At 72.3% G+C, this 57,671-nt stretch carries 36 protein-coding genes and 2 pseudogenes (2 of these 38 only partly in view); 11 read left to right on the forward strand and 27 right to left on the reverse strand.

The genetic code is table 11. The features are described from left to right. Positions 1 to 465, reverse strand: partial view of a transglycosylase family protein gene (locus AB0I06_RS01410; protein WP_363116666.1) — the 5' end (the start) only. 747 nt of this gene lie to the left of the window's left edge; 465 of the gene's 1,212 nt are visible here — the first part of the coding sequence; it begins with the start codon at positions 463 to 465; its stop codon lies off the left edge, out of view. A 350-nt stretch (positions 466 to 815) separates the two neighbouring features. Here AB0I06_RS01410 and gndA point away from each other — a divergent pair, with 350 nt between their 5' ends. Continuing rightward, positions 816 to 2,255, forward strand: a complete 1,440-nt coding sequence (gndA, locus tag AB0I06_RS01415; protein ID WP_363116667.1) for an NADP-dependent phosphogluconate dehydrogenase — start codon at positions 816 to 818, stop codon at positions 2,253 to 2,255. Positions 2,256 to 2,740: 485 nt separating this feature from the next. Here gndA and AB0I06_RS01420 read toward each other — a convergent pair whose 3' ends face one another. Together AB0I06_RS01420 and panD are read right to left on the reverse strand one after the other, a co-directional pair. After that, on the reverse strand, positions 2,741 to 3,115 hold the full coding sequence (locus tag AB0I06_RS01420; protein ID WP_363116668.1) for a GNAT family N-acetyltransferase: 375 nt from the start codon (positions 3,113 to 3,115) through the stop codon (positions 2,741 to 2,743). 24 nt (positions 3,116 to 3,139) lie between these two features. Then, positions 3,140 to 3,559 (reverse strand): aspartate 1-decarboxylase, encoded by a 420-nt coding sequence (gene panD / locus AB0I06_RS01425; RefSeq protein ID WP_363116669.1) that lies wholly within the window; start codon positions 3,557 to 3,559, stop codon positions 3,140 to 3,142. A gap of 508 nt (positions 3,560 to 4,067) precedes the next feature. Between panD and AB0I06_RS01430 the strand changes: the two genes are divergently transcribed. Next, positions 4,068 to 6,524, forward strand: coding sequence for a SpoIIE family protein phosphatase (locus AB0I06_RS01430; protein ID WP_363116670.1), 2,457 nt, complete (start codon positions 4,068 to 4,070; stop codon positions 6,522 to 6,524). A 657-nt stretch (positions 6,525 to 7,181) separates the two neighbouring features. Here the strand turns inward: AB0I06_RS01430 and AB0I06_RS01435 are convergent. Together AB0I06_RS01435 and AB0I06_RS01440 are read right to left on the reverse strand one after the other, a co-directional pair. After that, entirely contained in the window at positions 7,182 to 8,735 is a 1,554-nt protein-coding gene (locus tag AB0I06_RS01435) for an alpha/beta hydrolase (RefSeq protein WP_363116671.1), read from the reverse strand. A 181-nt stretch (positions 8,736 to 8,916) separates the two neighbouring features. Next, the gene (locus tag AB0I06_RS01440) at positions 8,917 to 9,321 is read right to left on the reverse strand and encodes a helix-turn-helix domain-containing protein (RefSeq protein WP_363116672.1); all 405 of its coding nucleotides are present in this window, start codon (positions 9,319 to 9,321) and stop codon (positions 8,917 to 8,919) included. 130 nt (positions 9,322 to 9,451) lie between these two features. On the opposite strand from AB0I06_RS01440, the gene AB0I06_RS01445 reads away from it, so the two are divergent. Further along, on the forward strand, positions 9,452 to 10,207 hold the full coding sequence (locus AB0I06_RS01445) for an alpha/beta hydrolase (protein ID WP_363116673.1): 756 nt from the start codon (positions 9,452 to 9,454) through the stop codon (positions 10,205 to 10,207). Positions 10,208 to 10,882: 675 nt separating this feature from the next. Next, positions 10,883 to 12,082, forward strand: coding sequence for a low specificity L-threonine aldolase (locus AB0I06_RS01450; RefSeq protein ID WP_363116674.1), 1,200 nt, complete (start codon positions 10,883 to 10,885; stop codon positions 12,080 to 12,082). A gap of 77 nt (positions 12,083 to 12,159) precedes the next feature. Here the strand turns inward: AB0I06_RS01450 and AB0I06_RS01455 are convergent. From AB0I06_RS01455 to AB0I06_RS01470, 4 genes and pseudogenes are all read right to left on the reverse strand, one after another. After that, positions 12,160 to 12,258: pseudogene (locus tag AB0I06_RS01455) on the reverse strand (TetR/AcrR family transcriptional regulator); the annotation flags it as partial. Further along, positions 12,253 to 12,396, reverse strand: a pseudogene (locus tag AB0I06_RS01460) (amino acid acetyltransferase); the annotation flags it as partial. The pseudogenes AB0I06_RS01460 and AB0I06_RS01455, both read right to left, overlap by 6 nt. 93 nt (positions 12,397 to 12,489) lie before the next feature. After that, complete coding sequence (locus AB0I06_RS01465) at positions 12,490 to 14,064, reverse strand: amidohydrolase (protein ID WP_363116675.1); 1,575 nt, start codon at positions 14,062 to 14,064, stop codon at positions 12,490 to 12,492. Positions 14,065 to 14,072: 8 nt separating this feature from the next. Continuing rightward, positions 14,073 to 14,285, reverse strand: coding sequence for an MbtH family protein (locus AB0I06_RS01470; RefSeq protein ID WP_363116676.1), 213 nt, complete (start codon positions 14,283 to 14,285; stop codon positions 14,073 to 14,075). A 93-nt stretch (positions 14,286 to 14,378) separates the two neighbouring features. Here AB0I06_RS01470 and AB0I06_RS01475 point away from each other — a divergent pair, with 93 nt between their 5' ends. Continuing rightward, positions 14,379 to 15,485 (forward strand): alpha/beta hydrolase-fold protein, encoded by a 1,107-nt coding sequence (locus tag AB0I06_RS01475; RefSeq protein WP_363116677.1) that lies wholly within the window; start codon positions 14,379 to 14,381, stop codon positions 15,483 to 15,485. A gap of 99 nt (positions 15,486 to 15,584) precedes the next feature. Here AB0I06_RS01475 and AB0I06_RS01480 read toward each other — a convergent pair whose 3' ends face one another. The 8 genes from AB0I06_RS01480 to AB0I06_RS01515 all read right to left on the reverse strand — a co-directional run bounded on the left by AB0I06_RS01480 (position 15,585) and on the right by AB0I06_RS01515 (position 35,599). Beyond that, positions 15,585 to 17,285, reverse strand: a complete 1,701-nt coding sequence (locus AB0I06_RS01480; protein WP_363116678.1) for an ABC transporter ATP-binding protein — start codon at positions 17,283 to 17,285, stop codon at positions 15,585 to 15,587. Beyond that, the gene (locus tag AB0I06_RS01485; protein WP_363116679.1) at positions 17,275 to 28,176 is read right to left on the reverse strand and encodes an amino acid adenylation domain-containing protein; all 10,902 of its coding nucleotides are present in this window, start codon (positions 28,174 to 28,176) and stop codon (positions 17,275 to 17,277) included. The genes AB0I06_RS01480 and AB0I06_RS01485 overlap by 11 nt, the downstream gene beginning before the upstream one ends. 57 nt (positions 28,177 to 28,233) lie before the next feature. Beyond that, positions 28,234 to 30,021, reverse strand: a complete 1,788-nt coding sequence (locus AB0I06_RS01490) for an ABC transporter ATP-binding protein (RefSeq protein WP_363116680.1) — start codon at positions 30,019 to 30,021, stop codon at positions 28,234 to 28,236. A gap of 4 nt (positions 30,022 to 30,025) precedes the next feature. Then, positions 30,026 to 31,084 (reverse strand): iron-siderophore ABC transporter substrate-binding protein, encoded by a 1,059-nt coding sequence (locus AB0I06_RS01495; RefSeq protein ID WP_363116681.1) that lies wholly within the window; start codon positions 31,082 to 31,084, stop codon positions 30,026 to 30,028. Positions 31,085 to 31,172: 88 nt separating this feature from the next. Continuing rightward, positions 31,173 to 32,030, reverse strand: coding sequence for an ABC transporter ATP-binding protein (locus tag AB0I06_RS01500; RefSeq protein ID WP_363116682.1), 858 nt, complete (start codon positions 32,028 to 32,030; stop codon positions 31,173 to 31,175). Positions 32,031 to 32,069: 39 nt separating this feature from the next. After that, entirely contained in the window at positions 32,070 to 33,131 is a 1,062-nt protein-coding gene (locus tag AB0I06_RS01505; RefSeq protein ID WP_363116683.1) for an iron chelate uptake ABC transporter family permease subunit, read from the reverse strand. Further along, positions 33,128 to 34,189 (reverse strand): iron ABC transporter permease, encoded by a 1,062-nt coding sequence (locus tag AB0I06_RS01510; RefSeq protein WP_363116684.1) that lies wholly within the window; start codon positions 34,187 to 34,189, stop codon positions 33,128 to 33,130. Before AB0I06_RS01510 ends, AB0I06_RS01505 begins: the two co-directional genes overlap by 4 nt. Before the next feature lie 51 nt (positions 34,190 to 34,240). Further along, entirely contained in the window at positions 34,241 to 35,599 is a 1,359-nt protein-coding gene (locus AB0I06_RS01515; RefSeq protein ID WP_363116685.1) for a lysine N(6)-hydroxylase/L-ornithine N(5)-oxygenase family protein, read from the reverse strand. A gap of 249 nt (positions 35,600 to 35,848) precedes the next feature. On the opposite strand from AB0I06_RS01515, the gene AB0I06_RS01520 reads away from it, so the two are divergent. Then, positions 35,849 to 36,796 carry a formyltransferase family protein gene (locus AB0I06_RS01520; protein ID WP_363116686.1) on the forward strand — a complete coding sequence of 316 codons (948 nt, stop codon included), beginning with the start codon at positions 35,849 to 35,851 and terminating at the stop codon, positions 36,794 to 36,796. A 7-nt stretch (positions 36,797 to 36,803) separates the two neighbouring features. Here the strand turns inward: AB0I06_RS01520 and AB0I06_RS01525 are convergent, their stop codons facing one another. From AB0I06_RS01525 to AB0I06_RS01535, 3 genes are all read right to left on the reverse strand, one after another. Further along, a complete protein-coding gene (locus AB0I06_RS01525; RefSeq protein ID WP_363116687.1) occupies positions 36,804 to 37,505 on the reverse strand; it encodes a response regulator in 702 nt (233 codons plus the stop codon). 288 nt (positions 37,506 to 37,793) lie between these two features. Then, positions 37,794 to 38,282, reverse strand: a complete 489-nt coding sequence (locus AB0I06_RS01530; RefSeq protein WP_363116688.1) for a hypothetical protein — start codon at positions 38,280 to 38,282, stop codon at positions 37,794 to 37,796. Positions 38,283 to 38,367: 85 nt separating this feature from the next. Then, complete coding sequence (locus AB0I06_RS01535; protein ID WP_363117011.1) at positions 38,368 to 40,251, reverse strand: ABC transporter ATP-binding protein; 1,884 nt, start codon at positions 40,249 to 40,251, stop codon at positions 38,368 to 38,370. 300 nt (positions 40,252 to 40,551) lie between these two features. Here AB0I06_RS01535 and AB0I06_RS01540 point away from each other — a divergent pair, with 300 nt between their 5' ends. Further along, entirely contained in the window at positions 40,552 to 41,451 is a 900-nt protein-coding gene (locus AB0I06_RS01540; RefSeq protein WP_363117012.1) for a lysylphosphatidylglycerol synthase transmembrane domain-containing protein, read from the forward strand. A gap of 503 nt (positions 41,452 to 41,954) precedes the next feature. Next, on the forward strand, positions 41,955 to 43,052 hold the full coding sequence (locus AB0I06_RS01545) for a mechanosensitive ion channel family protein (protein WP_363116689.1): 1,098 nt from the start codon (positions 41,955 to 41,957) through the stop codon (positions 43,050 to 43,052). Between the two features lie 35 nt (positions 43,053 to 43,087). Here the strand turns inward: AB0I06_RS01545 and AB0I06_RS01550 are convergent, their stop codons facing one another. Beyond that, positions 43,088 to 44,632, reverse strand: coding sequence for a M1 family metallopeptidase (locus AB0I06_RS01550; RefSeq protein WP_363116690.1), 1,545 nt, complete (start codon positions 44,630 to 44,632; stop codon positions 43,088 to 43,090). Between the two features lie 187 nt (positions 44,633 to 44,819). Between AB0I06_RS01550 and AB0I06_RS01555 the strand changes: the two genes are divergently transcribed. Continuing rightward, positions 44,820 to 47,039, forward strand: a complete 2,220-nt coding sequence (locus tag AB0I06_RS01555; RefSeq protein WP_363116691.1) for an NADP-dependent isocitrate dehydrogenase — start codon at positions 44,820 to 44,822, stop codon at positions 47,037 to 47,039. Between the two features lie 140 nt (positions 47,040 to 47,179). On the opposite strand, the gene AB0I06_RS01560 is transcribed toward AB0I06_RS01555, so the two are convergent. Beyond that, entirely contained in the window at positions 47,180 to 47,521 is a 342-nt protein-coding gene (locus tag AB0I06_RS01560) for a DUF5713 family protein (RefSeq protein WP_363117013.1), read from the reverse strand. 81 nt (positions 47,522 to 47,602) lie between these two features. On the opposite strand from AB0I06_RS01560, the gene AB0I06_RS01565 reads away from it, so the two are divergent. Further along, a complete protein-coding gene (locus AB0I06_RS01565; protein WP_363116692.1) occupies positions 47,603 to 48,409 on the forward strand; it encodes an N-formylglutamate amidohydrolase in 807 nt (268 codons plus the stop codon). Here the strand turns inward: AB0I06_RS01565 and AB0I06_RS01570 are convergent. The 3 genes from AB0I06_RS01570 to AB0I06_RS01580 form a co-directional block, all read right to left on the reverse strand. Continuing rightward, the gene (locus tag AB0I06_RS01570; RefSeq protein ID WP_363117014.1) at positions 48,406 to 48,855 is read right to left on the reverse strand and encodes a hypothetical protein; all 450 of its coding nucleotides are present in this window, start codon (positions 48,853 to 48,855) and stop codon (positions 48,406 to 48,408) included. The two genes, AB0I06_RS01565 and AB0I06_RS01570, sit on opposite strands and share 4 nt — an antisense overlap. Positions 48,856 to 48,995: 140 nt before the next feature. Then, on the reverse strand, positions 48,996 to 49,571 hold the full coding sequence (locus AB0I06_RS01575) for a sigma-70 family RNA polymerase sigma factor (RefSeq protein WP_283968698.1): 576 nt from the start codon (positions 49,569 to 49,571) through the stop codon (positions 48,996 to 48,998). 62 nt (positions 49,572 to 49,633) lie between these two features. Further along, positions 49,634 to 51,064 (reverse strand): S8/S53 family peptidase, encoded by a 1,431-nt coding sequence (locus AB0I06_RS01580; RefSeq protein WP_363116693.1) that lies wholly within the window; start codon positions 51,062 to 51,064, stop codon positions 49,634 to 49,636. A gap of 131 nt (positions 51,065 to 51,195) precedes the next feature. Between AB0I06_RS01580 and AB0I06_RS01585 the strand changes: the two genes are divergently transcribed. After that, a complete protein-coding gene (locus tag AB0I06_RS01585) occupies positions 51,196 to 53,802 on the forward strand; it encodes a CHAT domain-containing protein (protein WP_363116694.1) in 2,607 nt (868 codons plus the stop codon). Between the two features lie 42 nt (positions 53,803 to 53,844). On the opposite strand, the gene AB0I06_RS01590 is transcribed toward AB0I06_RS01585, so the two are convergent. Then, complete coding sequence (locus tag AB0I06_RS01590; protein ID WP_363116695.1) at positions 53,845 to 55,566, reverse strand: LuxR family transcriptional regulator; 1,722 nt, start codon at positions 55,564 to 55,566, stop codon at positions 53,845 to 53,847. 218 nt (positions 55,567 to 55,784) lie between these two features. Next, positions 55,785 to 57,671: the 3' portion of an extracellular solute-binding protein gene (locus tag AB0I06_RS01595; RefSeq protein ID WP_363116696.1), read on the reverse strand. The gene runs 435 nt beyond the window's last position; 1,887 of the gene's 2,322 nt are visible here — the last part of the coding sequence; its start codon lies off the right edge, out of view; its stop codon occupies positions 55,785 to 55,787.

Consider the following 57,671-nt stretch of genomic DNA (forward strand, 5'->3'; position numbering starts at 1 on the left):
CGGCCGTACGTCGTCGAAGGAGGTCTTCTTGGCCGCCTCCTTCCGCTTCGTGCGCTCGGCGGCCGGCCGGATGCCGGGCTCGGCGCCGCCCCGGGTCAGTCCGGCCCGTGCCGAGCAGACCGGCCAGGCGCCCGGGCCCTGCCCGTCGAGGACCTTCTCGGCGACGGCGATCTGCTGGTCCTTGCTCGCCAGGTCGGCGCGGGCCGCGTAGGCCCGGCCGCCGTAGGCCTCCCAGGTGGACTGGGTGAACTGCAGCCCGCCGTAGAAGCCGTTGCCGGTGTTGATGCTCCAGTTGCTGGTGGACTCGCAGGCGGCGACCTTGTTCCAGGTGTCGACGTCCGCCGCCTGGGCGGCGCCGGTCCCCATGAACGGCAGCGCCATACCCGCACCGCCCGCTGTGACGGTGAGTGAGGCGCGGTTGATCCTGTTCGGCTGATACCGGCGGTGCCGGCCGCGTACGGCCATCGAAAGCCCCCCTAGACATGCGTCAGGAGGGGCAAAAGTAAGCGCTGCGAACCGGCCAGAACAAGACGGCTTTTCGCCGCCCGGGAGCCCAAATGGCCGGTATGAGGCCCCTGTTGCGCGACGTGCGCCCCGATGGTGCACCGCGGACGGCACACCGTGCGCGGGTGCGCCGTGCGCGGGGACGCGTGCGTCGGCTGAGTGCGACGGGGGCTGCCGCGCGTATCAGGCTGCGCGACGTCGTGCCACCCGCGCGTGCGGACGAAGGAGCGGCACGTAAGGATGGTCGGCGGGTGGTGCCCTGGCACCTCCCGGCGTCAGCACCGATACCGAGGTCTTTAGGAGCGAACCGAATGAGCAGTACAGCGCAGATCGGCGTCACGGGTCTCGCGGTCATGGGCCGCAACCTCGCGCGCAACTTCGCCCGCAACGGCTACACGGTCGCGGTGCACAACCGGACGCCGGCGCGTACGCGCGCCCTGGTGGACGAGTTCGGCGGCGAGGGGGAGTTCATCGCGTGCGAGAGCGCCAAGGACTTCGTGGCGGCGCTGGAGCGGCCCCGCCGGCTGGTCGTGATGGTGAAGGCCGGTGAGCCCACGGACGCGGTGATCCAGGAGTTCGCGCCGCTGCTGGAGCCCGGCGACATGATCATCGACGGCGGCAACGCGCACTTCGCGGACACCCGGCGCCGGGAGCGCGAGCTGCGCGAGCAGGGCATCCACTTCGTCGGCATGGGCGTCTCCGGCGGTGAGGAGGGCGCGCTGAACGGCCCGAGCATCATGCCGGGCGGCCCGAAGGAGTCCTACGACTCGCTGGGCCCGATGCTGGAGAAGATCTCGGCGAAGGCGGCGGACGGTTCGCCGTGCGTCTCCCATGTCGGTCCGGACGGGGCCGGGCACTTCGTGAAGATGGTGCACAACGGCATCGAGTACGCGGACATGCAGCTGATCGGCGAGGCGTACCAGCTGCTGCGGGACGTCGCCGGGTACTCCCCCGCCGAGATCGCGGAGATCTTCCGGACGTGGAACCGGGGCCGTCTGGACTCGTACCTGATCGAGATCACGGCCGAGGTGCTGTCGCACGTGGACGCGGAGACGGGCAAGCCGTTCGTGGACGTGGTGGTGGACCAGGCCGAGCAGAAGGGCACCGGCCGCTGGACCGTGCAGATCGCGCTGGACCTGGGCGTGCCGGTGTCCGGGATCGCCGAGGCGGTCTTCGCGCGCTCGCTGTCGGGCCACGCGGAGCTGCGGGAGGCCTCGCGGGGGCTGGCCGGCCCGAAGGCGCAGCCGCTCGGCGAGGCGGAGGCCCGGGCGTTCGCCGACCGGGTGGAGCAGGCGCTGTACGCGTCGAAGATCGTGTCGTACACGCAGGGCTTCCACGAGATCGACGCGGCCCGCGGCGAGTACGGCTGGGACATCGACCTGGGTGCGGTGTCGGCGCTGTGGCGGGGCGGCTGCATCATCCGTGCGGCGTTCCTGGACCGGATCCGGGCCGCGTACGACGCCCGGCCGGACCTGCCGAGCCTGCTGGCGGACGCGACGTTCGCGCAGGAGATCGCGGACGCCCAGGAGGACTGGCGTGAGGTGCTGGTCGCCGCGACCCGCCAGGGTGTGCCGACGCCCGGTTTCGCAGCGGCCCTCGCCTACTACGACGCCCTGCGCGCGGAGCGGCTGCCGGCGGCGCTGACGCAGGGGCAGCGGGACTACTTCGGTGCGCACACGTACCGCAGGGTGGACCGCGACGGTTCGTTCCACACGCTGTGGGGCGGGGACCGGTCGGAGACCTCCGCGTAGGCGCCGGCACCGAGGGACGTACGCGGGGCGGTGGACGGCAGGGTGTGCCGTCCACCGCCCCGTTCGCGTACCGGGGTCAGGACAGGGGCGGGCCCGGCTCCGGGTTCGGTACGGGCTCCGGGCCCGGCGGGATCGGGGACGGGTCGGGCCCCGGTACAGGGCTGGGACCCGGCGGCGCCGGCGGTGTAGGGCCCGGCGGCGGGGTGGGCGCGGGCGGCGGCGGGGTCGGCTCCGGGCCCGGCGGGGGCTGCGGGTTCGGGACCGGGTCGGGGTGCGGCTCCGGGCCCGGTGTCGGGGCCGGCGGCACGGGGTCGGGGATCGGGTTCGTCATCAGGTCCTCCAGCCAGTTGGGTCGACTCCGGCTCTGGACTACTGCCCCGCCTACCCGGCCCCCGCCTCCCCAGTCACTCCCCCGCAGGACGGGAGGGGACCAGGTGGGGGGTAGCGGGGCCGGGGTCGGGTGACGGCGGGGGCGGGCCCTGTCGTCAGAAGCGGCCGGGGTGGGCCCTCAGCCAGTCCTTGGCCGCCGCCAGGAGCTCCTGGCCGGCCGGCTGCGCCTCGTCGGGATGGCGCTCGGCCCACTTGGTGACGTACGGGCAGAGCGAGGCGACCGCGCTGTGCTCGCGGCGGGCGAGGGCGAACAGCTCGCGCGCGAGCGAACCGGCGATGCCCTGGCCCTCGTGGGCCGGCTCGACGACCGTGTGCACGGGCACGAGCGCGCGCTCGGGGCTCTCCAGCACGAAGTACTCGATGCGGCCGACGACTTCACCTCCGGACACGGCCTCCAGCCGGCCGGCCTCCCGATCGTCACGGATCTCGGGGTCGGCGGTCTTCGGGTCGCCGGTCTTCGGGTCGGTCATCGCCACGCTCCTCCTCGGCTTCGGTCAGGCCCGGACGGCCTGCGGGCTGCGCTCCTGGTCCGAGCCCGGCACCGGCTCGGACGGGTCGGCGCCCTGGGCCACGATCCGGTTGTCGTGATCCACGTGCACGACCCGGGGGATGAGTGCCCGCGCCTCGGCGTCCGTCACCTGGGCGTAGCTGATGATGATCACTAGGTCGCCGGGGTGGACGAGATGGGCGGCGGCCCCGTTGATCCCGATGACACCGGACCCGCGCTCCCCCTCGATGACGTACGTCTCGAGCCGGGCGCCGTTGGTGATGTCCACGATGTGCACGAGCTCGCCGGGCAGCAGATCGGCGGCGTCGAGCAGGTCGGCGTCGATGGTCACGGATCCCACGTAGTGCAGGTCGGCCTGGGTGACGGTGGCTCGGTGGATCTTGGACTTGAACATTGTACGCAACATCGGGGCACTCCCACGAGTAGGCTCCCTGCCTGCGTTTTTGCAGGTCAAGGGCTGTTTCGACACCCTACAACGAGTCGCATGTCCGGGCAGCTGAGCCTGAGTTTTCCAGGACTCGCGCTGACCACTCGCTGACTTTTCTGACGCCTCGTCAGGTGACCGGGGGAAGGCTTCGCCCACTCTCGCGGACCCCGCCGTGGCGACGGCCCAAGCCTACGCAGCACCCCCCGAAGGACATCCGTGATGACCGTCACGCAGACGGTCTGAACGGCAGTCAGGGGGAGGTGCTCGACCGGACATGCGGCGCTTCTCACACGGCCCACGTGGAAAGCGCTTGTACTCGGAAGGGCACACGGTCTGCCCGAGCATTCCCCAGCCCGGGAGGAGATTCCGATGGTTGCCAACGCCATGGAAACGACGTTCCCCGCGTTTCCGAGGGGGCTGACCCCGCGCCCGGAGCATGCGCATCAGGGCCCGGGCGGGAACATACTGGCGTGTAGAGGTGAGAGCCATGGCGCCTGTGCGAGACGGATTCGACGCGCCTCCGCCCGTAGGACCGCACGACCTCCTCGATGCGTCCGCCGACGCGGTAGCGCTGGTGTCCGCGGCCGGCAAGGTGATCGGCTGGACGCGGGGGGCCGAAGCACTCCTCGGCTACTCCAGTGCGCAGGTGGTCGGGCGTCCCGCCGCAGAGCTGCTGGCGATGCCCGGGGACCCGGTACGCGTCGCCCGTATCGCGGAACGATGCCGCGCGGGAATGGGCTGGAGCGGCCGGGTCGCCGTCTGGCGCGACAGTGCTCCCGTCGAGGTCAGCCTGCGCGTGTCCGGGTCCTTCCACATCGGCGAGGACGAGTGTTTTCTGATCTCGGCACGACCGGACCGGCAGCAGTGGACCATGGGCGAGTCCGTCCTCGACGGCTTTCTGACCCGCTCTCCGGTCGGCATGGCGGTGATGGATCTGGAGATGCGCTACGTCTGGGTCAACGACACCCTGGAGCGTTTCGGCGGTGTGCCACGTGAACAACGGCTGGGGCGCCGGCTGAGCGACCTGCTGCCGGGCCTGCAGGCGGAGACCCTCGAGGGCGTGATGCGCAAGGTGCTCACGACCGGCGTGCCGGTCACCGACTACGAGTACATGGGATGGAGCTGGGCGGACCCGCACCGTCAGCACGCCTACTCCACCTCGTTCTTCCCGCTGGTGGATGCCAACGACTCCATCACCGGGCTGTGCTACATGGTCATGGACGTCACCGAGCGCTGGAACGCCCGCCGACTGCTGTCGCTGGTCAGCGAGGCCGGGACCAGCATCGGCAGGACGCTGGACGTGATGCGCACGGCGCAGGAACTCGCCGACTTCGCTGTTCCGCGCTTCGCCGACTTCGTCATCGTCGACCTTCTCGAGCCGGTCCTGAGCGGCGAGGGCCAGGGGACCTGGTTGCCCGACGCCGGGCCGGCGCCGGCCCGGCCGGTGATGCGCCGGGCCGGAATGAGCTCCGTACGACCGGGCTGCCCGGAGGCCGTCGCGCGGACAGGAGACAAGGTCGACTTCGTTCCCCCGCCGCACGACGCGAACCTGCTCGTCGACGGCGAACCGATCTTCATACCCGTGCTCGACCCGAGCGATCCCCTGTGGATCACCGAGCAGCCGGCCAGGACGGCCAGCATCCGCGAGTTCGGTCTGCACTCCCTCATCTCGGTGCCGATGCGGGCGCGTAACACCGTCCTCGGTCTCGCCACTTTCGCCCGGTCGGTGAACACCACCTCGTTCCAGCAAGACGACGTGCTGCTGGCCCGGGAGCTGGTGGCGCGGGCGGCGCTGTGCGTCGACAACGCCCGCCGCTACACCAGGGAACACACCGCGGCGGTCACGCTGCAGCGCAGCCTGCTCCCCCACGCCCTGACCGGTGGAACAGCACTGGAGGTGGCCTCCCAGTACCTGCCGGCGGACGCGTCGGGCGGGGTCGGCGGCGACTGGTTCGATGTGATCCCGCTGTCCGGTGCCCGTGTGGGTCTGGTCGTCGGTGACGTGGTCGGCCACGGCATCACCGCGGCGGCGACGATGGGCCGGCTGCGCACCGCCGTGCAGACCCTCGCCGACATGGACCTGCCCCCCGATGAGCTGCTGGCCCACCTCGACGACCTGGTGCTCCGGCTGAGCGAGGAATCGACCACCGACCCCGCCGACCAGGCCGCCACCGCCTTCCTCGGAGCGACCTGCCTGTACGCCGTCTACGACCCGGTGACACAGCGGTGCACGCTGGCCCGGGCCGGCCATCCACCGCCGGTCGTCGTCACCCCCGACGGGCAGTTCTCCTTCCCGGAGCTTCCCGCCGGTCCTCCGCTCGGGCTGGGCGGCATGGCCTTCGAGGCCACCGAGATCGAACTCCCCGAGTACAGCATCTTCGGCCTCTACACCGACGGCCTGATCGAGGGGACCGACCGCGACATCGAGGGTGGCATGTCCCGTCTCGGGCATCTGCTGTGCTCGCCCGGCTCCGACCTGGAAACTCTGTGCGCGAACGCGGTGCGCCGGCTCGTTCCCGCGCCGCAGCCCGACGACGTCGCCCTGCTGCTCGCCCGCGCCCACGCCATGGGCCCCGATCAGGTCGCCTCCTGGGACGTGCCGCTGGACCCGGCCGCCGTCGGTGACGTCCGCGCAGCCGCGACACGTCAGGTCGAGACCTGGAGCTGCCGGGAACTGGCCATGACGACGGAGCTCATCGTCAGCGAACTCGTCACCAACGCGATCCGCTACGCCTCGGGCCCCGTACGCCTGCGACTGCTCCGTGACGCTCGCCTGATCTGCGAGGTCGCCGACGGCAGCAGTACGGCTCCTCGCCTGAGGCACGCCCGCAGCATGGACGAGGGCGGCCGCGGCCTCTTCCTCGTCGCCCAGCTCTCCCATCGCTGGGGTGCCCGGTACACGCCCGAAGGGAAGATCATCTGGGCCGAGCAGGAGCTCCCATGACCGCACCGTCCTCATGCGGACCATGGGCGCTGGAGTGCGGGCAGAACCGGAGCGGCCGCGTCCCGCGGCCCGTCAGGCGCCGGCCCCGATGAGCAACTCCAGGTCTGGACCGCCTCGAAGGCAGCGGTGAGCAACCTCCTGCCCGACTGGGCCCGGCAGTCGCGGGAGCGCCGATTCCGGGTCGACGTTCTCAGCCCGGGACCCACGCGGCCCCCTGGCCTGCTGGGCGCCGCGGGGCCGGACGTCGACCAGTTCGCCGAGGCGGTCGTGCCACCGGGCGGCTGGCCGACGCCGAGGACATCGCCGTGGTCGCCCTCTTTGCGAGCCGGACGTCGCGGCGGACGTCCCCGTTCCGCGCCGAGGCGGCGCGCGGGCAACTTTTCCAGATCCAACCTCAGCACCGCCGCGACTCGATACCGTGTCGCTCCAGTCGGCTGTTGGCCGCCCTGCCGACCCAGGGCCAGCCCCGTTCGCGGGGGCGGGTGATCATGACGCATCGCAGCCCACCCATGCCCCGGACGAGCTGTCGAGTCACGCAGCGAACGTTCCCAAGCGGGAGCCAGGCCGTGTCCAGATTTCCCGTCGTTCCGTCGGCGGCCATGCCCCAGACGATCGACCCGGCACCCACCCCAAGGCTGTCTCGGACCGGTCGGTGTCTCAGGACATGCTGCCCCGGCACACCGTCCCCGGGGCCGGGGTGCGGCCCGTGCGGAGGTATTGGTCGACCGTCTCCTTGACGCAGCGGTTCTGCGGGTATGTGCCGTGGCCCTCCTCCTCGGCCGTCAGGAGCACGCCGACACCGTCGCCCAGGGCGCGGGCCATGTGGCGGGCGCCGGGGTATGGGGTAGTCGGGTCGCCGGTGCCGCCGACCACCAGGACGGGGGCGGCGCCGTCGGCGTTCACCTGGGGCGTGGCGCGCTCGCCCTCGAACGGCCAGTCGTAACAGAGGTATACGCCGGTGGACCAGGCCGCGCCGAAGACGGGCGAGGCGGCTGCGACGCGGGCCTCGTCCCTGTCGAGGCGTTCGAGGCCGGGGCGCAGGCTGGAGTCCGCGCAGGTGATCGCGGTCTGGGCGACGCGGCTGTTGTCCAGCGGTGTGGCCGCGCGGTCGGCCGAGCCGAAGTCGTCCGCGCCCTTGCTCAGCGCACGGCCGTCGTTGTGGTCGATCAGCGCGGTGAGGGCCTTGGCGAGCGGTGACCAGCCGTCCGTGCCGAGGACGAGATGGTCGCCGACGCTGTGCGCGAGGTCGTCGGCGTCCAGGTTTCTTCCGCCGCCGGCCGGGGCGGGCTTCTTTCCCAGGCGGTCGGCCAGGCGCGCCATGCGTCGCGCGGCCTCCTCGGGCCCGTCGCCGGTCGGGCAGTGGCGGATACGGGCCGCGCAGTGCGCAGCGAACCGGTCGAACGCCGCCTGGACCGCCTTGACCTGCGACACCTGCTCCTCGCTGAGGTCCTCGGTCGGATCGACGGGTGCTTCGAGGACGAGCCGCCCGACGTGCGACGGGTACAGGTGGGCGTAGACCGCGCCGAGCGTCGTTCCGTACGAGACCCCGAAGTAGTGCAGCCGCTCGTCGCCGAGGAGGTAGCGCATGAGGTCGAGGTCGCGCGCGGTGTGCGAGGTGCCTATGTACGGGAGGAGAGCCCCGGAGTGCTCGGCGCAGGCGTCGGTCCCGTCATAGCCGGTGTCGTCCGCGGTCTTTCCGCAGCGCACGGGGATGGTCGCGCCGACGCCGCGCGGGTCGAAGGAGACCAGGTCGTAGCGGTCGAGGAGCGGCTTGTACTGGTTGAGGCGTTCGGGCAGTCCGCTCACGCCGGACACGCCGGGCCCGCCGAAGTTGAGGACGAGCGAGCCGATGCGCCGGGCGTTCGGGCCGGTGGCCTTGCGGCGGATCAGGGCGACGTCGATCGTCCTGCCCTCTGGTTTCCGGTAGTCGAGGGGGGTCTTCATGACGGCGCAGTCGTAGCCCGTGCGCGCGGCGGGCGGCGAGGTGCAGCGGGACCAGTGGAGGTGCTGGCCGGTGGTGAGCGCGGTGGGCAGACCGGCGGGCGGGTTGTTCGCGGTGAACTCCGTACGTGGTTCCGCGCTCCGGCCGGGAGCGTCGCGCTGGAGCCAGGCGCCGATGGCCCCGATCGCGGCCAGGACGACCCCTGCGATGATGAGCGCACCGGCCGAGAGGCCCGGTCTGTGGCTTCGTAACAAACGTGCGTCACTCATCGAAACCCCCGCGTTCCCGCCCCTGGACGCCCGGGCCTCGCGCCCGCATGCCCCTGCCTGTGATCGTCCGACCGTCGAATGAGTGCAGGGTACTAGGCCGTGTTTGAGGTCTCGGACTGGCTCCGGCCGCGACTGTTCGGGGACAGACCAATCGCTGCGTAGCGGCTTGGTGTTGCCAGGTTCAGTGGCAGTTGTCGTACGCGTGGCGTGCGGCCGCGACGGCCGGCCTGTTCCGGTCGGCCCACGACGCCAGGGCCTCCAGTGGTTCGCGGATTTCGTCGGTCAAGGGGGTGGTGGCGTACTCCACGCGCGGTGGTGCGTCGGGGTGGACGGTGCGGGTGATCAGCCCGTTCCGTTCCAGGTTGCGCAGGCTGAGTGTCAGCATCCGGCGGCTGATGCCCTCGATGGCGCGTTCCAGCTCGGTGAACCGGTGCGGACCGTCGCCGAGCACGACCAGCACCTGGGCGCTCCACTTGTCGCCGATCAGGGCGAGTACCTCCCGCAGCGGGCAGTCGGGGATGTCCGGAGCCCCGGCCGGGGGTGGCGGTGTGACCTGGTCTGTTATCGCGGTGTTCCGTTGCGACATGAAAGTGCCTCCTTCCGCAGGGTCTGAGCATGCTGCACGATAACGGTTGTTACAAGGCGTAACGTTCCTGGTGGCAGCCGTGCGGGCGCGCTTTCAGGAAGTCCGGCCACGCAGTACACCAGGAGCGACGGTGCCGATAGCGCGCAGCAACGGATTCAAGATCTTCTATGAGGTGTCCGGGGAGGGGCCGGTGCTGGTTCTGCATCCGGGCATGTTCCAAACCGGTGCCAGTTGGAGCGACACCGGGTACACCGCGGCTTTGGCCACCGACCACACGGTGGTGACCCTCGATCCGCTCGGCCTCGGGGCCAGCGACGGACCACATGATTCCGCCGCCTACGCCCTGGAGCGCCGAGTCGAGTACGTCACCGCCGTCCTCGACGATCTCGGCGCTGACCGAGCTACCGTCTGGGGCTACTCGATGGGCGCGTTGACCGCCCTTGGAGCGGCGCTGTATGTGCCCGAGCGGTGCACCCGGGTCATCGCCGGCTCCTGGGATCCCGTGGACGGCTTCACCTCCGCACTGGAGCACACATTGCGGCAACTCGGGCTGCCTGCCGACACGGACGCGTTCCACCTGCTGCGCCAGGGCGCCTACGCAGATCCCGCCCAAGCCGCTGTCATCGACGCCGCCGATCCTGCGGCATTACGCGCGAACTACGAAGCGTTCCGCCACGACCGTGGCCTGGACGCGGGTCTGGCGTCCACCGGCGTCCCGATGCTGATGTACTGCGGCACAGCCGACCCCTGGCATGAACCGATGCGTGGTGTCGCACTACGCACTGGAGCCGTCTTCTTCTCCGTGCCCGATGCCGATCACCGTGGGGGCTGGGTGCGGTCCGCCGAAGTCATGCCACATGTCCTGCGCTTCCTTGCCGCTCAATGAGGTGATCAACACTGCGGGAGACTCTGAAGTGGGGGGTGGAGACCTCACCAACGCGCAGTGGGAACGGTTCAAGCCATTACTGCCGCCGGTACGAACAAAGGGTCGTCGTCTTCCGACGCCGGCAGATCGGCAGCGCCTGGTCCCGAATCCTTAAGGGCTTGCACGTCCAGGCAGACACGGACGGCCCCATCGAGTGGGCCCCCGACAGACACTGGGCATGTGCGGCCTCCTCCGCGCCTACGCCCCGGCCCGCAGGGCCGGCACATCGGCCGAGCCGAAGTGACGCCCATCCCGCCAGGGGCCGCGTCCGCTCGTGCCCGAGCGGGCCGAGGGGGACGGCTCGCCGCTAGAACCGTCACGAAGGCGTTCAGTCGTTTCCGGGAGTCGAACCGGCTCCGATGGGACTCTCGCGCCGGAAAATGTGCGGCCCAGGTCCGTTCTCGCAGGTAATTTTGCGGTGATCTCCATTGACCGTGGCCAAGGCACCCGGATAGAAAGATCATGACCAGGGCCGCGATCGCGAGTCCGGTCCCGTACAGCTCCGCCCCGGGGGATTTCGCTTTGCCGCACACAGATGCACTTCGTTCTGCCCGCGCGCTCGTGGTCGGACCCCCCGCTTCCCCGGCGAGGCCGCATGTGTCACACCCGTCCGACCGAGACAAGTAGGCGAGCACCATGACCGTACAGCGACGACACGACCCGGACGAGCGCGGCTTCGCCAGCGACAACTACGCGGGTGTTCACCCCGAGATCCTCGCGGCGATCGCCCTGGCCAACGGCGGCCACCAGGTCAGCTACGGCGCCGACGTCTACACCGAGCGCCTCCAGGAAGTGGTGCGCGGCCACTTCGGCCCCACCGCGCACACGTACCCGGTCTTCAACGGCACCGGCGCGAACGTGGTCGCGCTGCAGACCATGCTCGACCGCTGGGACGCCGTGGTCTGCGCCGAGTCGGCCCACGTCAACGTCGACGAGGGCGGGGCGCCCGAGAAGGTCGCCGGGATCAAACTCCTGACGGTGCCCGCATGGGACGGCAAGCTCACCCCTGAGCTGATCGACCGTCAGGCGTGGGGCTTCGAGGACGAGCACCGGGCCCGGCCCAGGGTCGTCTCCATCGCCCAGTCCACCGAGCTCGGCACCTGCTACACGCCGGATGAGATCCGAGCGATCTGCGACCACGCGCACGGCCTCGGCATGCTCGTCTACCTGGACGGCGCCCGGCTCGCCAACGCCGCCGCCACCCTCGGCGTATCCCTGCGGGAGATGACCACCGACGCCGGCGTGGACGTCCTCTCGCTCGGCGGCACCAAGAACGGGCTGCTCTTCGGTGAGGCGGTGATCGTGCTCAACGAGGACGCGGTGCGCGGTATGGCCCACCTGCGCAAGACGAGCATGCAGCTGGGCTCCAAGATGCGTTTCCTGTCGGTGCAGTTCGAGGCGCTGCTGGGTGGCGACCTCTGGCTGCGTTCGGCGGCCCGCTCCAACGCGATGACCCAGCGGTTGTACGAGGCGGTGCGGGACCTGCCGGGCCTGGAGATCTCCCGCCCGGTGCAGGCCAACCAGATCTTCGCCGTCCTGCCGCCGGCCGTCACCGAGCGCCTCCAGAAGCGCTTCCGCTTCTACACCTGGGACGAGCAGGCCGGCGAGGTCCGCTGGATGACCTCCTTCGACACCACCGAGAGCGATGTGGACGCGTTCGCGGCGGCGATCGCGGAGGAACTGGCGACGGAGCGAGGCCAAGGACCGGCGGGCGCGCTGACCACGGCCGAGCGCGAGGAACTGGTGCAACTGCGCCGCAGGGTCCGCGCGTTGGAAAAGGCGATCGAAGTACTGGGGGAAGAGCCTGCCTTCTCCGCGAACCGCGAGACGAGGTAGCCGGCGGCGGAAGCCCAAGAGGCCGGGCGTGCGCCCCGACCCCCGGGCAGGAGAAGCGCGAAGCCGGGGACGACGCGTCAGCGCATGCCTGCCGCGTCGAGCAGGGTGGTCACCGTGGGCGCGATGAGACCCGTCAGTTTGTCCGCCCCGATGCCCGCGCGGGCGCTGGCGCCGTCGGGTGCCTCCAGCACCAGGAAGTCGGCGGCCTGGGCGGCGTAGAGGGAGACAGGGCGTTCGCGCAGCGCGCCCGAGCGGACGAAGGGCCGGGACAGGGCGGCGAGGGCGTGGGCCTCGTCCGGGCGGGCGGGACGCACGAAGGGCGTCAGCACCGACAGGGCGTGTGGCGGCGCGGCGGGGGGCGGCGTGGCCGTGGTCAAGGGGGTCCTTCCTCGGTTCCGGACCGGGAATCAGGCGCCCGCACGGCTCGGGAGGCCGCCGACGTATGTCTCCACCACCTCGATGTCGCCGATGCGCGAGGTGTCGACGCGCCGGGGGTCGTCGCCGAGGACGACCAGGTCGGCGTGTTTGCCCGGGGTGAGGCTGCCCAGCCGGTCCTCCCAGTGGCAGGCCCGTGCACCGGCGGCGGTGTAGGCGTGCAGGGCCTGGTCGACGGTGACGGCCTCGTCGGGACCGATGAGCCGGCCGGACAGGGAGGCGCGCTCGACCATGAACTGCACGGCGCGCAGGGGCGATCCGTCGGCGACGGGGCGGTCGGAGCTGCCCACGAGGGGGATGCCGTGGTCCAGGAACGCCTTGCCCCGGTACATCCAGGGCGCCCGTTGCTCACCCATGATCGAGGCGTAGTCGTCGCCGAAGCAGCGCAGGAAGGTGGGCTGGACGACGGCGGTGACGCCGAGTCGGGCGAAGCGCGGGAGCTGGTCGGGCCGGATCAGCCCGGCGTGTTCGACGCGGTGGCGGGCTTCGGGGCGGGGGCGCAGGCGCTGGGCGCGCTCGATGGCGTCCAGGGCGACGTCGGCCGCGCGGTCGCCGATGGCGTGCACGGCGAGCTGCCAGCCGGCGAGGTGGCCGTCCACGATGAGCTCGGTCAGCGCGTCGGGGTCGTCCTGCAACTGCCCGGCGTGGTCGAGTCCTTCGTACGGCCTGGTCAGGGCGGCGGTGCGGGCCATCATGCCGCCGTCGGTGTAGATCTTCAGTGCGCCGACGCAGAGCCGGTCGTCGCCGAAGCCGGTGCGCAGGCCGAGGTCGAGGGCGCGGGGAATGCCGTCGGTCGCGTGGGCGGTGACCGGGCGAAGCCGGTCCGCGGCGACCATGAGCTGCACGCGCAACGGCAGCAGGCCCTTGTCGCGCGCGAGTTGGTAGGCGCCGAGTTCGACGGGACTGTGGCCGAAGAGAGTCCCGCCGATGCCCGCTTCGGCGCAGGCGGTGACGCCCTCGGCCAGGCAGGTGCGGGCCGCGCGGCCGATCGCCTCGGCCAGCTCCTCCTGGGAGTACGGCAGGCGCAGGGCACGGGCGGCGCCCATGGACTGCTCGGCGAGGAAGCCGTTCTCGTGCGGGAGGTCCGCGGGCAGCAGGTCCAGGACGGCGGTGTTGACGACGCAGCCGTGCCCGGAGTCGTGCAGCAGGTAGAGCTTGCGGCCGTCGCTGACCCGGTCGAGGTCGGCGGCGGTCAGATGGCGGCCCAGGGCCCGCTGGTCGTAGCCGGCGATGCTCACCCAGTCGCCGGGGGCACGGCTGCGGGCGACGGCCTCGGCCACGACCTCGAGCACGTCGTCGATCCGGGTGCGGCCCGCGATGCTCGGAGTGGTCTGCTGCAACCCGGTCCAGGCCAGGTGGACATGGGCGTCGATGAAGCCCGGCAGCACCGTGGCGCCGTGCAGGTCGACGACCTCCCGGGCGGGCAGGGAGGTCACGGCGTCGTCGAGACCGACGATCCGGCCCTGCCAGATGCCCAGCTCATGAGCGACCGGGTGGTCCGGATCCATGGTGAGGAAACGGGCGTTGGTCAGCCTGGTGCACAGCATGGGCAGGGTCAGGCGTCCTGCGCCGCGGCGAGGGACCGGGGGCGCAGGTCCGTCCAGTGGGTCTCGACGTACTCCAGGCATGCCGCGCGGGTGTTCTCGGCGAAGGCGATGGTCCATCCCCCGGGCACCTCGGCGAAGGACGGCCACAGGGAGTGCTGACCCTCGTCGTTCACCAGGACCAGGAAACGGCCTTCGTTGTCGTCGAAGGGGTTGGTGCTCATGCGCGGTGCCTCCTCGAAGGGCCAAGATTAGGTTAGGCTCGCCTAATTGACGGAGCTTAGCCTTTACCCCTTCCCTCTCACAAGGAGACGCTCATGCGCCTGGCAGCGGCCGACCGGGAGGACGCCTTCGCGGAGTTCGGACTGCCGGGCAGGCCGGGCAGTGACGTGTTCTGGGCCGCCGCGGGCGCACCCGCGGCGGTGCCGGACGGCGACGGCGGCTGGGTAACCCTGTTCCTGTGGCGCGGGGCGGAGCCGGTGACCGTCGAGTTCGAGAGCTGGTCGGATCCCGTCGCCCTGCGCCGGTGGGAGAGCTCGGACTGCTGGTACGCCGAGGTGCGCATGCCGGCGCGGCTGCGGGTGACATACCGGTTCGTGGCGGGGGACGTCGCCCATGCCGACCCCCTCAACCCGGCCGGTGCGGGCGGCGAACGCTCCGTCGCCTCGACGCCGGACGCCCCACAGCAGCCGCACTGGCCCCTCCTCGGGGCCGACGCGGTGCTGCCCGTGCCCCGGGCGCGGATCCGCTGGGCGAGTGCGCGGCTGGGCGGGCGGCGGACCGTGCGGGTCCATCCGGCGGGGGGCGGGGGGCCGGTGGTGCTGCTGCTCGACGGGGACGACTGGCTGTATCTGCATCCGGCCATGACGGCGTTCGACTCGGCGGTGGAAGCGGGGGATCTGCCGCCGGTCACTCTCGTCTTCCTGCCCGCCAAGGACCGGGCAGCGGAGTTCACGTGCCGGCCGGAGCTGTGGGAGGCGGTGCGGGACGAACTGCTGCCGTTGGTGGCGGAGTCGGGCGTCGACGCCGATCCGGAGCGGCTCGTGGTCGCCGGGCAGAGCCTCGGGGGGCTGAGCGCGCTGTACGCGGCGCTGGAGTTCCCCGAGCTGGTGTCGCGGGTCGCCTGTCAGTCGGGGTCGTTCTGGTGGACCCCGCAGGCCCCGGGGTGGGCCGATCCGCTGGGCGGGCCGGTCGGAGGTGCGATTGCCGAGCGGCTGCGGGAGGGCGCCGATCTGTCGGGGCATCGGGTGGCGTTCGACGTCGGTGAGCACGAGGACCGGATGCTGCCCCACTGCGAGGTGACCGAGCGTCTGGTGGAGCGCGCGGGGGCGACCGTGCGGGTTTCCCGGTCCGCGTCGGGGCACGACCGGGCCGGGTGGCGTCACGCCCTGCTCAGGGATGTCGGCTGGGCCCTCGGCGAGTAGCCGTCCGCGAGCCGGTGGGCTGGTCGCGCCCGCGCGGCGGAACCGCACACCGGCTCGGCCCCGCGCCCCTGAGGACATGGCCCCCGGCCCCTCGGCAGCTCACCGGGCGACCGCCAGGCAGTACGCCTCGTCCTTGGACAGCAGGTTGCGGTGGGTGTCCTCGGCCGTGATCGTGCCGTCGTCCAGGACCAGCACCCGGTCCGCCGCGTCCAGGAACGCCGGGCTGCTGGTGATCACGATCGTCGTGCGGCCCCGGCGCAGCTTCGCCACGTTGCGGGCGATGAGCTGCTCGGTGACCGCGTCCACCGCCGTCGTCGGGTCGTGCAGGACGAGGACGTCGGCGTCGGCGGCCAGGGCGCGGGCCAGGGACAGGCGCTGACGCTGGCCTCCGGAGAGGTTGGCGCCCCGGTCACGGACGGCGTGGTCGAGGCCCTCGCGGTGCAGGGCCACGACGTCGGTCAGCATGGAGGCCTCCACGGCGTCCTGAACGGTCCGGCTGGTGCCCGACGGGTCGATGTTCGTGCGGAGGGTGCCCGCGAAGATCTCCCCGTCGTACGGGTTGACCAGCAGGTGCTCGCGGACCGCCTCGACGGACAGCTCCGCCAGCTCCCGGCCGCCGATCCGCACCGTCCCCTCGTAGGCGGTGGGCGGGACGCGCACGGCCAGGACGGCGGCGAGATCGGCCGCCGCCCGCGGCTGATACGGCGCGACGGCGACGAACTCCCCCGCCTTCACGTGGAACTTCACATGGTTCAGGGCACCGTGGCGGACAGCGTCGATCTCCAGGTCACCGCCCGGGGACGGGCGTCCGGAGCCCGGGGTCGCCACCGGCGGGGCCGACAGCACCAGTGCCATCCGCTCGGCCGAGGCCCGCGCGATCATCACGTACTTGGGCATCTCCGAGAACAGCTTCAGCGGCTCCATGATGAACTGCGCGAGACCCACGGCCATGACGAGTTCCCCGATGGTGATGCGGCCGTCGAACGCCAGTAGGCCCGCCAGCAGGGTCACGGCACCGGCGAGGACCGCGTTGAGGGCCAGCGCGGTGCCCGCGTAGACACCGTTCACCTTGGCGACGGTGATCGACTGCTGCTTCGCCTCGGTGCTGACCCGGCGGTAGGACCGGAACGCGGCGTGGTTGCCGCCGAAGCCGTGCAGCGGGCGCAGGCCGCTGATCAGGTCGGCGACCTTCGCGCCCGCCCGCGCCACCCGGGCCTGCTGCTCCTGGGTGCTGCTGCCGATCCGCTTGGACATCACACTGAGGACCGACAGGATCGCGACGGTCCCCACGATGACCAGCAGTCCCAGCCGGACATCCGCCAGGCCCAGCGCGACCGCCGCGACCAGCACCGCGACCAGCGAACTGATCAGCAGCGGCACCACCTCGATGATGTCGGCGGTCTGGTCGGCGTCCTCGGTGGCGATGGTCAGCACCTCGCCGGACTTCAGATCGACGTCCCGGGCCACGGGTTGCAGGCCGCAGGCCGCGACCTTCACCCGCCAGCGGTGTGCCTCGGTGGTGTTGGCCTTCTGAAGGATCCGCATGCCGAAGCGCCACGACAGCGACACCGTCGTGATGATCACGGCCAGCGCGCCGATCGACAGGGCGAGGGCCTGGAGGCTGCGGCCGTCGCGCATGGTGTGCTCGACGATCAGGCCCAGTGCGATGGGGAAGGCCGTCTCACCGGCCTGGTACAGGCCCATGAGGAGGGTGCCCCAGGCCATCGCGCCGAGGTTGCGCCGCAGGGCGGTCCGGAGGATGGCGGCCCCCGGGCGGGGCCGCTGCGTGTCAGTTGTCATCGAGATGGCGGGCAATCGCTTCCGGGGTTCGCAGGGTGAACAGATCGCGGATCGTGATCACGGGACCGTACTCGCGGCGGAGCAGCCCGACGAGCCGCACCGCCAGCATGGAGTGTCCCCCCAGGGACACGAAGTCGCTCACCGCGCTCACCTCGTCGTCGTCCAGGTCCAGTGCCTCGGCGAAGTACTCGCAGACCACGGTCTCGGTCCCGGTCCGCGGGCCCCGCTCCCCCGCCGTGGTCAGCGCGCCCAGCGGCTTGGCCTCCGGCAGCGCCTTGGTGTCGGCCTTCCCGTTCACCGTCAGCGGGATGCCGTCGACCTGCGCGTAGTGCGTGGGGCGCAGGAAGTCCGGCAGCCCGGCGCCCACCTCGGCGGCGACGGACGCCAGTTCCGCGCCCTCCAGCACCAGGTAGGCGGCCAGCCGGTACGCGCCGTCGACCTGGGGGTCGGGCTGGGCGACCGCTGCGACGAACCGCACCGCCGGATGGGCCGCGAACAGGGCCTCCACCTCGCCGAGTTCGACGCGGTGGCCGCGGATCTTGACCTGCTGGTCGGTGCGGCCGAGGTACATGAGGTTGCCGTCGGGCCGGCGGACCACCAGGTCACCGGTGCGGTACATGCGCTCGCCGGGCGCGCCGAACGGGCAGGCGACGAAGCGGTGCGCGGTCTGGGCGGGCTGCCCCAGGTAGCCGCGCGCGATGCCGATGCCCGACACGTACAGCTCGCCGGGCACACCGTCCGGCAGCGGCCGCAGCCACGGATCCAGGACGTACACGTCCGTGTTGTCGATGGCCACGCCCACCACGGGGTCCGCGCACTCGAAGGTGCCGACGCCGAGGGTGTTGATGGTGTACTCGGTGGGCCCGTACAGGTTGTAGCCGACCGTGCCCTCGGTCTCGGCGAGCCGCTGCCACAGGGTCGGTGTGACGGCCTCGCCACCGAGCAGCACCAGCGCCGGCCGTCGACCGGGGTTGTCGAGCAGGCCCTCGGCCACCAGTTGCTGCGCGTAGGTCGGGGTCACGTTGATGACGTCGATCCCGTGCCGAAGGCAGTAGGCGACCAGCCGGGGCGCGTCGCGGCGCAACTCCTCGTCGCAGATGTGCACTTCATGACCGTCGGCGAGCCAGAGCAGCTCCTCCCACGACATGTCGAACGCGAAGGACACGGTGTGCGCGATCCGGAAGACGCGGTGGCCGTGCTGGGCCAGCACGGGTTCGAAGATGCGGCGCTGGTGGTTGATCAGCATGTTGGTGAGCCCGGCGTACTCGGTCACCACGCCCTTGGGCTTCCCGGTCGAGCCGGAGGTGTAGATCGTGTAGGCCGGGTGCCGCAGCCGGTCGGGGTCCTCGGGTGCGAACGTCACGAACGGCTCGGCCTCGGGGAGCGGCCGGTCCAGCTCGATCAGCTCGCCGGTCAGCCGGGACGAGACCCCGCTCACGGTGAGGATCAGATCCGGCCGGGCGTCCTGGACGATGGCGGCGATCCGCTCGTCCGGGTGGTCCAGTTCCAGCGGCACGTACGCGGCGCCGACCCGCAGGACGGCGAACAGGGCCACGATCGAGTCGAGGGAGCGGGGGATCGCGAGGCCCACGGTCGTCTCGGGTCCGATGCCCCGTCCGGCGAGCACGCCCGCCACGGCCCGGCTGCGATCCCGGAGTTCGCCGAAGGTCATCGTCGCGCCGTGGGCGACGAGCGCCACCCGCTCCGGGTCGCGGTCGGCCGCCCGGTCGAACCGGTCGACGACGGTGTCCGTGCCGACGTCGGTGCGCGCACCCGGCTCGGGCACCGGGCCCGGGCCCCGCAGCGCGCCGACCGGCCCGGTCGCCCGGGAGAGGTCCTCCAGGACGCTCAGGTAGTCGTCGAGGAGACGGCGGGCGTTGCCGGTGTCGCCGTCGCGGTACTCCAGCTTGACCGTGAGCCGGTCGCCGGGCGTGACGACCCAGGTGAACGGATAGTGAGTGGAGTCGTCGGCCTTGACCGAGGTGATGCCGTGCCGGGCGTTCATCTCGGCGAACGCGTCCATGTCCAGGAAGTTCTGGAGCACGAACAGGTTGTCGAACAGGGTGTCGTGGCCGCTGGCCCGCTGGATCTCGCCGAGCCCGAGGTGTTCGTGCTCCATGGCCTCGACCCGGGTGGCCTGGACGGCCGACAGGTAGGCGCCCACCGTGTCGTCCGGGCGGGCCCTGGTCCACATCGGCACGGTGTTGAGCAGCACGCCGACGATGCCGGACAGTCCCTCGCCCTCGCGGCCGGACACGGTCACGCCGAACACGGCGTCGCCGCGGCCCGTGTGGGCGCCGAGCAGCAGCCCGAACGCGCCGGTCAGCACCGAGTTGAGGGTGACGCCGTGCACCCGGGCCGCTTCCCGTACCAGGTCGGACTGTTCGGCGGACAGCGTGTGCACGAGCGCGCCCGGCAGGTCGTCCGAGAAGGACGGCGACGGCCCGGCGAGCAGGGTCGGGCCGGGGAGAGCGGCCAGCCGGTCCGCCCAGAAGCGCTCCGCCACCGCTGTGTCCTTGGCGGCGAGCGTCCGGGCGTACTCCTCGAAGCCCGGCGTGGCCGGCGTCGCGTCGAAGGGCTCGCCCGCGAGGACGGCACGGTAGGCGTCGAACAGGTCGCGCAGGACGATCTCCCGGGACCAGCCGTCCCACAGCAGCAGGTGGTAGCTGAGCAGCAGGCCGTCCCGGTCGCCGGGCAGGTGCACGACGGTCAGCCGGATCAGCGGCGGCTCGCCCGGGTCGAAACCGGTGTCCCGGTCCCGGGCGCGCAGGGCGTCGGCCTCCGCGTCCGAGGACACGGCGACCGTGCGGACGTCGACCCGGCGCCCGGCCTTGAGGACCTGGACCGGGTTGCCGTCGTCGTCGGTGCCGAAGCCCGCGCCGACGACCGGGTGCCGTGCGATCACGTGGGCCATGGCCTCGGCCAGCGCGTCGGTGTCGAGGCGCCGGTCGAAGGTGAACCAGTTCTGTGCGACGTAGTGTCCGGCGGCGCCCGCCAGCTGGGCCTGGAAGAACAGCCCGCGCTGGAGCGGGGTGACGGGGGCGGTGCGCTCGGCGGTCGTCGCGGCGTCCGCGAGGTGCCGCAGTGCGCTGCGCCAGTGTTCGGTGATCGCGTCGGGAACGCCCTCGGCGAGGACGAACTCGGCGAGCAGACTGCCGGTGGTCTCGTCGGTCCACGCGTTGACCTCGACGGCGTACGGGCTGCCCTGGTCGCCCCTGGCGAGGGGCAGCGCCTGGGACTCGCTGCCCCGGCCGAGGTAGTTGAACAGCACCTGCGGGCGGGCCGTCAGCAGCGGGGCCGTCTGCGGGTTGAGGTACCGGAGCCGGCCGTAGGCGACGTGCCCGGCCTCGTCCGGCTGACGTTCGGCGACCTCGCGCGCCGCCGCGACGGGATCGGTGTGCGGGGTGAGCCGCAGGGGTGCGATGGAGGTGAACCACCCGACGGTACGGCTGTAGTCGTGCTCTTCGAGGACCGGGACCCGGCCGTGCCGCTCCAGGTCGATCGCGAGGTCGGTGGGCGACGGCTGGATCCGGGTCAGCGCGGTGCGCAGGGCGCCGCACAGCAGCTCGGTGAGACCGACGCCGAGTGCGGCGGGAGCGGTGCGGGTGAGGCGCTCGCTCACCTCCGGGTCGAGCGCGACGGTGGTCTCGCGCGGGGCGCCGGGGGCGGGCAGCAGTCCGGGCGCCTGGAGAGCCGTGATCCAGCGGCCGAGGCCGTGCGTGTCCTGGGCCGACCGGAGGGTCTGGGCTTCGGCGTACTCGGCGTAGGAGGTGGTCGGCGGGGCGAGGTCCTCCCCGCGCAGGGCCGCTGCCAGGTCGTCGAGCAGGATCAGCCAGGAGACCGCATCGACGGCGAGGTGGTGGACGGTGACGACGAGGGTGTGGCTCGACTCCAGCCATGCGAAGGCGATCATCTCGCCGGACTCGGGGGCGAGTTGCCCCGCGGCCTCGTTGGCCACGGTTGTCGCGTCGGTGGTGTCCGGGCGTACGACGGTGATACCGCGGGCGGATTCGGTGCGGAGGGTCCACACGCCGTGTGCGGTGTCGAGGCGCAGCCGGAGGGCCGGGTGTGCGGCGACCACGGCGTTCGCGGCGCGCACGGCGTCGGCGTATCCGGTGCCTGCGGGGGCCTGGAGGGTCCTGGCCTGGGCGAAGCGGGTGAGGGAGCCGCCGAGTTCGCGTTGGCGGAGGATGATCGGGGTGGGGGTGAGGGGTCCGTCCTCGCGGTGGGTGGGGGTCTGAGGGGCCTGGGGCGTGCTGGTGCCCAGGTGTGCGGCCAGGGCGCGGGGGGTCTTGAGCAGGAAGACGTCCCTGGGGGTGATGGGTAGGCCGAGGGTGCGGGCCCTGTTGACGACCGTGATGGCGATGATGCTGTCGCCTCCGGCTCGGAAGAAGTCGGTGTCGGCGGTGACGTCCGAACCGGGCAGTGTCTGAGTGAAGATCTTCACCAGCGTGGCAAGTGTCGTGTGTTCACCTGAGGGTGCCTGGTGGCTTGTCGCGCAGTTCCCCGCGCCCCCGAGGGGACGTGCGGCCAGAGCCTTTCGATCCAGCTTGCCGTTGATCGTCAGGGGCAGGGCGTCGATCGTCAGGACCCTGTCCGGGATCATGTGAACGGGCAGCTTCTCGGCCAACCGGCCTTCGACATCACCTGGCACGGTGCCCACCACGTGCGCGACCAGGTGGTCACCGGTGTCCGCCACCGTCACGGCCACGTCGGTCACGCCGTCCAGGGCCCTGATCGCGGTCTCGACCTCGCCCAACTCGATGCGGAAACCCTTGAGTTGCACCTGGTCGTCGGCTCGGCCGGTGAACCTCAGTTCGCCGTCGAGGGTGCGGATCGCCAGGTCGCCCGTGTGGTACATGCGGGAGCCGTCGGCCGCGAAGGGGTCCGCCACGAAGCGGCCCGCGGTGAGGCCGGGCCTGCCCAGGTAGCCCAGCGACACCTGGTCACCGGCGACGTAGATGGCGCCCTCCCGGCCCGGCGGCACCGGCCGGAGCCGGTCGTCGAGGAGGTAGGTGACCAGGCCGGGGATCGGGCCGCCGATGGGGCTGGTGTCGCCGCCGGGGCCGAAGTCCCGTTCGGTGAGCACCCGGTGGGTGACATGGACGGTGGTCTCGGTGATGCCGTACATGTTGACCAGCTCGGGGGCGGTGGTGCCGTGCCGCTCGACCCAGCCGCGCAGCCGGCCGAGGTCCAGGGCCTCGCCGCCGAAGACGATCCGGCGCAGTGCGGGCAACGGCTCGCCCGCCAGCCGGTCGGCCTCGATGAACTGGTAGAAGGCCGACGGGGTCTGGTTGAGGACGGTCACGCCGCGTTCGCGGACCAGCCGGTGGAAGTCGACCGGGGAGCGCGTCAGCCCGTACTCGGGCACCAGCAGCTCACCGCCATGCGCGAGCGCGCCCCACAGCTCCCAGACGGCGAAGTCGAAGGAGAAGGAGTGGAACTGGACCCAGACGTCGTCCGGGCCGAAGTCCATGGCGGGCCGCGTGCGGGCGAGCAGGGTCACCACGCTGGAGTGCGGGACCACGACGCCCTTGGGGCGGCCGGTCGACCCGGAGGTGTAGATCACATAGGCGGGGGTGTGCCAGTCGGGCTCGGGGCCGGGGTCCGTGCGGGAGGCCGGGGGTTCCTCACCCTGCACCAGGACGCGGGCCGCGACGCCCGTGCGGGCCAGGAGGCGGGTGAAGCGGTCGCGTTGGGCACGGTCCACGAGGACGACCTGGGGGGCGGCGTCGGCGAGGATGTACTCCAGCCGCTCGTCCGGGTACGCCAGGTCCAGCGGGACGTACGCACCGCCCGCGCCGACGATCGCGACCAGGGCGACGACCTGCTCGAGGGAGCGCGGGACGGCCACGGCGACCCGCCGGCCCGGGCCCACTCCGGCCGCGCGCAGGGCCGAGGCCAGGGCGTCCCTGGCGTCGGACAGCTCGCCGTAGGTCAGGGAGCGGGTCGCGCCGTCGAGGCCGCACTGGGTGACGGCGGTGGCCGCCGGGTCGCGGCGTGCGGCGGCGTCGAAGAGCGCGCCGAGGGTGGTCGGCCCGATCGGCGCGGGAGGCTGCTCGGTTCCCCGTGCCAGCTCGTCGACGGGGATCTCCGGGTTCGTGAGCAGGGTGGCCAGGGTGCGGGTGAAGGTGCGCAGGATCGCGCGGGCGGCCGGCTCGTCCAGCAGGTCACCGTCGTGGATGAGGTTGAAGCGCGGGCGGCCGTCGCGCGCGCGCTCGGCCACCAGGGTCAGCGGGTAGTGCGGGGCGCCCTCGTTGACGATGTCCGTGATGGCCAGGGTGTCGCCGGGGCGGCCGAGCGAGGCCGGGTCCGTGGCCACGTCGAAGACCACGAGGGTGTCGAAGAGGGAACCGGAGCCGGCCTGGCGGCCGATGCGTGCCAGGGAGACGTGCTGGTGCGGCAGGACCGCGCTCTGGTGGTCGCGCACCGAGGCCAGCAGATCGCCCGCGGTGCTGTCCGGCGTCCAACGAGCGCGCACGGGGATGGTGTTGATGAACAGGCCCACCATGTCCTCGATGCCGGAGACCTCGGCGTCGCGGCCGGAGACCGTGGAGCCGAACACCACGTCCCTTCCCTTGAGGATGCCGCCCAGGGTGACGGCCCAGGCGCTGTGCACGGCGACGCTGAGCGGCACTCCGGCCTCGCGGGCGGCGGTGTCGATGTCCTCCTCGGGTTCCACGGCGGTGTCGGCGAACCGGTCGGAGGGGGTGTGCCCTTCGGCGACCAGCGAGGGACCGGGCAGCCCGGCGAGTTCCTCGCGCCAGACGCGGTCGCTCTCGTCGGCGTCGCGGCCCGCGAGCCAGTGCACGTAGTCGGCGAAGCCCCCGAGCGGGTGGACGGTGCCCCGGGCGTGGTACTCGGCCAGCAGCGCGCGCAGCATCGGCAACACCGACCAGCCGTCGGCGATGATGTGATGCACCGTCTGCACCAGGACGTTCCGGCCGGAGCCGGCGCGCACCAGGGTGTAGCGCATCAGCGGGCCTGAGGCCAGGTCGAAGCCGGTGCGGCGGTCCCGTTCGGCGAGGTCGCGCAGCTCCTCGTCGGTGATGCCGGGGTGGTCGAGCGTGGTGAAGGGGGCCTCGACGCCGTGGTCCAGGACGCAGACCACCCGGCCGTCGGCCAGGGCGGTGAAGCGGGCGGCCAGGTTCGGGAACAGCGCGAGCAGGCGGGTAGCCGCCGCCGCGAGCCGGTCGGCGTCCACCTCGCCGTCGAGCGTGAGCAGTTGCTGCTCGACGTAGGCGCCGGCGGAGTCGTCGTCGAAGACCGAGTGGAAGTAGAGGCCTTCCTGCAACGGGGTCAGCGGCAGGATGTCCCGCAGGGCCGGGCCGTCGAGGGTGTCGATGTCGTCCTGGGTGAGCGGCACCAGGGGGAAGTCGCTGGGCGAGTGGCCTCCTTGGTCGAGCGCGGCGAGTCCGGCCAGGGCCGTGCGGAAGTAGTCGCCGAGTGTCGTGATCTCGGCGTCGGTGAACATGCCGTCGGGCCAGGAGAGGGTGGTGACCAGTTCGTAGGCGCCGGAGGCGGCGGGTTCGGCGATCGCGTTGAACTCCAGGGCGCGCGGCAGGCGCATCCGCGGATCGCGCTTCTCGCCCAGTTGGCCTGTGCTGCCCACGAGTTGCCAGTCCCCGGGGGTGCCGGCGGCGAAGCGGCCCAGGTAGTTGAAGAGCACCTGGGGGGCGGGGGCGTCGAACTCGGTGTGGGTGAGGTAGCGCAGGGCGCCGTAGGAGACGCCGTTGTCCGGTATCCGGGCGAGGTCCTCCTTGACCGCCTTCAGGGCGGCTGCCAGGTACGCGGGGGCGGTGAAGTCCGACGTGGCGCCGGGGTCCACGGTCACCGGGAAGAGGGTGGTGAACCAGCCCACGGTGCGCGACAGATCCGGCTCGAAGCCGGCGGAGGGCGCCACGAACCGCCCCTCGCGGCCGTGGCCTTCGAGTTCGATGTGGGCGAAGGTCTGGTCCTGGCCGAGGTCGCGGCGTCGGCGGGCGAGGGCGACGGCGAGTGCGGTGAGCAGGACGTCGTTGACACCGGCGTGGAACATCGCGGGGATCTCGTTCAGCAGCGCGGCGGTGATCTCGGGGCCGACCGAGACGGTGCGCAGGCGTTCGTTCGCGACGGTGTCGGTGCGGGACAGGGCGCGGTGGGCCAGCGGCTGGTCCGCACCGGGCAGGGGGCGCCGGTAGGGGGAGCTGTCGGCGTCGAAGGCGGCGCGTTCCAGCAGCTGGGTCCAGCGCCGGAACGACGTGCCGGCCGGGGGCAGTTCGATGGGCTCGCCCGCGGTGAACTGCCGCCAGGCGGTGGCCAGGTCGTCCATCAGTACGCGCCAGGAGACGCCGTCGACGACCACGTGGTGGGCGACGAGGACGAGCTGGCGCGCCCGGGGGCGCCAGACCGCCCGGAGCATCACGCCGCCCGTGGGGTCCAGCCGGCCGGTGGCGAGGGCGAGGCAGGCGTCGAGCGGCCGGTCGCTTCGCTGCCAGCAGGGCTCGGCCCGGTCCGCCTCGGGGATGTCGAAGCTCCAGCGGCTGCCGCGCACGAGCCGGGCGCGGAGCATGTCGTGCCGGGTGAGGAGCGCGCCGAGGATCGCGTCGAGGGCGTCGGCGGTCAGGTCCGCCGGAGTGTTCAGGACGACCGACTGGACGAAGCCGTCGACGGCGTCCGTGGTCTCGCCGAGCCACTGCACGATGGGCGAGCCGACGACGGTGCCGGTGGCTACGTCGGCATGGTCGACGGCGGTGACGTCCTCGCGGCTCGCGACCGCGGCCAGCGCGCCCACGGTGCTGTGGGTGAAGATCTGCCGTGCCGTCACGTGCAGGCCCCGCTCGCGCAGGGCGCTCAGCAGGGAGATGGCCAGGATGCTGTCGCCGCCGAGCTGGAAGAAGTCCTGGTCGACCCCGACCTCGTCGAGGCGCAGCACCTCCGCGACGGCGGCGCACACCGCGCGCTCGTCGTCGGTGGCGGGGCGCACGGACGCGCCGGTGTTCACCGTGGGTTCGGGCAGCGCGTTGCGGTCGAGCTTGCCGTTGGCGGTGAGCGGGAACTCCTTCATCACCACGATGTGGGCGGGGACCATGTACTCGACCATGTGGGCGCCGGCCCACGCCTTGACCTCGTCCGCCCGCAGGTCCTCCCCGCCGGCGGCCGGTATGACGTAGCCGATCAGACAGGTGCCGCCGGCCGCGTTCTTCTTCGCGACGACGCAGGTGTGCCGGACGCGGGGGTGTTCGGCGAGGCCGGCCTCGACGTCCTCGAGCTCCAGCCGCATGCCGCGGATCTTGATCTGGTTGTCGGCGCGGCCGAGGAAGTCCAGTGATCCGTCCGGGGCGAAGCGGGCGAGGTCGCCGGTGCGGTAGAGGCGGGAGCCGTCGTCCGCGAAGGGGTTGGCGACGAAGCGGGAGGCCGTCAGGCCGGGTGCGCCCACGTAGCCGCGGCCCAGGAGGAAGCCGCCGACGTAGAGTTCGCCGCCGACGCCGACCGGGACCGGGCGCAGTTCGTCGTCCAGGACGTAGAGCTGGGTGTTGGGGTTGGCCTTGCCGATGGAGGTCGACAGGCGTTCGGCGGCGCCCCGGTAGATGACGTGGGAGACGCCGATGGTCGTCTCGGCCGGGCCGTAACCGTGGTAGAGGGGAATGTCGAGCTTGGTGCGGAACCGCTCGTACAGCTCGGGCGTGAGCACCTCGCCGCCGCACCACACGTGCCGCAGGCTGTCCAGGCGCCCGGAGTCGCCCGCCATCTCCAGCAGCACGTCAAGCATGGACGACACCAAGTAGGTGAAGGTGACGCGCTGTTCGGCGATGACGCCCAGCAGGTGGTGCGGATCGCGTTCGCCGCCGGGCCGCAGGACGACGAGCCGGCCGCCGGAGACCAGCGGCAGGAAGATCTCGTTGACGGAGATGTCGAAGGAGAGCGGGGCCTTGAACAGGGAGGCGTCGTCGGGACCAAAGCCGAGGATCTCGTTCACCTGCCACAGCAGGCGTTCACTGATGGCCTCGTGGCGGATCATCGCGCCCTTCGGCCGCCCGGTGGACCCGGAGGTGAAGATCACGTAGGCGAGCGCGTCGCCGAGGGCCGTGATGCCCGTCCCGTCCGCCGGGTACGAGCCGTAGCGCCAGTCGGCGAGGTCGACGGCCACGGCGTCCGGTTCGGCCGGGTCGTGCTCGCCCGAGGAGTTGAGCTGCACGACGACCCGGGCGTCCTGGATGACGACGGCGCGGCGCGCGGCGGGCCACTGCGGGTCGAGCGGTACGAAGGCGCAGCCGGCCTGGAGCACGGCGAGCAGCCCGATGACCATGTCGGCGGAGCGCGTCAGGGAGATGCCCACGACCTGTTCGGAGCCGAGCCCGCGCGCGAGCAGGTGGTGGGCCAACTGGCTGGAGCGCTCGGCCGCTTCACGGTAGGTCAGTGTCCGGTGCTCGTCGACGACGGCCACGGCGTCCGGCCGGGCGCTCGCCTGCTCCCGGAACATCTCCACGATGCCGGGGCGGACCCGGTCGGCCCGGTTGTCGTTCCAGCGCGCCAGGGTCCGGAGCCTGTCCGCGACGGCGGACGGGCCGATGGTGCCGAGGGGCCGGTCCGGGAAGTCGGCCAGGTCGTCCAGCGCGAGCTGCGCGTCCCCGGGTGGGACGCCGTCGGGGACGGTGAGACTGCGGCCGTCCGGGGCGAGGCCCCAACCGCCGGACGTGCTGCCCCCGTTGTCGACCCAGCCGAGGACGTCGGCGAAGAGCGTGCCGGGGGTGAGGTCGATGCCTTCGGGGCTGTCGCCGGTCGCCCAGTACACCAGCCCGATGGCGCAGGCCTCGAGGATCGTCCGGTCGGGGTAGTCGCCGATCCTCCGGCGCACACCGGCCAGACGCTCGGGAGACGGCAGGGTGAGACGAGCACGCGGTTGCATCATCGAAGACTCAGCGTCCCTTCCAGAATGTGGAGTTAGGCTAACCTAAATAAGGGTTGCCTAACTACCTTCTCGCCAGGCTCGCCACAGTCGTGCGTACCGGCCTCCCGCGGCCACCAGTTCCTCGTGCGTCCCCTGCTCGACGACCCGGCCCGCGTCCAGCACGGCGATCCGGTCCGCGGCCATCGCCTGGGTGAGCCGGTGCGCCACGAACAGGGTGGTCCGGCCCGCGCAAGCGGCCTGTACGGCCCGTTCCAGTTCGGCGGCGCCCTCGCTGCCGGCCTCGGCGGTCGACTCGTCGAGCACCACCACCGGCGCCCGGCCCAGCACCAGACGCGCCAGGGCGACTTGAGCGACCTTGGTGACGTCCAGGCGCTCCCCGCCCTCGCCGACCGGGGTGTCGAGCCCCTCGGGCAGCGCGGCGACCCAGCCCTCGGCGCCGACGGTGCGCAGCGCCTCCTCCAGCTCGGCGTCGGTCGCCCCCGGCGCGGACAGCCGCAGGTCGTCGGCGAGCGGGCCGGCGAACACATGGGTCTCCTGGGTCAGGATGCTCACCAGGGCCCGCGCCCCGGCCTCGTCCACATCGGCCAGGTCGGTCGTCCCGATGCGCACCGACCCGGCCTCGGGGGTGCCGACACCGGCGATGAGCGCGGCCAGGGTGGTCTTGCCCGCGCCCGTGGCGCCGACGAGGGCGAGGGAACCGCCCGCGGGGATGGTGAGGTTCACGTCCCTGAGGACCGGCTCCTCGGAGCCGGGGTAGCGGAACGTCAGCCCCTCGACCGTCACCGGGTACGCCCCGGCCTCGGCGAGCGCGACGGACGGGTCGCCGACCAGCCGCTCCTCGGCGGACTCGCCCAGCACCCCGACCAGGCGGGTCAGGCTCGCGCCCGACTTCTGCGCCTCGTCGAAGGTGAACATGATGGCGCCCAGCGGGGTGAACAGCCGGTGGAACAGCAGCGGGGCCGCCGACACCTCGCCCAGGGTGGCCGCGTCCGCCTCCAGGAGGGCGTAGCCCACCACGAGGATCAGGACCAGTCCGATGAACTCGGCGCGGTTCTCCCGGCCCACGAACCGGCCGAAGAACCGGAACACCTCGACACCGAGTTCGCGCACCCGCCACGACTCGGTGGTGACCTTCTCGCGGAAGGCGCCCTCCAGGCGGTACGCGCGGACGGTGTCGATGCCGTTCAGGCCGCTGATGAACGCCTGGGCCCGGTCGGCCTGGGCGACGCGCTGCTCGCGGTAGAGCGGGGCGGACCGGGGCAGGTACCAGCGCAGGGCCAGCGCGTAGGCGGGCAGCGCGCCGGCGCCGGCCAGGCCGAGCCGCCAGTCCAGCCCGAACATGCCGAAGGTGGCGATGACGACCAGCACGCCGGCCGAGAACACCGTCGGGACGGCCGTGCGGATGCCCTTGGAGAGGACGGCCACGTCGTCGCCGACCCGGGAGAGCACATCCCCCCGGCCGACCTGTTCGACGCGTGCGCTGGGCATGCCGAGCACGGCCCGGACGGCGCCTTCGCGCAGCCGTGCCAGCAGATCCGCGCCGAGCCGTCCGATCAGGTAGGTCGACACCGCGGTGGCCGCCGCGCCGAGCAGCGCGGCGGCGCCGATCAGCACCCCCACCGTGACCAGGACCGAACGGTCCTCTCCCCCGACGACCCCGTCGACGACCCGGCCGAGCAGGAGCACCGGGAGCACCTGGAGCGCCGCCCCGGCGAGGGTGGTGAGCACGGTGGCGGCCGTCAGCCCGGGCGTCTCGCGGCAATGTGCCGCGACCCAGCGGGCTGCTTCGCGTCCGGTCGTGGTGCGCAGGGCCGCCGGGGCGACGCGCGTGTCGGTGGTGCTCACCTCCCTACTCGACCGACTTGACGAGCTCGTCGATCGCGTACGGCATGGACAGCAGGGTGCCCTGGGAGATGGCCGCGCCGACCGCGGGTCCCTCGCTGTCGAGCAGGTAGGACACGTTGCCCTTCTTCACGGCGTCCAGGTTGGCGAACAGCTTGAACTTCTTGAGCGCCTCGGTGTCGGCCTTGTCGTTGATGACGAAGATGTGGTCGACGTCGACGAGGTCGATGCGCTCGGGCGAGAGCGTGGTGTAGAAGTTGCCGCCCGCGACCTTGTCGATCTCGGTCTGGTACGTGTAGCCGATGCCGGTGACGAGCCGGCCGCGTACGTCGGTGGAGGTGAAGGGTGCCACCGAGTCCTTGTACCAGGACAGCGCGACGGCGGTCTTCTCGGCGAGCTCGGGGTGCGCCTTCTTGGCCGCGTCGAGCTGTCCCTGGATGTCGTCGACCATCTTCTGGCCCTCGTCGGCCTTGCCGAGGGCCTTGGCGATGTGCAGGGCGTTGTCCTGCCAGGGGGCGCTGAAGGGCTCCTTCTCGCCCTTGGTGCGTGCCACGGTGGGGGCGATCTTCGAGAGCTTGTCGTAGGCGGCCCGGTCGATCTCGGAGTAGACCGCGACGATCAGGTCGGGGCGCAGGGCGGCGATCTTCTCGTAGTTGGGGCCGGAGTCGCCGTTGCTCATGACGACCTCGGGCTTGGTGTCGCCCCACTTGTCCTTCACCCAGGGCCACTGGGTGTTGATGTCGGGGCTCTTGCCGGGCGGGTTCGGGTACTGGTCGACCATGCCGACGGGCTTGGTGCCGAACGCCAGGACGGTCTGGTCGTCGGTGTAGCCGACGGAGACGACCCGCTGGGGCGCCTTCTCGACCGTCGTGGATCCGAAGGCGTGCTCCACGGTGACCGGGAACGCGCCGTCGGCCGCGGCCGGAGCGCCCTCGCTCTTGTCACCGGCGGTGTCCGACGAGCCGGAACCGCATCCCGCGAGGAGACCGACGCCGAGGGTGGCCGCGGAGAGGACCGCCGCCAGTCGCCGCCATGGCTTCCCGGGCGTCGTTCGATGGAGGAGCATCCAAATCCCCTTGCTTTCGCGCTAGTTCGCTGCACCCTCGCCTAAGGGCAGCCAAACCTTACCGCGACTTAATGAGGTAAGCCTAGCCTTACTCAGACCGGTCTGCCGGGAGGTGCCGCGACCGCACGTGGGTGCGCCCGATCGGCACGACGAGCGGCCGGTCGCCGACCGGGTCCTCGATCACCTGGGCGCGCAACCCGAAGGCCTCGTGCAGCAGTTCGGCGCTGACGACGTCCCGCGGATGCCCCTGCGCGAGGATCGCGCCCTCCCGCATCACCACGAGGTTGTCGCTGTAGCGGATGGCCAGGTTCAGGTCGTGCAGCACCATGACGACGGTGCGGCCCGCCTCATGCAGGTCGTCCACCAGATCGAGGACGTCGATCGCGTGCGCCAGGTCCAGATAGGTCGTCGGCTCGTCCAGCAGCAGCAGATCGGTGCCCTGGGCCAGCGCCATCGAGATCCACACGCGCTGGCGCTGCCCGCCGGACAGTGCGTCGACGGGGCGGTCGGCCAGGTCGGACACCCCCGTCATGGCCAGGGCGCGTGCCACCACGTCGGCGTCGTCGGACGACCACTGCCGCAGCCAGCTCTGGTGCGGATGACGGCCCCGGGCGACCAGGTCCGCCACGGTCAGTCCGTCCGGCGCGACCGGCGCCTGCGGGAGCAGGCCGAGTTTCCTCGCCACGTCCCGGGTCCTGAGCCCGCCGATGTCCTCGCCGTCCAGGACGACCGTGCCCCTGGCCGGCTTCAGCAGCCGCGACAGCGTCCGCAACAGGGTCGATTTACCGCAGCCGTTGGGGCCGATGATCGTGGTGATCACGCCCGGCGGTATCGACACGTCGAGCTCGTCGATGACGACCCGGCCGCCGTAGCCGACCGTGACGCCTCGGGCGGCCAGCCGCGCGGCGCCGCCGACCGCGGCCTCGGTGACGGACTGTGCGACCACGGGTCCCCCCTTGCTTAGGTTCACCTGACTCTTGTACCTCTACCGGAGGTTCGCCCGCACCAGCAGGTAGACGAGGAAGGGCCCGCCGATCGCGGCGGTGACCACGCCGACCGGGAGCGAGACCGGCAGCGCCGTGCGCGCCACGAGGTCCGAGCCGATCAGAAGCAGGGCGCCCACCAGGCCCGAAGCCGCCATCGGCGGTGTGGGGCAACGCGCCAGACGCATCGCCGCCTGGGGCGCCACCAGCGCCACGAACGGAACCGGGCCCGCCGCGCTCACCGCCACACCGGCCAGCAGCACGGCGCACAGCAGCAGGACGGCCCGCACCCGGGCGTACCGGACGCCCAGCCCCGCGGCGACCTCGTCGCCGAAGTGCATCGGCTTGAACTGGAAGGCGACGCAGGACACGACGGCCAGGAGGACGAGCCCGCACCACAGGGCGGTACGGACCTCCTCCCACGCGCGGCCCTCCAGCGAGCCGACCAGCCACGCCTGGGCCCGGGCCACGTCCCTGATGTCGGCCGTGACGAGCAGCCAGGTCGTGATCGCCTCCATCACGGCGCTCACGGAGATGCCGATGAGGATGAGCCGGAAGCCGTCGACCCCGCGCCGCCACGCCAGGAAGTACACCAGCAGGCCCGTGCCGAGCCCGCCCGCGAGCGCGGCCGCCGACAGGCCCACGGAGTCGGTGATCGCCGTGGCGGCCCCGCCCGAGACCGTCACCAGGAAGACCGCGACCGTGCCGGCGCCCGAGGTGATGCCGAGTACGTCCGGGCTGGCCAGGGGATTGCGCGCGACGGACTGCGTGATCGCCCCGGACACCCCGAGCGCGACGCCCACGACGAGCCCGGCCAGGGCGCGCGGCATCCGCAGGTCCATGATGACGAACTCGTCGACCCGCTCGCCCCGTCCGAGGAGGGTGGCGATCACCCGCGTCAGCCCCACGGGGAAGTCGCCGACGGCGATGGACCCGCAGAACACCAGGAAGGTCGCCGCGGCCAGCAGCAGCGTGACGCACACGATCCAGGGCCGCCAGACGAACGACACCCGGCCCAGCCGCACCCCCGGCGGCAGCGACGGCTTCACATCGGTCGCGTTCATGCGCTCCTGAACTTTCCGCGCCACACGAGCACCGCGAAGAAGGGGGCGCCGAGGAGCGCCACGAGGACACCGGCGTCCAACTCGCCCGGCCGCACCACCAGTCGGCCGGCGATGTCGCAGAGCAGCAGGATCACCGCACCGAGCAGACCCGCGTACGGCACCAGCCAGCGGTAGTCGGGCCCGGTGAGGTACCGGGCGACGTGGGCCACCATCAGGCCGAGGAAGGCGATGGGCCCGCACGCGGCCGTCGCCGCGCCCGCCAGCAGGGTGATGGCGGTGATGCCGACGCTCCGGCTGAGCGCGATGTTCACGCCCAGTCCCCGGGCCACGTCGTCACCCAGGTTGAGCAGGTTGAGGGAGGGCAGCGTGGTCAGGGCCAGCACGAGTCCGACGCCGACGAACGCGGTCACCGGGCGGATGACGTCGAATCCGACTCCGGCGAGGGAGCCGGCGTTCCAGAACCGCAGGGCGTTCAGCGCCGCCTGGTCCGACAGCGCGACGGCGGTGGTCATCGCGGCGAGGAACACGGTGACGCCCTGCCCGGCCAGGGCGAGCGTCAGCGGATTGCCGGCCCCTCGCCCGATGCCGGCGAGGCCGAACACCACGACACCGGCCGCGGCCGCCCCGGCGAAGGCGAACCACACGTACTGGAACGGGTCGCCGAGGCCGAACACGGCGATGGCCACCACCACCGCGAACGAGGCTCCCGAGTTCACGCCCAGCAGGCCGGTGTCGGCGATCGGGTTGCGGGTGAACCCCTGGATGAGTGCCCCGCCGACGCCGAGCGCCAGACCCGCCACGATCCCGAGGGCCGTACGGGGCACGCGGACGGTCTCGACGATGAGTCTGATCTCCGTGAGTCGCCGGTCCGCGTCCGGGGTGACGGTCAGCGCGTGCCACACCTCGGCGGGGCTCAGGGCGCGGGCGCCCACGGCCAGCGACAGGACCGAGGTGATCACGAGCACCGCCAGAAGGATGCCCAGACCCGCCACCCGTCGCCGACGGGTCTGCGTCGAGCCCCCGGGCGCGGGGCGCTCCACTGCGGCAGTCGTGCCCATGTCGACGTACGTTATCCCTTGCGCTGTCGGCGAGTTGAGGAAGGTGCCCCGCTAACGGGCCGCACTGCCCGTGCCGTCGGTGAGGGTCCGCGCCCGGTCCGTGGCGGACCCGGTGGCCGCGCGGCCGAGGAGCGAGTCGAGGATCTCGCCCACCCTGACGGCGGTGTTGGAGAGCAGGGACGAGGTGATGCCGTGCGTGTGCTCGGTGCCGCCCTGGAGGTAGATGCCGCAGCGCAGGGCGGGGTCGGTCGCGATGCGCCAGTCGCGTTCGACACGGACCCGGCCCTCGTCGTCGCGCAGGCAGCGGTCGGCGACCTCGCCGAGCAGGCCGGTGGGGTCGGCGGGGCTGTAGCCGGTGGCCAGGACCACGACGTCCGCGTCCAGGTCGGTGTCCTCGCCGGTGACGAGGGACGTCACGGTGACCCGGACGCCGGACGGGGCCTCCTTGACGCCGGTCAGCCGGGAGACGTTGAGGAACCGCAGGCGCTCGGTGCCGAGGACCTTCTCCTGGTACGACTGCCGGTAGAGGTCGTCGATCAGGTCGATGTCCACCACGGAGTAGTTGGTGTTGCCGTGGTAGTCCATCAGCCGGCGCTTGACGTCCTCGGGCGCGGCGAAATACTCGTCGACCGCCTGCGGGTCGAAGATCCGGTTGGCGAAGCCGCTGTCGTCGGCGGGGCTGTACCCGTAGCGGGAGAAGACCGCGCAGACCTCGGCCCCGGGGAAGCGGCGGTGCAGGTAGGCGACGTTTTCGGCGGCGCTCTGGCCGGCGCCCACGACGACGAACCTGGAGGGCGAGGTGCCCTCCAACTCGTCGACCCTGGCGAGCAGTTCGGAGTTGTGCCAGACGCGTTCGCCGCGCTCCACACCCTCCGGCATCAGCGGGCGCAGGCCGGTGCCGACGACGAGATTGCGGGCTCGGTGGACCTCGAGGCCGCCGCCCGATCGGACGGTCACCTCCAGGTGGTCCACGACGCCGTCCCGGGTGACGGGCGCGACGCCGACCACCTCGTGGCCGTAGGAGACCATGTCGTCGACCTGCGCCGCGGCCCACTCGAAGTAGTCGTGGAACTCCACGCGCAGCGGGAACAGGTTCTTGTGGTTGATGAAGTCGATCAGCCGGCCCTTGCTCTGCAGGTAGCACAGGAAGCTGTAGGGACTGGCCGGGTTCCGCAGCGTCACCAGGTCCTTGAGGAAGGAGACCTGCATGGTGGCGTCGTCGATGAGCATGCCGCGGTGCCAGCCGAAGCGGGGCTGCTGCTCGAAGAAGTGAGCGGTGACCGCCTCCTGCCCGCCGGCGCGGGTGTTGTGCTCGCGGAGCGCGATGGCCATGGCCACATTGGACGGCCCGAAGCCGATACCGATCAGATCGTGGACCGGTGCTGTGTCACCGGGGAGAACCTGCGACATGTCACTCCCATCGTGCGGGGCAGCCGCGTATCAGGTGTGGAGGGAAGGAGAGTCGGGCATGCCCAACGGAGCGACACGCCAAGGAACTTAGGTGAGCCTAAGCTAAACCGGTGGTGGTGTCGACAGGGCAAAACGGACTCCCGCCGCGGGGCAGATGCTCCAACTCGCCGATTACTTACACCCGTTGCGGACTAAGGTAAGCCTTGCTTTACTTGCCTCGGCCAACACCTTGCTCTGAGGAGGAACCCCATGCGGGTCGTCATGTTCGGTTACCAGACCTGGGGGCACCGCACCCTGCAAGCCCTCCTGGAGTCCGAGCACGACGTGGTGCTGGTCGTGACCCACCCCAAGAGCGAGCACGCCTACGAGAAGATCTGGAGCGACTCCGTCGCCGACCTCGCCGAGGAGCACGGCGTCCCGGTGCTGATCCGCAACCGGCCCGACGACGAGGAGCTGTTCGAGCGGCTCAAGGCGGCCGACCCGGACATCATCGTGGCCAACAACTGGCGTACGTGGATCCCCCCGCGCATCTTCGGCCTGCCGCGTCACGGCACGCTGAACGTGCACGACTCACTGCTGCCCAAGTACGCCGGCTTCTCCCCCCTGATCTGGGCGCTCATCAACGGCGAGCCCGAAGTGGGCGTCACGGCGCACATGATGAACGACGAGCTCGACGCCGGTGACATCGTCCGGCAGGAAGCGGTGCCGGTCGGCCCGCGGGACACCGCGACCGACCTCTTCCACAAGACCGTCGACCTCATCGCCCCCGTCACCATCGGCGCGCTCGGCCTGATCGCGTCCGGGCAGACCGAGTTCACCCGGCAGGACCGCTCCCAGGCCTCCTTCTTCCACAAGCGGGCCGACGAGGACAGCCGCATCGACTGGAACTGGCCGGCCGAGGACCTGGAGCGCCTGGTGCGCGCCCAGTCGGAGCCGTACCCCAGCGCCTACACCTTCCACAAGGGCAAGCGGCTCGACGTCCTGGCCTCGTTCGTGTCCGAGGGCCGCTACGGCGGCACGCCCGGCCGCGTCTTCTACCGCGAGGGCGACGGCGTGGTGATCGTCGCCGGCGCCGACGCCCGCACCGGTCGCAACCACGGGCTTGCCATCACCCGCGTACGCACCGAGGACGGCCGGGAGCTCCCCGCCACCGAGTACTTCACCTCCATGGGCGGCTACCTCACCGGCCGGCCCTGACACACCCTCAGGACCGTCGGCCATAACGGCGTTCGGGCCGGCCGGTGGCGCCGTAGCGCAGGGACACCTCCACGTCGCCCGTGCCGTGGAAGTACTCCAGGTAGCGGCGGGCGCTCACCCGGGACAGTCCGGTCACGGCGGCGCACTCGGTGGCGGACAGGGTGCCGTCGGCCTCCCGCAGGGCCCGTTCGACCAGTGCGGCGGTCTCCACGCTCATGCCCTTGGGCAGGGTGGGGGCCGGCGCGGGGGCGAAGGCGCCGGCCAGGACGCGGTCCACGTCCGCCTGGCCCCGGACCACCGTCGTGAGCAGCCGGCCCCGCTGCGCCGCGTAGCGCTCCAGACGGAGGCGCAGATCCTCGAACCCGAAGGGTTTGAGGAGGTAGTCGACCACGCCGCGGCGGACGGCCCCGCGTACGGTGCCGGCCTCCTGCGCGGCGCTGATGACCATGACGTCGCAGTCGTGGCCGGCCGTGCGCAGCCGCGGGATGACGTCGAGTCCGAACAGGTCGGGCAGGTACAGGTCGAGCAGGACGAGATCGGGTCGCAGCTCGTCCACCGCCGCGATGGCCTGACCGCCGGTGTGGGCCACGCCCACGACACGGAAGGGCTCGACGCGTGCGACGAACGCGCGGTGCACCCGGGCCACCATGAAGTCGTCGTCGACGACCAGGACGTCGATCGTGCCCGGCTTGCCGCTCGCCGCGGTCATGAGGCCGCTCCTTCCGCCACCGTGCCGGTGAGGCCGTTCGCAGACCAGCGTGGTCAGGGCCGGTCCGATGCCACGCTCGGTGAACTGCCCGGACCGGGCGCGCCCTTGGCCGGTGCCCGGGCCCCGGCGCAACCGCTCGCCGACGACCGTGGGGTCGGTGGAGCCGACGATCCACCCCGCGCCGAGGCCGCCGCGGCGGACCGCTCATGTCCCGAGTCGCACCATGATGACCTCCACCAGCGGAAACCGAAAGGGAGGTGGCGGGAGGAGGCCAGGAACGCGGGAAGGTCAGGAAGCGTTCGCGCGCGGCCCCACGCCGCTCAGCTTCCGGACGGTCCCGCCGAGCTTCGCGCGCAGCGCCTCCAGCACCCCGGGCTTGGCGCTGACCACCCAGCGCATGCCGACCAGGTAGGTACCCCCGTACACGCGGGCGGATTCCAGCCAGGTCTCCTTGAGCCGCTCCTGCGGGAAGGTGGTGATGAGGTAGTCACCCTGCCGGGTGTGGCACACGCCCTCGCGCAGCTCGTCCGCCTCGGTGCGGATCTTCACCTTGCAGCCGGTCAGACCGGCGATGACCTCCACCTTGGCCGGCGCGACCACCCCGGCGGCGGGAGCGGCGGACCCGCTCGGCGTCGCCTCCGCCCCACGGCCGTCGTCGCCACCGCAGGCCGTGACGAGGACAAGCACGGCCAGGACCCCGGCCGCTGCGGCGGTGCGGCGCCGGGTGCGGCACGGGGTCCGGGGGGTGGATCGTACGTGCGGTCGCTGCTGGAACACGTCGCCTCTCCGGGTGCGGTCTTTCGGCCTGTCGGCAGGAGTACTCGACGGGAGTACGGACGGGTCCGGGCAGGTGTTCACCGCTCTAGGCGGCCTCCTCCACCTCCGTCGCCCGCGGCCCGCCGAACTGGGTGCGGTACAGCTCCGCGTAGCGCCGCCCGGCCGCCAGGAGTTCCTCGTGCGTGCCCCGTTCCACGATCCGGCCGGCCTCGACGACCAGGATCTGGTCGGCCGCGCGGACGGTGGACAGGCGGTGGGCGATCACGACGGCCGTGCGGCCCTCGAGGGCTTCGGTGAGGGCTTCCTGGACGGCGGCCTCGGAGGTGTTGTCGAGGTGGGCGGTCGCCTCGTCGAGGATGACGACGCGCTGGCGGGCCAGCAGCAGCCGGGCGATGGTCATGCGCTGCCGTTCGCCGCCGGAGAGGCGGTAGCCGCGTTCACCGACCACCGTGTCGAGGCCGTCGGGCAGGGACCGCACGAGGTCGTCGAGACGAGCCCGGCGCAGGGCGTCCCACAGTTCGCCCTCCGTGGCCTCGGGGCGGGCGAGCGAGAGGTTGGCGCGGACGGTGTCGTGGAAGAGGTGGCCGTCCTGGGTGACCATGCCCAGGGTCTCCCGCAGGGACGTGGCGGTGAGGTCGCGGACGTCGACGCCCCCGATGCGTACGGTGCCCTCGTCGGTGTCGTACAGGCGCGGCATCAGCTGCGCGATGGTGGACTTGCCCGCGCCGGAGGAGCCGACGAGCGCCACGGTCTGGCCGGGTTCGGCGCGGAAGGACAGGCCGTGCAGGACCTCGTCGCCGCCGCGTCCGTCCAGGGACGCGACCTCCTCCAGGGAGGCCAGGGAGACCTTGTCGGCGGCGGGGTAGCCGAAGCGGACGTCGTCGAACTCGACGGCCACGGGCCCGTCGGGCACCGGGCGCGCGTCCGGCTTCTCCTCGATGAGCGGCCGGAGGTCGAGCACCTCGAAGACCCGCTCGAAACTCACCAGGGCGCTCATCACCTCGACGCGCGCCCCCGCGAGCGCCGTCAGCGGCGCGTAGAGCCGGGTCAGGAGCAGCGCGAGGGAGACGACGGCGCCCGGTTCCAGGGTGCCGCGCAGGGCGAACCAGCCGCCGAGGCCGTAGACCAGGGCCAGGGCGAGGGCGGAGACCAGCGTGAGGGCGGTGATGAAGGCGGCCTGGGCGGTGGCCGTGCGGATCCCGATGTCCGCGACCCGGCGGGCCCGTTCGGCGAACTCCCGCGACTCCTCCTCCGGCCGGCCGAAGAGCTTGACCAGGGTGGCGCCGGGGGCGGAGAAGCGCTCGGTCATACGGGTACCCATCGCCGCGTTCAGGGTCGCCGCCTCCCGCTGCATCCGGGCCATCCGGCTGCCCATGCGCCGGGCCGGGATCACGAACACCGGCAGCAGCACCAGCGCGAGCAGGGTGATCTGCCAGGACAGCGTGAGCATCACCGCCAGGGTGAGCAGCAGGGTGACGAGGTTGCTGACCACGCCGGAGAGGGTGTTGCTGAAGGCGCGCTGGGCGCCGATGACGTCGTTGTTGAGCCGGGAGACGAGGGCGCCCGTACGAGTGCGTGTGAAGAACGCGACCGGCATGCGCTGCACATGGTCGAAGACGGCGGTCCGCAGATCGAGGATGAGGTGTTCCCCGAGTGTCGCCGACAGCCTCCGGCCGAGGATGCCCAGCGCCGCCTCCGCCACCGCGATCAGCGCGATGAGCAGGGCCAGGCGTACGACCCTGCCCTCGTCGCCGCCCGAGACGATCGTGTCCACGACCCACCCGGCCAGGACGGGCGTCGCCACGGCGAGCAGGGCGCTGCCCACGCCGAGCAGGACGAAGAGGGCGATGCGGCGCCGGTGCGGGCGGGCGAACGCGCCGATGCGCCGCAGGGTCGCCAGGGCGAAGGGGCGGCGCTCTTGTTCGGCGTTGATGACGCTGTGCAGCTGTGTCCACGCTGTGGTCTCCATGCTCATGGGAGAGACCGTAGAACCTCAAGCAATGTTGAGGTCAAGGAGATGGCACTTTCACCCCGACATCCCGCACAATCGGCCCGATCCCCCTCTTCCCCGTCCCTTCGCGCAAAGGCCCCGATGACGCTCCCCACACAGCCGCTCCCGGCGCGCAATCCCCAGTCCCCGCTCCCGCAACCCGCAGTTGGCACGGCCTGGACAGCCTCTTCCGATGTGACAGCGGTCCAACTCCCCGAACTCCGCCCGGGACGACTCCCCCGTCGCGTCCCGGTCCGCCGCCTGCGGCAGATCCTGTGTCTGCTCCCGCTCCTGCTGGTCACCGTGGTCGCGGTGCGGCACCGGTCCGTGCTGGCCGAGGGCTTCGCGCACCTGCGCACCGCCGAGTGGCCCTGGCTCGTGGCCGCCGCCGGGGCGACCTGTCTGACCTGGGTCGCCGCCTCCTGCACCCGGCAGGGCGCGGTCGTCGAGCGGCTGCCCCGACGGCGGCTGCTGGCCACGCAGTTCGCGGCGGGCGCGGCCAACCATCTGCTGCCGACCGGGCTGGGCGCGAGCGCGGTCAACCTGCGGTTCATGACGGTGTGCGGGCTGCCGCTCGCCCGCTCCTCGGCCGCCCTCGGTCTGTACCTGCTCGCCGAGAGCGTCGGCCGGGTGGTGCTGCTGGGCGCCCTGCTGATCGCATTCCCCGACGCGCTGCGCCTCGACGCGCTGGTGCCGCAGACGGCGTACGGCCCGCTGCTGGCCGGCGTCACGGTGGTGCTCGTGACAGCGGCGGCCGTGCTCGTGCTCGTCCGGAGGCTGCGCTCGGCCCTGGTGTCGTTCCTGCGGACGGCGCTCGGTGAGGCGCGTTCGGTGCACACCCGTCCGGCCCGGGCCCTGGCGCTGTGGGGCGGGTCCTTCGCCTTCCCGGCACTTCAGGCATCCGTACTGGTGCTGGTGGGACGTGCGCTCGGACTGGACGTTCCGGTGGCCCACATGGCGGTGGCCTACCTGGCGGCCACGGTCGCCGTCGCCCTGGTGCCCACCCCGGGCGGGATCGGCTCGGTGGAGGCGGCGCTGGTCATGGCCCTGGTGGCGGCGGGCGGCCCGGCCGCGGTGGCCACCGCCGTGGCCCTGGCCTTCCGGGTCATCACCGTCTGGCTGCCGCTGGTGCCGGGCGCCCTGACGCTGGCGGCGCTGGTCCGACTGAAGGTGATCTGACGGCAAGAGGAGGTCTGCACGAAGCTCCGTCCTCGACGGGGCCGGATCCACCGGGATCGCGGTGGACGTGGTGTCTGCCACCGGCGAAGGACCACACCGCCGACTGGCTGCGGCAGCTCGGCCTGGACGCCGGCCTGGCCGGCATGGAGGACCTGGTCGAGAGCTACCGGGCCAGGACGACTTCGGAGGAGCGGTCGTAGGACGGTGGAGGCGGCCGCCCGCACAGCCTCCCGGCGTGGGACGCAGCGGGTGGGGCGACCGACCTCTGAGCGAGGCCGTCGTGACGGTGTGTCATGTGCAGCAACTCACCCTGCGCCCACCCCCATCTCCGGTACGGAACCCCGTGCGGGATGCGGCAGGATGAACGATCGTGCCGACCGCGGGTCAGGGTGGTCGGACACGCTACGGACATCCCGGAAACGAGCAGGTGACGACGTGACGAGACTTCACATCCGGCCGCCGGTGGCGGCGTCCGCCGCCCTCTACCGTCCCGGAGGCGACCGGTGAACCGGGCACTGACCGTGGACGATCTGCTGTTCGCCGGCATCGCCCTCGGCTCGGGTCTGCTGGCGGCGTTCGCGCTGCGCATCCTGCTGCGCTGGCTGGGCGGGCACGCCGACCGCACCCGCTGGACCGGCGACGACGTCATCGTGCACGCACTGCGGGCCGTGGTGCCCTGGGCGGCGGTCGTCGGCGGCGTGGCGGGCGCGGCGGCGGTGCTGCCGCTGACGCGGGCGGTGCAGCACACCACCAACCAGGTCCTCACCGTGCTGCTCATCTTCGTCGCGACGGTGTCGGCGGCGCGGGTGATCACCGGGCTGGTGCGCACGGTCACGCAGTCCCGCTCCGGGGTCGCCGGATCGGCCACGATCTTCGTCAACATCACCCGGATCCTGGTCCTGGCGATCGGCTTCCTGGTGGTGCTCCAGACCCTGGGCATCTCCATAGCGCCGATGCTCACCGCCCTGGGTGTCGGCGGTCTCGCGGTCGCGCTGGCGTTGCAGGACACCCTCGCCAACCTCTTCGCGGGCATCCACATCCTCGCCTCCAAGACCGTCCAGCCCGGTGACTACATCCGGCTCAGCAGCGGCGAGGAGGGCTACGTCGAGGACATCAACTGGCGGCAGACGACGATCCGCAACCTGTCGAACAACCTCGTCGTGATCCCCAACGGCCAGCTCGCCAAGGCGAACATGACCAACTTCATGCGCCCGGAGGAGCAGCTGACGGTCCTGGTCCAGGTCGGGGTGGCCTACGACAGCGATCTGGAGCACGTGGAGCGGGTGACCAACGAGGTCATAGCCGAGACGATGACCGAGGTCGAGGGCGCCGTGGCGGACCACGAGCCGATCATCCGGTTCCACACCTTCGGCGACTCCCGCATCGGCTTCACCGTCATCCTGGGCGTCGGCGAGTTCAGCGACCAGTACCGGATCAAGCACGAGTTCATCAAGCGCCTGCACAAGCGCTACCGCCTGGAGGGCATCCGCATCCCCGCCCCGGCCCGGACGGTGGCGCTCCAGCAGGGCGCTGTGGTCATCCCGCAGCAGCGCACCGGCGCGATCGAGCCGGGCGAAGTGGCCTCCGCCCGGCTCGACTAGCACCTCACCGACTCACGGCGTCACCGCTCACCGCGTCACAGCGTCGCGGAGTTGTCGTGGTGCCCGCTGTCCCTCCGGCCGCGCGGAGCCGTGAGGGACGGCGCGACGGGCGTCACGGTCCAGTCGGGGTGGCCCGGCATCCGCGGCGTCTTCGTGCCGTACAGCCAGTCCCGCAGGAATCCGGTGAGGTCCTGGCCGGAGACCTCCGAGGCGACGGCGATGTAGTCCTCCGTGGAGGCGGAGGAGTCGCGGTAGCGCTCGAGGAAGGCGCGCTCGACGGCGTTGAAGGCCGCCTCGCCGATCTGCTGGCGCAGCGCGTAGAGGACGAGGACGCCGCCCAGGTAGCGCTGGCTGTCGAACAGGTTGGCCGCGGTGGGCGCGGCGACCGGCCCGGAGGTGCGACGCCACTGGTCGCCCATGGCGTAGGTGTCCTTCATCCGGGCTTCCATGGTGGTCAGGCCCTTGGAGTCGGCCCAGCCGCGCTCGTAGCGGTACAGCAGCCCGTAGAAGTCGGCGTGGCCCTCGTTCAGCCACAGGTCGGCCCAGGTGGCGGGGCTGACGCTGTTGCCGAAGTAGGAGTGGACCAGCTCGTGCATCATGTGCGAGCCGATCTTGCTCTCCTCCTGGAGGAGGTAGTTCGGCTTGTAGAGCGTGAGGGTCTGCGTCTCCAGGCCGGTGAAGTCGAAGGCGTTGGAGGCGTCGTTGTTGCAGGGCAGCAGGCCGTACGTCTCGAAGGGGTACGCGCCGAGCCGCTGCTCGACCCAGGCGATGAGGGCCGGGGTGAGCGCCAGGGCCGGTTCCAGGGCGGCGGCCCGGGCCACGGGGACGACGTCGCGCAGCGGCAGGCCGTGCGGACCCTGCCGGTCCTTGATCACGTAGTCGCCGACGGTGATCTGCACCACCTCGGTGGCGATCGGCGAGCGCGAACGGTACGTGTACGCGGTGCGGTCACCGGAAAGCTGTTCGGTGCGCTCCAGCATGCCGCTCGCGACGCCCCGCAGTCCGGCGGGCACGGTGATGCGGAAGGTGAAGTCGGCCTTGTCGGAGGGGTGGTCGTTGCAGGGGAAGACGGTGTGCGCCAGGTTCGGCTGGCAGCACACCGCGAATCCGTCCGGGGTGGCCACCCAGCCGCCGGCGGGCGGCGGGATCCGGCGCGGGTCGGCGCCGTAGGCCACGCGCACGGTGACCCGGGCCTTCGCCGGGAGCCGGCAGTCGGGGGTGATCCGCAGCTTCTCGGCCACCTGCTCGAAGGCGGCCGCGCGCCCGTCGACGCTCACCGAGCGAATGTCCAGGCCGAGCGCGTCCAGGGAGAAGCGGCTCAGGGCCTGGGTGGTGCGCAGGGTCAGGGTCGCGGTGGCCTCGACGAGCCTGGTCGTGGCGTCGTACGCGAAGTCGAGGTGGTAGGCCCCGACGCGGTAGCCGCCGTTGCCGAGGTCGGGGTAGACGGAGTCACCGAGGGTCTCGGGGCCCGGGGTGCCGCCGGTCCTGGTGGCCGCCTGGGCCGGTACCCCCGTGGTCAGTGCCGCCGCCGTGCCGAGGAGGGCGACCGCCGGGGCCGTCACTCTGGTGCGATATCTCATGGTCAGCTTTCGCTCGGACGGCCGGGTGGTCAGGTCCGGCCGTGGCTCGAAGTGAGTGATCTCTCTCCAGGACTCGGGAACGGCCCGATCGGTTGCACGAAACTGGGCGCGGACCCCTGTCGAGACGAGGTCGGTCACGAGATATCTTGATGTCGAGCAATGTTGCAGACGTGGAGCGGAGCACCCGGTGACTGACTCGACCATCATCTATACGCACACTGACGAGGCCCCCGCCCTGGCGACGTATTCCTTCCTGCCGGTGGTCCGGGCGTACGCGTCGCAGGCGGGTGTCCCCGTGGAGACCCGCGACATCTCGCTGGCCGGACGCATCATCGCCGTGTTCCCGGAGTACCTGACCGAGGACCAGCGCATCCCGGACGCCCTCGCCGAGCTCGGTGAGCTGGCCAAGACGCCCGCCGCCAACATCATCAAGCTGCCGAACATCTCGGCGTCCATCCCCCAGCTCAAGGCCGCCGTGGCCGAGCTGCAGGGCCAGGGCTACGCGCTGCCGGACTACCCGGACGACCCGAAGACCGACGAGGAGCGCGAGATCCGCGCCCGCTACGACAAGATCAAGGGTTCCGCCGTGAACCCGGTCCTGCGTGAGGGCAACTCCGACCGGCGCGCCCCCGCCTCGGTCAAGAACTACGCCAAGTCGCACCCGCACCGCATGGGCGCCTGGACCCCCGAGTCCAAGACGAACGTGGCGACCATGGGGCAGAACGACTTCCGCTCCACCGAGAAGTCCGTCGTGATCGCCGAGGACGGCGCGCTGCGCATCGAGCTGGTCGGCGACGACGGCACCACCACCGTGCTGCGCGAGTCCGTACCGGTCACCGCCGGCGAGGTCGTCGACGCCTCCGTGATGCGCGTCGCCGCGCTGCGCGAGTTCCTGACCGCGCAGGTCGCCGAGGCGAAGGCCCAGGGCGTGCTGTTCTCCGTGCACCTGAAGGCCACGATGATGAAGGTCTCCGACCCGATCGTCTTCGGCCACGTGGTGCGCGCCTTCTTCCCGAAGACGTTCGCGCAGTACGGCGACAAGCTCGCCGCGGCCGGCCTCACCCCGAACGACGGTCTGGGCGGCATCTACAAGGGCCTGGAGGCCCTGCCGGAGGGCGCCGAGATCAAGGCCTCCTTCGACGCCGAGCTCGCCGAGGGCCCGGAGCTGGCCATGGTCGACTCCGACAAGGGCATCACGAACCTGCACGTCCCCTCGGACGTCATCGTCGACGCCTCCATGCCGGCCATGATCCGCACCTCCGGCCACATGTGGGGCCCCGACGGCCAGGAGCACGACACCCTCGCGGTGCTGCCGGACTCCTCCTACGCGGGTGTCTACCAGGCCGTGATCGACGACTGCCGGGCCAACGGCGCCTACGACCCGTCCACCATGGGCTCGGTGCCGAACGTCGGTCTGATGGCGCAGAAGGCCGAGGAGTACGGCAGCCACGACAAGACCTTCGAGATCGCCACCACGGGCACGGTCCGCCTGGTCGACGGCAACGGCACCGCGCTCATCGAGCAGAGCGTCTCGGCCGGTGACATCTTCCGCGCCTGCCAGACCAAGGACGCGCCGATCAGGGACTGGGTGAAGCTGGCCGTCACCCGCGCCCGCGCCACCGGCGACCCGGCCGTGTTCTGGCTGGACGAGACCCGCGCGCACGACGCCAACCTGATCGCCAAGGTCAACACCTACCTCGCCGAGCACGACACCGAGGGCCTGGACATCCGGATCCTCAACCCGGTCGAGGCGACGAAGCTGTCGGTGGAGCGCATCCGCCGCGGCGAGAACACGATCTCGGTGACCGGCAACGTGCTGCGCGACTACCTCACCGACCTGTTCCCGATCCTGGAGCTGGGCACCAGCGCCAAGATGCTGTCGGTCGTCCCGCTGATGGCGGGCGGCGGCCTGTTCGAGACGGGTGCGGGCGGCTCGGCTCCCAAGCACGTGCAGCAGCTGGTCAAGGAGAACTACCTGCGCTGGGACTCCCTGGGTGAGTTCTTCGCCCTGGTTCCCTCCTTCGAGCAGTTCGCGAAGGTCACGGGCAACGCCCGCGCGCAGGTCCTGGCCGACACCCTCGACCGCGCCACGGCGACCTTCCTCAACGAGGACAAGTCCCCGACCCGTCGCGTCGGCGGCATCGACAACCGCGGCAGCCACTTCTACCTGTCCCTGTACTGGGCCCAGGAGCTGGCGCGCCAGACCGAGGACGCCGACCTGGCGAAGGTCTTCGCCCCGCTGGCCGAGACGCTCGCCGCGAACGAGCAGAAGATCGTCGACGAGCTGATCTCCGCCCAGGGCAAGCCCGTCGACATCGGCGGCTACTACCAGCCCGACCCGGCCAAGGCCGCGGAGGCCATGCGCCCGTCCACCACGTGGAACGAGGCCCTGGCGTCCCTGAGCTGACGCTCCGGGCCGCATCGGCCCCTCGGCTCCGCCCCGGCCGGCACCGCGCCCGGCCGGGGCGGAGCCATGTACGCCCCCGGGCCCTCGACGCTGCCCCGGGCCTCGCCACTCCCCCGGCTCTCACCACTCCCGTGGGCCTTTCACCATTCCCGTGTGGCGATCAGCTCCTCCACGTCCGCGTCCGGGAAGCCGTACGCCCGCGCGAGGAAGGCGAAGTCCGCGGCTATCTCCTCCCGGGCCACCGTCTCGATCTCGCTCCCGGCCGCATGGAACGCGGCTTCCAGGTCGTTGAACTCCTCCGTGGCCGCCCGCGTCAGCGCGTACAGCGTGCCGAGGCCGGTGGGCCGCTCCGACTCGATGCGCTCGCACAGGGCGAGCAGGATCGCGCGACCGCGGTCCACCACCTGATCGGGGTAGTAGGGGTCCTCGTACAGACCTCGGAGAAACGGGTGGGTGCTCACCTGCTCGTTGCTGATCGGCATGACGTCCTCGGTCTCGGCGGTCCGGCGATGTGGCACCTTGATCGTGTCGCACCCCACTGACAACGCCCCCGGAGCCGCCTCGTGACCGACGCCCCTTCCTCCTTCGCGCTGCTGCCCGGGGACGGGCGGTCGCCGGTGATCCTCCATGTGCCGCACTCCGCCCGGGAGATACCGCACGCCGTGCGGGCGGGGATCGTGCTGGACGACGTAGAGCTGGAGCGGGAGCTGGACCACATCACCGACGCGCACACGGCGGAGATCGCCCGGGCGGCGGCGGGGTGGGCGGGGGCCAGGCCGTGGCTGTTCGTCAACGGGCTCTCGCGGCTGGTCGTCGACCCGGAGCGGTTCCCGGACGAGCGCGAGGAGATGCTGGCCGTCGGGATGGGGGCGGTCTACACCCGGACCACGCACGGCACCGCGCTGCGGCCCGAGGACTTCGACGCCGCGCCGCTCCTCGAGCGGTACTTCGAACCGTACGCGCGCGGGATGGCGCAGGCCGTGGCGGACCGGCTGGCGGCCACCGGGCGGGCCGTGATCATCGACGTGCACTCCTACCCGAGCCGGAGGCTGCCCTACGAGCTGCACGGGGAGGGGCCCCGGCCGCCGGTCTGCCTGGGCACGGACCCCTTCCACACGCCTCCCGCGCTGGTGGACGCCGCCCGGGAGGCCTTCGGGCGGACGCGGCTCGACGCCCCGTTCAGCGGGACGTACGTCCCGCTGGAGTTCTACGGGACGCGGCCCGAGGTGAGCGCCCTCATGGTGGAGATCCGCCGGGACACCTACATGACCGAGCCGGGCGGTCCCGCCGGGCCAGGTCTGAAGCGGCTCGGCCGGGCACTGGCCGGGCTGGTCGACGCCGCGTCCGACCTGCCCGGACGGCATACCTAGGCCCGTAGCCACTCCGTCACCACCACGTCCCCGCCGGTTAGCAGCCTGAGGGCGAAGGGGCCGGACACCGGCACGTCACCCGTGAAGCGGCCCAGGTCGTCGGATGTGAGCGGGGAGCCGGTCCGCGGCCCGCCGAGGATCTCGATCCGGACCGGCTGCGGCGGCAGCACCTGCCCCATCAGCCCCTGCGCGGTCACCTCCACGTCCACGGTCACCTCGCCCGCCTGGAAGGTCAACATCCGGGGCACGTCGACGGCGCCCCGGACCGGGAGGGCGTCGACCAGCGAGTCGAAGGTCAGCTCTGCCACGCGCGCGTCGAGATCGCGCAGCGCGTAGGCGTCGACGGCGATCTGCCGGAGCTCAGCCGGCACCGGGTCGAGGACGGCGGCGGCCTGCCGCAACTCCTCCTCCAGCAGCTCCGCGGCGAACTCCTCGTCCCCCGGCATCCCTTCGCCGGACGAATCGCCGTCGTGCAGACCATCGGCACTCGCACCGTCGTCGTGCAGACCGTCGGCACCCGGATCGCCGTCGTGCAGGCCGTCGTCGTGCAGGCCGTCGTCGTGCAGACCGTCGTCGTGCATGCCGCTCACATCGCCCCCCGTGCCTCGAGCCGGGCCCGCAGGCGCCGCAGACAGCGCTGGCGCAGCGGTCCGATGCTGCCCACCGCGATCCCCAGCGCGGCGGACACGTCCTGGTAGCTGGGCGGCGGCGTGGCCATCAGCACACGCAGCAACTGCCTGCACCGCTCGCCCAGTTCCTCGAACTCCTGCCACAGCCGCCGTACGCGTTCGCTCTGCGCGGCGGCCTCCTCCGAGTCGAGCAGCGACTGTTCCGGCGTGCCGTCCTCGCTGACCCGGTCCAGGAGTCGCGGGTCGTCCGTCAGGGTCAGCCGCTGGGAGTTCCTGATGACCTTGAGGCATTCGTGGCGCGCGGTGCTCGCCAGCCACGCGCCCGCCTTGCCGGGCTCACGGATCCGCCCGAGGTGCTGGGCGAAGCGGAACCAGGCCGTCTGGTACACCTCGTGGGCGTCGGCGTCGGAGAGCCGATGGGCCCGGACGACCGACCACACCAAGGGGCTCAGCCCTTCCACGAGCGCCTTCCAGGCCGCCGCGTCACCGTCGGCGGCTGCCTGGACGAGCGCGCCGGCATCACTACGGTCCACAGCGGCCCCACCCCTCCGGTACGGCACGTCATCGTACGCGGTGGAGGGGGCGGCTCCGGTCCTCACAGTCCGGGGCCGAGGCGCACGACCGGAACCGGGCGCCAGGTGGGCGGACGCAGCGCCGGGACGCGGGCGCCGCGCACTTCGGCGAACCCGGCCTCGGAGTCGAGGAGTTGACGCCCGGCCGCGCGCGGATCGGTCTCCTTGTGCGCCGTCATGTGGGCGGCGACCAGACCGGCGGTCACCGGGGCGGCGAAGGAGGTGCCGCTCCACTGCGCGTACCCCTCGAACATCACCTGGTCCGGCTTGGCCGCGTCGCCGTCGTCGCTGAGCACACCGCTGTGACGGGGGTGCCGGCAGGTGCAGCCGTAGGAGAAGCCGTAGCGGCAGGCGTCGTACGTGGAGTGCTGGTACACGTACGGGACGGGCGAGTCGAAGCCGGTGAGGGCGCTGGTGAGGCGCTCGCCGGGGGCGTAGACCTTCACCCACGGCCCGTGGTTGGTGAAGCAGGCGCCGTGCTCGCCGTCGCTGCGCAGGGCGCCGACCGACAGCACGGAGTCCTCCCAGCCGGGCAGAGCCGCGTAGGCGGCGGGCCAGAACGGCGAGGCGCCGGCGTTGTTGCCCGCGGCGGCGACCAGCAGGGTGCGCTGCTCGCGCAGTTCCCGCATGAAGTTCTCGACGCCGAGCAGTCCGTCGGTGCGGCCGTTGGAGGTGCCGGCGGAGAGGCTGAGGACGTCCGGCCAGCCGCCGGCGTCGACGGCCTCGAAGAGCTTCTCGCCGAACTCCGATTCCAGGATGGCGCCGGCGTCGTTGAGGGTGCCGCGCACGGTGATGTCGGTGTTGGGTGCGACAGCGGCGACCAGCCCGGCGATGAACGTGCCGTGTCCGACGTACTGCTGGAGGATGCCCCGGTCGTCGCACTCCTGGAGCTGGGCGTCGCCGTCGGTGTGGGCGAGCAGGCCGCAGGAGCGGTAATCGTGCATGAGGCCGGTGTCCACGACGAGGACGCCGACGGCGGTGTCCGGGTCGTGGGGCGTGCCGGCGGCAGCCGGGTTGGGTGGCTCGCCGAGCGGAACCGGGACGGGTTCGTCGCCGGGGCAGGCGTTGACCGCGATGTGCACGACGTGGTTGCGGGCGACCATCCGGCGCCCGGCCCGGGACTCGTGCTCGCGTACCGAGCGCAGGGCGTGCGCGACCGTCCGGTCGGCGTCCCTGCCCCCTTCGCCGGGGTCGCCGACGCGGATACGGGTGATGCCGCTGCGGTTGGCCTGCGGTCCCGCGCGGCGGACCTGCTCCTGGTCGAGGTCGGGTGCCGCCGTGAAGTGCGCCCGGACCGTGTCCTCGACGATCCGGGCCTCCTCACCGTCGCGGACGAGGACCACGCCCTTCTCGTACATGAACTCCGCCGAGTCGTCCGGACCCATCGCGAGGGGGACGTCCGGCATCGAGCGCTGGACCTGCTCGAACTGCTCGTGGAATCGCTGAGGTGCCATGGCGGGTCCTCCCGTTGGTGCGACGGCGTCGGCCGGTGCCGCGGAGCGGTCGTCAACAAGAGGCGCCGCGCGGTCCCTTGATACAGGTCGGCACCTGTGGGGCGCGCTCCGGGAGCACTACCATCCGAGGCGTGACGGCGGGAAGCGACTCGGTGACGGAACTGCTGCCGATGGTGTTCGCCGACCCGGGCGAGGCCCTCGCGAGGGCCCGGGCGCTGCTCGACGCCGGTCCGTCCCCGATCGAGGCCTCCGTCGCGCACCAGGTGATCGGCATCTGGCAGCGGGACTTCGGCGATCTGCGGCTGGCGCTGCACCATCTGCGGCGGGCCCGGGAGTGCGCGGCGCGCGCGGACTCGGCCGACCGGGAGGCGGACGTGCTGGCCACGCTGGGCGTGGCGCTGGTGCACGCGGGCCGCACCCGGGAGGGCCTGGCGGCGTTCGAGCGGGGCGTCGCGCGGGGCGCGGGGCACACCAGGGCCCGGGTGCTGTACCGGCGGGCGTACGTGTGGTGGGTGCTCGGTCACCACCGCGAGGCGCTGGAGGACGTGCGCCGGGCGGTGCCCGTGCTGCGGCAGGCGGACGACGTGATCTGGACGGCGCGGGCACTGACCCTGCGCGCCACCGTGCATCTGGCGCTGGGCGCGGTGGAACGGGCCGAGGCGGACTTCACCGCCGCCGAGGCGCTGTGGGACACCACCGGCCAGGAGCACGACAAGGCCGACGCGGTGGAGAGCCGGGGTCTGGCCGCGTTCCGGTCCGGGGACGTGCCGGCGGCGCTGCGGCTGCTGGACGAGGCGGAGGAGCGGTACGCCCGGCTCGGCACGCCGACGTTCATGCTGAACATCCGGCGCTGCGAGGTGCTGATGGCGGCGGGTCTCGCCCCCGAGGCGCTGGCCGAGGCGGACGCGGCGATCGGCAGGCTGGAGGGGATCGGCGGGCAGTCCACCCGCAAGGCGGAGCTGCTGCTGGCCGCGGCGCGGGCCGCCCGGCTGGCGGGCGATCCGCACACGGCGACCGCCCGCGCGGCGCTCGCGGTACGGCTGTTCGCCGGGCAGCGGCGCACCTGGTGGGAGACGCATGCCCGGCTGGTGCTGATCGAGGCGCGGCACGCGGCCGGGCGCGGCTCGGGGCGGCTGGTCGCCGACGCCGCCGCGGTGGCCGGGACGCTGGCGTCGTTCGGTGCTCCGGCCGCGCCGGAGGCGGCGCTGCTCGCGGGCCGGATCGCGCTGGGCCTGGGCTGGACGGCGGAGGCGGAGCGGCACCTGGCCGTGGCAGCGCGCAGCCGGCGCGGCGGTCCGCCCCTGGCGCGGATGACGGGCTGGGCGGCGCAGGCCCTGCGCGCGCGGGCCGCGGGTTCGGCCCGGGGCGTGCTGGAGGCCTGCCGGCGTGGCCTGGACGTCCTGGACGACCACCGGATGACGCTGGGTGCCTCGGAGCTGAGGGCCCGCGCCACCGAACAGGGCGCCGAGCTGGCGGCGTTGGCGCAGCGGGCCAGTCTGGTCTCCGGCGGACCGCGGCGGTTGCTGGTGTGGAGCGAGCGCTGGCGGGCCACCGTGCTGTCCACCCCGCCGACCCGGCCGCCCGCCGATCCGGAGCTGCTCAGCGGCATGACCGCGTTCCGGGAGATCGCCTCCCGTGCGGAGGCAGCCCGGATGGACGGCCGGCCGGTTCTGGCGCTGGAGCGTGAACAGCGGCGCCTGGAGCGGCAGATCCGCTCCCGGACGCTGCACATACGGGGTGAGGCGCCCGGGGACGGTGACCGGTTCGACGTCGGCCGGCTGCTTCAGCGGCTGGGTGACGAGGTGCTGCTGGTGGAACTCGCCGTGCTGGACGGGCGGGTGCAGGTGCTGCTGTGCGGGCGGGGGCGGGTGCGCCGGTTCGAGGCGGGGCTGCTCGCCGAGGCCGAGACGGAGGCCGAGCACGTGCAGGCGGGGCTGCGGCGGCTGGCCCACCCGGGGGCGGATGCCCGGCTTCCGGTGGTGGAGGCGGCGGGACGGCGGCTGGAGGAGCTGCTCCTCGGACGGGCCGCGGCGCACCTGGGGGGCGGGCCGGTGGTGATCGTGCCGCCGGGGCGGCTGCACCGGGTGCCGTGGGCGCTGCTGCCGTCGCTGCGGGAGCGGGTGCTCAGTGTGTCGCCGTCGGCGGGCAGTTGGCTGCGGGCCCGGGAGACGGCGCCGCCGCCTGACGGCTGCCATGTGCTGGTGCGCGGCCCGGGGCTGGCCACCGGAGGCGCCGAGGTGCCCGAGCTGGCCGGCCGGTACGGCTGCGCCACCGTCCTGGAGGACGACGAGGCGCGGGTGCCGCGGGTGCTGGAGGAGCTGGACGGGGCGGCGCTGGCACACATCGCCGCGCACGGCACGTTCCGTGCGGACAGCCCGTTGTTCTCCTCCCTGCGGATGGCCGACGGGCCGATCGTCGTGCACGACTTCGAGCGGCTGGAGCGCAGCCCGTACCGGATCATCCTGTCCTGCTGCGACACCGCCCGGCTCGCCTCCGTCGGCGCCGACGAACTGCTGGGCCTGGTCACGGCGTTGCTGCCGCTCGGCACGGCCGGGGTGGTAGCGTGCAGCGCGCCCGTCAACGACGCCGCGGTGGTGCCGCTGATGCTCGCGCTGCACAAGGGCCTGGACGCCGGCCTGTCCCTGGCGGAGGCGCTGCGCGACGCCCGGGCCGCGCTGCCGGGCGACGCGCTGCACCAGGCGACGGGCTGGGCGTTCTCGGCGTTCGGGGCGGCCTGACCCGTCCCCTGTTCGGGTCAGGCCGCCGGTCCTGGGTGCCGGCTAGGCCGGTTGGGCCTCCTGTGTCCGGTCCGGCCACGGCAGGGCGCCGCGGTCGTTCGCTCCGAGCCGGGCGTAGGCGCTGTACAGGTGGTTGCCGACGGTGCGGATCGACAGGGTGAGGCGTTCGGCGATCTGCCGGTTGGTCAGTCCGGCCGCGGCGAGGGTGACGATCTGCCGCTGCCGGGCGGTGAGTTCACCGAGGAACAGCCCGGACAGGGCGGGGGTGCGGGCGCCCTGGCAGCGCCGGGCGAGCGCGACGGCCCGGGTGCGGGAGTGCCGGGCGGCGCGCGGGTCGCGGTGGACGCCCACGGCCTGGGCGTGCGCCTCGGCGGCGAAGAGCAGGAAGCCGCGCCGCTCCAGTTCCCCGGCCACGTCGTCCAGGTCCGGTCCGTCGGCGCGGGTGAGGGCGTCGGCGTGCCGGGCGAAGACGCCGCCGAGCCGGTCGATGACCTTTTCGGGGGTGCCGGCGCGGACGGCGTCGTAGGGGTCGGTGAGGGCTGCCGGGTCCGGCTCTCGCGGCGGGGCCACGGTCGCCGCGACGCGGGCGAGTTCCGCCCGGCAGGCCGCGTTCCCTGGTTCGCCGCGCAGGCCTTCCCGCGCCCAGGCCGCCGCGTCCCGCACCTCCCCGCGCAGCCGCGCGAACCGGGCGCGCACCGCGGCGTGGCCGCCCGGCACCGGGCCGCCCTCGGCGACCAGCCAGTCCCCCACCGGCGTGGGCACCGCCCGTACGTCGTCCTGGTCGATCCGGTGGGCCAGTGCGGCCGACTCGGCGGCCAGGGCGGCGGCGTGGGCGTCGGGGGCCCGGCCCAGCCGCCGTGCCCGCAGTCGGCCCGCCGAAGCCCGGAGCACCGGCCCGTACAGGGGGTGGGCGAGGCGGGCGGCCCCGTGCTCGTCGACCTCGACCAGGCCTTCGGTCTCCAGGGCTTCGAGGGCGCCGAGGTCCAGGTCGTCCGGGTCCGGGGGCAGGGGTTCGGTGAAGGCGAGGCGGTCGAGGGTCTCCCGTTCGAGCGGGTGGTCCCGGCCGAGGACGGCGGCGGCGCGCTCCCGCACGGCCGGGGTGAGCGGCACCGGGCCTCGCCAGGCCCGTTCATCGGTGCCGGGGACGGGCGTGAGCAATCCGCGCACCGCCGCGAGCAGGTCGCGCAGCAGCCGCAGATCGCCCTGGCCCAGGCTGCGCAGACGGTTGACGGTGAGTGCGTCGAGAGGACCGGCGCCGGCCGTGAGCAGCCGTCCGGTCTCCTCCTCGGGCAGGGGCTCCAGCGCGAGGCGCGGCAGGAGTTCGCCCGTCCACAGCCGGGCGATCGCGCCGGGCACCGGGCTGCCGTCGGTGACGACGACCAGCAGCCGGGTGCGTCCGTGCACGGCCAGTTGGTGGACCAGGGCGGCGGAGGCGTCGTCGAGGAGGTGCGCGTCGTCCACGAGCAGCGTGCGGATGCCGGACAGCGCCCGGACCGCGCCGTGCAGTGTGACAGGCTCGGGCAGCAGGTGCGCGAACGCGGCGAAGGGGATGGCCCGGCTCTCGGGTGTGCCGGCCGCGCGGGCGCAGTCGGTGCCGCGGACGGCCTCGGCCGCGAGGCGGGTCTTGCCGCAACCGGCCGGGCCCGTCACCACGATGCCGCGCCGTACACCGCTCATCGACCGTCCCACCAGCTCCAGTTCGTCCTCCCGCCCGGCGAACGGCCAGGGCAGCTCCAGCGTCGCCGCGTTCCTCTCGTAGGTCATCACACAGACATGAGCGCGGCTGCTCACTTCTGATACAGGGTGACTTGAGTAGTCCCCGACTCAGGCGTCGCGGGCGGGCCGGGGGCAGGCTCGACCTGAGCCACAGTCCGGCACCGGGGGAGCGGTCGAGGACGTCGCCCATGGGGGTGGGTGACGTCCTCGACCACGCCACACGCGCTCGCGTGCCCGAGGCCGGGGGCATGGCCAGGCGGCCGGGATCACGCCCGGGGTTCGCTGCACACCCTGAGTTTCTCGATGTCCTTGTCCCGGTCCGTCACCTTCTGGACCTTCTGGACGCCGTCCAGGATGGCGTCGAGGTTCGCCGACTTCCCGTCCCTCGCCACGGCGGCCACGGTCCGCAGCACCGCCTCGTGGAACGCGTCCCGCACCGCGGGCCGCATGACGTCCGAGGCGTCGAGGCAGCGCGGCACCTCGGTCTGAAGGAACCTCGCGTAGACCGCGAGGGCGGTGGAGTCCACCTCGCCGTGGTCGGCGATCTCCGTCATGACCGGGAGCATCGCCGAGTACATGGTGCCCTGGCCCGCCCACTTCTCCTGCCCTTCCTGGGAGAAGAGGGCGCGCAGCGCCTTGCGGGCCGGTTCCCGGTCATTGAAGAGGGCGGCGAAATCGCCGGACACCTCGTAGGCCCGTGTCCGGTAGGGCCCGCCCGGGAGCAGGGGTGCGGCGTCGGTGAGGCGGGCGCCGTCGTCGCCCTGCGCGAAGGAGCCCTGGTGTTCGAGGGCACAGCGGGGGGCGGTCTCGCGGAAGGCGATGACGTTGCGCTGTTCCGGAGCGCCGGGGCCGCGCCAGTCGGTGGTCAGTGCCCGCTCTGCCCGGGTGGGGTCCGTGCCGAGGAACCGGGCCCACTGCCGCCATGCGTCCCGGACCGGGCCCTTCTTCCACACCGTGGAGGCGTTCTTGCCGGTGCCACGGGCCCAGTCCGCGTAGACGCCCGGTCCGGCTCGCTGGAGCACGATGTCCTCGATCCAGTCGGTGCCGGGCCACCCGGCGGCGCCGTCTTCGCCCATGCCGAGGCACCAGGAGGACGGGGTGTCGGGGCGGCCGGCGGTGTCGCGGGACTGCCACACGATGCTCTTGAGGTTGGCGTTGACCGGCCACCAGTAGGTGTGGACCTTGCCGTCCGGACGCCAGGGCCCCGCGTAGCGCAGGCCCTTGACCAGGTCGTCGAGCGGTTTCAGGTGTTTCTCGGTGCGGTACTGGGCCAGTTCCCCGATGCCGGGCATGATCGCGATGTCGGGCGGGTCACCGGCCTGGACCCGCGAGAGCAGCACCTCGCGCTGGGCGGGGGTGCCTTGATAGCTGACACGGATGCCGGCGGCTTCCATCAGGCCGCGGAAACGCTCTTCCTCCTTGCCCGTCCACGGGCCGAGTACGGTGACGACCGGGTCGCGCTCCAGGAGTTGCGGGATGGCGATCGCCGCGAGCACAGCCGACACGGCCGCCGCGGCCATCCAGCGCCGCCCCGTCGTGCGGGTCGCCCGGTTCCACGAACGGCGCGCCCACGACCAGTCGACCGGGCCCTGCGGGTAGTCGGTGGTGAGCCGGGCGACGAGGCCGGCGACGGCGGCGCAGATGCCGGCCAGACCCACGACGACATAGACACCGTTCCACCAGCCGAAGGCGGGCAGGTCGGGAAGGCCGGTGGCGGCGACCTGTTGCTGTGCGGCCGTGAGGCGCACGGCGTTCTCGGGGAGGGTGTCCGCCAGGGCGATGTGCAGGATGTCCGTGAGATGACCGCGTGCGGTGTTCAGGTCCTGGGCGGTACGCCACGCCAGGAAGGCCGGCACGGTGGCCAGCGCCAGGGGAGCGGCGGCGCCGGCCAGCACCCAGGGGGCCAGCAGCCGGCCGCAGCGCCGGCTGATGGCCCGGCACGCGAGGCCCGCCACGGTGGCGGCGGCGGCCAGCGCGAGTGCCGCCACCACCCAGGAGGCCGTCAACAGCACACCCGGGTCGGACAGTTCGCCGGCCCGGCGGCGTTCGGCCTCGGCGACCTTGTCGAGGCGGTCGAGCAGACCGGTGTCCGGGCGCTCCAGCAGGGCGTGGGCTTCGGCGAGTTTCTCCCTCTGCATCTCGTCGTCCGCCTG

This window comes from Streptomyces sp. NPDC050674 (assembly GCF_040654575.1).
GTDB lineage: Bacteria > Actinomycetota > Actinomycetes > Streptomycetales > Streptomycetaceae > Streptomyces.

What these genes read in the sequence shown, in the direction of transcription:
- AB0I06_RS01580 (WP_363116693.1), bottom strand. Translation starts at nt 51,064, where the DNA reads ATGGCACCTCAGCGATTCCACGAGCAGTTCGAGCAGGTCCAGCGCTCG.
- AB0I06_RS01475 (WP_363116677.1), top strand. Translation starts at nt 14,379, where the DNA reads ATGCGCCTGGCAGCGGCCGACCGGGAGGACGCCTTCGCGGAGTTCGGA.
- AB0I06_RS01550 (WP_363116690.1), bottom strand. Translation starts at nt 44,632, where the DNA reads ATGAGATATCGCACCAGAGTGACGGCCCCGGCGGTCGCCCTCCTCGGC.
- AB0I06_RS01485 (WP_363116679.1), bottom strand. Translation starts at nt 28,176, where the DNA reads ATGATGCAACCGCGTGCTCGTCTCACCCTGCCGTCTCCCGAGCGTCTG.
- AB0I06_RS01525 (WP_363116687.1), bottom strand. Translation starts at nt 37,505, where the DNA reads ATGACCGCGGCGAGCGGCAAGCCGGGCACGATCGACGTCCTGGTCGTC.
- panD (WP_363116669.1), bottom strand. Translation starts at nt 3,559, where the DNA reads ATGTTGCGTACAATGTTCAAGTCCAAGATCCACCGAGCCACCGTCACC.
- AB0I06_RS01505 (WP_363116683.1), bottom strand. Translation starts at nt 33,131, where the DNA reads ATGAACGCGACCGATGTGAAGCCGTCGCTGCCGCCGGGGGTGCGGCTG.
- AB0I06_RS01435 (WP_363116671.1), bottom strand. Translation starts at nt 8,735, where the DNA reads ATGAGTGACGCACGTTTGTTACGAAGCCACAGACCGGGCCTCTCGGCC.
- AB0I06_RS01560 (WP_363117013.1), bottom strand. Translation starts at nt 47,521, where the DNA reads ATGCCGATCAGCAACGAGCAGGTGAGCACCCACCCGTTTCTCCGAGGT.
- AB0I06_RS01465 (WP_363116675.1), bottom strand. Translation starts at nt 14,064, where the DNA reads ATGCTGTGCACCAGGCTGACCAACGCCCGTTTCCTCACCATGGATCCG.
- AB0I06_RS01470 (WP_363116676.1), bottom strand. Translation starts at nt 14,285, where the DNA reads ATGAGCACCAACCCCTTCGACGACAACGAAGGCCGTTTCCTGGTCCTG.
- AB0I06_RS01440 (WP_363116672.1), bottom strand. Translation starts at nt 9,321, where the DNA reads ATGTCGCAACGGAACACCGCGATAACAGACCAGGTCACACCGCCACCC.
- AB0I06_RS01420 (WP_363116668.1), bottom strand. Translation starts at nt 3,115, where the DNA reads ATGACCGACCCGAAGACCGGCGACCCGAAGACCGCCGACCCCGAGATC.
- AB0I06_RS01520 (WP_363116686.1), top strand. Translation starts at nt 35,849, where the DNA reads ATGCGGGTCGTCATGTTCGGTTACCAGACCTGGGGGCACCGCACCCTG.
- AB0I06_RS01590 (WP_363116695.1), bottom strand. Translation starts at nt 55,566, where the DNA reads ATGACCTACGAGAGGAACGCGGCGACGCTGGAGCTGCCCTGGCCGTTC.
- AB0I06_RS01535 (WP_363117011.1), bottom strand. Translation starts at nt 40,251, where the DNA reads ATGGAGACCACAGCGTGGACACAGCTGCACAGCGTCATCAACGCCGAA.
- gndA (WP_363116667.1), top strand. Translation starts at nt 816, where the DNA reads ATGAGCAGTACAGCGCAGATCGGCGTCACGGGTCTCGCGGTCATGGGC.
- AB0I06_RS01480 (WP_363116678.1), bottom strand. Translation starts at nt 17,285, where the DNA reads ATGACAACTGACACGCAGCGGCCCCGCCCGGGGGCCGCCATCCTCCGG.
- AB0I06_RS01450 (WP_363116674.1), top strand. Translation starts at nt 10,883, where the DNA reads ATGACCGTACAGCGACGACACGACCCGGACGAGCGCGGCTTCGCCAGC.
- AB0I06_RS01515 (WP_363116685.1), bottom strand. Translation starts at nt 35,599, where the DNA reads ATGTCGCAGGTTCTCCCCGGTGACACAGCACCGGTCCACGATCTGATC.
- AB0I06_RS01510 (WP_363116684.1), bottom strand. Translation starts at nt 34,189, where the DNA reads ATGGGCACGACTGCCGCAGTGGAGCGCCCCGCGCCCGGGGGCTCGACG.
- AB0I06_RS01430 (WP_363116670.1), top strand. Translation starts at nt 4,068, where the DNA reads ATGGCGCCTGTGCGAGACGGATTCGACGCGCCTCCGCCCGTAGGACCG.
- AB0I06_RS01495 (WP_363116681.1), bottom strand. Translation starts at nt 31,084, where the DNA reads ATGCTCCTCCATCGAACGACGCCCGGGAAGCCATGGCGGCGACTGGCG.
- AB0I06_RS01570 (WP_363117014.1), bottom strand. Translation starts at nt 48,855, where the DNA reads ATGCCGGGGGACGAGGAGTTCGCCGCGGAGCTGCTGGAGGAGGAGTTG.